Origin of the sequence: Mycobacterium sp. SMC-17, from assembly GCF_045310915.1 — a bacterium.
Taxonomy (GTDB): Bacteria; Actinomycetota; Actinomycetes; order Mycobacteriales; family Mycobacteriaceae; genus Mycobacterium.
This window is the reverse complement of sequence record NZ_JBJIAK010000031.1, coordinates 1-57,030: the sequence shown is the minus strand read 5'-3', so window position 1 is coordinate 57,030 and position 57,030 is coordinate 1. Positions and strand designations below refer to the sequence as shown.

Here is a 57,030-nt window from a genome sequence, read left to right as displayed (position 1 = left end):
TGAAGTTCCCGCGCCCCAGCAGTTCTCCCACGCCGTCGAAGTCGCCGGCGTCGATCAGTTCGGCGTACCGGTACAGCAGCTCCGTGATCTCCAGTTTGTCCGCGGCGTCCTGCAGGCTCACGCGATCTGGCCTTTCACCACCGGCAGCCCCGGGTCGCTCGGCACGTCGAGGCGCGACGGTTTGGCTCCCGCCGCGATCAGGTGCGCGGCGAACGAGGCGATCATGGCCCCGTTGTCGGTACACAGTCGTGGCCGGGGCACCCGCAGCGTCAAACCGGCCTCGGCGCAACGTTCTTCGGCCAGCTCCCGCAGCCGCGAATTGGCGGCCACTCCCCCGGCGATCAGCAGCGTGGACACGCCCAGGTCGGTGGCCGCACGAACGGCCTTGCGGGTCAACACATCCGCGACGGCTTCCTGGAAACCGGCGGCAACGTCGGCGTGCGACGCGTCCGGGTGCTTCTCCATGTGGCGGGCGACGGCGGTCTTGAGGCCGGAGAAGCTGAAGGCGTACGGATCATCTCGCGGGCCGGTCATGCCGCGCGGGAACACGATGGCGTTCCGATCGCCTTGGCGGGCCAGCTCGTCGAGCACGCGGCCACCGGGATAGCCGAGCCCGAGCAGCCGGGCCACCTTGTCGTAGGCCTCGCCCGCCGCGTCGTCAACGGTGCTGCCGAGTTCCTCGATCGGCTCACCCAGGGATCGCACGTGCAGCAGGTGCGTATGACCACCCGACACCAGCAGACCGACGCTCTCGGGCAGCGGGCCGTGGTCGTAGACGTCGGCGGCCAGATGCCCACCCAGGTGGTTGACGCCGTAGAACGGCACACCCCACGCCGCCGAATAGGCCTTGGCCGCAGCCACACCCACCAACAGTGCACCGGCCAGGCCGGGCCCGATGGTCGCGGCGACAACGTCGGGCCGCTCGATGCCGGCGGCCGCCAGGGCGCGATTCATGGTGGGCCCCAGCGATTCCAGGTGCGCACGCGAGGCGATCTCGGGGACCACGCCGCCGTAACGCGTGTGCTCGTCGACGCTGGAGGCGACCTCGTCGGCCAAGAGCGTCACGGTGCCGTCGTCCGCCAATTCGCAGATGCCGACACCTGTTTCGTCACAGGAACTTTCGATTGCCAAGATGATTGTCATGAGCCTGACTCGCTCCTCACGTCCGCGTCGCCTGACACGCTGCTCACCTGCGCGTCCCGTCGCATGGTGTACGCGTCCGCGCCACTGATCCGGTAATACCGCTTGCGCACACCCATTTTCACGAACCCGACGCTCTCGTACAGGCCGATTGCCGGCTCGTTGTCGGTGCGCACCTCGAGGAACACGGTGCCGCCGTCGGCAATGGCCAACAGCCGGTCCAGCAGCTCGCGGCCGATGCCCTGGCCCTGGTACGCAGGATCGACGCCGATGGTGTGCACCTCGTACTCGAACGGCGGTTTACGGCCCAGCCGGCTGATGCCGGCGTACCCCACCAGAAGCCTGCCGTCGCGTGCGGCGACGTAGTGGTTGTGCTCCGAGTCGAGCTCGCGGATGAAGGCGACGGCCGGCCACGGGTCGTCGCCCGGGAACAGGATCGCCTCCAACTCGCCGCACCGGTCGGCGTCGCCGACCGTCAGGGGACCGTACTCGATGGTCACGAGAGTCCCCGCTCGGCAAGGGTTTTCGCGTCGGGTCGGCGCAGGTACAGCGGCACCAGCGCGGCGGGCGGCTGGTCCCAGTCGGCGGCGGTCACGAGGCCGGTCACGGTGGGGTACTCGACGTCGAGCGAAGGCAACGGGAACAGTGCGGCCTGCGCGGCCGGGCCGGCCACCGAACCCGACCCGGGCTCGACGTCGGCCGCGGCGCTCACCGCCGGTCCGTCGACCCGCACGCCGTCGCGGTACCGCGCCCAGTACACCTCGCGGCGACGGGCATCGGTGACCACCAACAGTTCTCCGGGAGTCGCCGGGGCGATCGCATCCAGGCTGCACACGCCGTACACGGGGATGCCGAGCGCCTGTCCGTACGCAGCTGCGGTGGCCATGCCGACCCGCAACCCGGTGAAGGGGCCCGGCCCGCAGCCGACGACCACGGCTTCCAGGTCGGCGAACGTGATACCGGCATCGGCAACGGCGGCAACCACATTGGGCGTCAACTGCTCGGCGTGCGCGCGGGCATCGAGGGTGATCCGCTCGGCCAGCACCTCGACGCCGGCCGCGGTACGCCGTGCCACACCCGCGGTGACGGCCGGGGTGGCGGTATCGATGGCGAGAATCATCCACGGCTCCAATGCCAGACAGCGGTACGGGTGTCGTCGTCGGCGCGCTCCAACCGGATGTCCAGATGGCTGGCCGACAATCGCTCGGCCAGACCCTCGCCCCACTCGACGACCACCACGGCGTCGTCGAGGTCGGTGTCGAGGTCGAGCGAGTCGAGTTCTCCGAGCAGGTCGGTGCTGCCCGAATCGAGCAGCCGGTACATGTCGACGTGCACCATCGCGGGGTGTCCGGCACGGCGGGCGGGATGCACCCGGGCCAGCACGTACGACGGCGACGTCACCGCGCCGTCGACATCCATACCCTGCGCAATTCCCTTGGCCAGCATGGTTTTCCCGGCGCCCAGCGGCCCCGTGAGCACCACGACGTCGCCGACCTTGAGTTCGGCGCCGAACCGGGCGCCGAGGGCCATGGTGTCGGCCTCGGTCGGCAGGTGCACGGTGCCGTGCGAATCATCCATTGCGCTTGGCCTTTCCACGCAGATGCCGGGTGAGCGCCACCAACCGTGACGGCGTGGCGTGCTCGACGAAGCGCTCCAGCGCCTCGTTGATCAGTTCGGGTTGCTCCATGTGCACCATGTGCCCGGCCCCTTCGACAATGACCAGTTCAGACTTCGGCAGCTGCCGGGCCATCGCCTCGGACTTGGCCAGTGGGGTGAGCAGATCGTGGTCGCCGCAGGCGATCAGCGTGGGCACGTGCTGCAAGACCGGCAGCGCGCCTGCCTCGTCGTGGGTTTCGAGTGCGTGCAGGAACTCGACGGTCGTGCGGATCGAGGTGTTGTGCGTCATCTTCTCGACGTACCGAGCCACCGACGGGCTGACTGCGTCGTCACCGAACGACGCGGCCTTGAGCACCGGGCCGATGACGGCCTTCGCCGCGCCACGGCCCGCACTGACCGCGCCGGGCGCGAACCGCACTGCGACTTTCGCCGCCTCCAGCGCCGGATTCTGCAGCACCTCACCCAACGGCGAACGGGTAACCCCTTGTGCCGCAGAGGCGAGGATGGCGACGCCGCACACGCGGGCGGGGTAGTTGTGCGGAAACTGCCGGGCGTGGGACAGCACCGTCATGCCACCCATCGAGTGACCGACCAACACCACGGGCCCCCGCGGCGCCATCACCCGCATCACCGATTCGAGGTCCTGCCCCAGTTGCGGGACGGTGTACGAGTCGGTCGGACCGGCCGAGGACCGGCCGTGCCCGCGCTGGTCGTAGAACACCATGCGGACCTGATCGCCCCACCGCTCGGCCAGCCGGGCCCGCTGAAAGTGGAAGGAGCCCATGCTGTTACAGAATCCGTGTGCGAAGAGCACCGTCAGCCGGGCGTCTTTCGGGCCGACCTCGCGGACTGCCAGCGGCACGCCGTCGGTGGCCGTCACCACGTACCCGCGGTCGGCGTCGAGCGTGGTGAAATCTTCACCCGCGTAAGGGTCTTCACCTCCACGGCGGCGCAACGAGCGGGCGACGCTGATCCCGGCGACTGACCCCACGGCCGTGAGCCCGGCCATGCCCGCCAGCCACCGGGCATTCCTGTTGTCGCTCATGGACGTCAGCCCGTCGACTCGCGATAGGTCCGGGCGACCCGGCCCCGCGGGCTGGTGACGACCTCGTAGTTGATGGTGCCCAGCAGTTCGGCCCAGTCCTGCGCCGTCGGCTCACCGGCGGCGCCCGAGCCGAACAGCACCGCCTCGTCGCCGACCTTGACACCGGCACCGTCGGGTCCGAGGTCAACCACGAACTGGTCCATACAGATTCGGCCGATGTTGCGGTACCGGGCGCCGTTGATGCTGACGTCGATGCGTCCGCTCAGACCGCGGAAGACCCCGTCGGCATAGCCGAGCGGGATCAACCCGACGGTGGTGTCGCGGTCGGCGATCCAGGTGTGCCCGTAGGACACGCCGTCGCCGGCTTTGATCGAACGTACCGCGGTGACAGGGCATTTCAGCGTCATGACGGGCCGCAGGCCGAAATCGCCGAGCGCGGGGATCGGCGTCTGCCCGTAGACCGCGATACCCGGCCGCACCACATCGAAATGCAGATCGGGCCGCGTCAGGGTCGCGGGCGAGTTGGCCAGGTGCGCCACTTCGAAGTGCACGCCGGCCGCCGCGGCCTGTTTCCGAGCGGCGGTGAGGCGCTCAGCTTGGGTGTCGTTCATCGGGTGCTGCGGGTCGTCGCCACATGCGAGGTGGCTCATGATGCCGCGGGGGTGCACCGCGCCGTCGGCGGCGGCCCGGGCGATGGCGTCGAGCAGGGCCGGGTACTCGGCGGGGCTGACGCCGTTGCGGCTCAGACCGGTGTCGACCTTGACGGTGAGCGCCGCCGGCGCACCGCTGCGGCGCACGCCGTCGAGCACGTCGTCGAACTGCCGTACCGACGCCACCGCCACCTGCACATCGGCGGCCAGCGCGGGCGCGAAGTCGGTGCCGGGCAGGTTCAGCCAGGACAGCACGGGCGCCGTGATGCCGGCCTCCCGCAGTGCCAGCGCCTCGGTGATGTTGGTGACGCCCAGCTCGGCAGCCCCGGCGGCCAGGGCGGCACGCGCCACCTGCGGCGCACCGTGCCCGTAACCGTCGGCCTTGACCACCGCCATCACCGCGGCGCTGCCTGCGCGTTCCCGCAGAAGCCGCACGTTATGCGCAATTGCGCCCAGGTCGATGACGGCCTGGGCAGCAGGTTGGGGATCGGGCGAACTCATATCGCCTCCGATTCTCCCAGACGCCCGCTGGTCCGCGTCGAGCCTGAGCTTGTGCACCACATTTTCCGGAGATCTGGAACACAAGCTCAGGGTCGTCCCCTAGTGGGCGAACGGCTGCACGTCGTCGAACTGGCCCTTCGGTTTGAGTTCGTCGAGGCTGTTCAGCACGGTGGTCAGGTCGTCGCGCAGGGCACGGGCCAGGTCCGCCGAGAAGCCCTCGCGCACCACCACACGCAGCACTGCGATGTCCGTCGCACCCTCGGGCATGGTGTACGCCGGCACCTGCCAGCCGTAGGCACGCAGCGCGTGTGACACGTCGAATTCGGTGTAGGGCCGCTTGCCCTTGAGCCGGCAGGCGATCACCGGGATGGCCGAGCCGTCGGTGATGACCTCGAAGTGCTCGCTGCCCCGCAGCTCGTCTCCGATCCAGCGGGCGGTGTCCGACAGGCAGCGCATGATCTGCGTGTAGCCGGCCCGGCCGAGACGCAGGAAGTTGTAGTACTGGCCGACCACCTGATTGCCGGGCCGCGAGAAATTCAGGGTGAAGGTCGGCATGTCGCCGCCCAGGTAGTTGACCCGGAAGACGAGGTCCTCGGGCAGGTGCTCCTTGCTGCGCCAGACCACGAAACCGATGCCCGGGTACGTCAGCCCATACTTGTGGCCGCTGACGTTGATCGAGACCACCCGCGGGAGCCGGAAATCCCAATGCAGATCCGGGTGCAGGAACGGCACCACGAAACCGCCGCTGGCGGCGTCGACGTGGACCGGGATGTCGAGGCCCTTGTCTTGTGCGAGCTGATCGAGCGCCGCACAGATCTCGGCGATGGGTTCCAGCTCACCGGTGAACGTGGTGCCCAGGATGCCCACCACGCCGATGGTGTCCTCGTCGACATTGGCAAGCACCTGCTCCGGGGTGATGACGTAGCGGTCCTCGGCCATCGGCAGGTACCGCGGCTCGACGTCGAAGTAACGGCAGAACTTCTCCCACACCACCTGGACGTTGGAGCCCATCACCAGGTTGGGGGTGCGTCCCTTCCAGTCGCCCACCTTCTCGCGCCACCGCCACTTGAGCGCCAGGCCGGCCAGCATGACGGCCTCGCTGGAACCGATGGTCGAGACGCCGCAGGCCGACGACGGGTCGTCGTCGCGCAGGTCTTCGGCGTGGAAGAGATCGGCCACCATGGACACGCAGCGGGACTCGATGGCCGCGGTCGCCGGGTATTCGTCCTTGTCGATCATGTTCTTGTCGAACGTCTCGGCCATCAGCTTCTCGGCCTCGGGGTCCATCCACGTGGTGACGAACGTCGCGAGGTTCAGCCGGGAGCTGCCGTCGAGCATCAGCTCGTCGTGGATGAAGCGGTAGGCGGCCTGCGGGTCCAGCGGGTCGTCGGGCAGACGCAACGATGGGACCGGCGCGGTGGACAACCGGCCGGTGTACGCAGGACTCATGATCGGTCCATGAACATGCTTGCGCGACATACTGATTCCCCCTTGGTTAGAGCGATGCGACAGCGGCCCGGACATGGGCCAGGATGCGGTGCGCCGATGTGGGCGCGGGGTTGGGACCGGGGTCGGCTGCGGACAGGCCCGCCGCACGGGCATGCACGAAGGCCGCCATCGCGGCGGCCTCACCCGGTGCGATGCCCGACGCCAGCAGGGCGCCAATGATGCCGGACAGCACGTCGCCGGATCCGGCTGTGGCAGCCCAGGATTGGCCGGCGGGATTGAGATAGGTGGGGCCGTCCGATTCGGCGATGATGGTGACGTTGCCCTTCAACAGTACGGTGGCGCCCAGACGTTCGGCCAGTTCGCGGGTAGCGGTCACCCGGTCGGGTCCGGGCGGATGTCCTGCGAGCCGGGCGAATTCACCGGCATGGGGCGTCAGCACCGTCGGTGCCGCGCGGTCCGCGACAAGGTCGAGGTCGGCGGCCAACAAGGTCAGTGCATCGGCGTCGACGATCACGGGCAGGTCGGTGTCCAGCGCGAACCGCAGCGCGTCCTCGCCGGCGGTGTCGGTACCGAGCCCGGGGCCGACCACCCACGCCTGGACCCGGCCCGCAGCCGTCATATCCGCCGCCGCAACGACTTCCGGCCAGTGCGACACCACTTCGGCGTGCGCGGAGCCGGCGTAACGGACCATGCCCGAGGTCGCGGCGACGGCGGCGCCGCTGCTCAGGATCGCTGCGCCCGGATACGTCGCCGACCCGGCAAGCACACCCGTGACGCCTTGGCTGTACTTGTCGTCCGACGGGTGCGGCACCGGCCAGCGGGCGCGGACGTCGTGCGCTTCGAATCCGAGGAACGCGGGCTCCGGCAGGTCGAGTCCGATGTCGATGAGTTCGACCCGTCCGCAGTCGGCCAGTCCGTGTACGGGTTTGAGCCCGCCGAAGGTGACGGTCAGCGCGGCGTGCGCGTGGGGGCCGTCGGTGGCACCGGTCTGGACGTCGATGCCGCTGGGGAGGTCGACGGCAACGACGGGTGCGGTGTTGGCCGCGAAGACCGCCGCGGCATTGGGCCGGAGCGGCCCGGTGGCGCCGATGCCGACAACGCCGTCGATCACCAAATCGGTTGACGGCGGAATGCTTTCAACTACTCTGCCGCCGGCTTTTCGGAATGCGGTGAGCGCCTTCGGGTGGGTGCGGTCCGGGTTCAGGAGCACCGCTGTAGCGGCCGCACCGCGGCGGCGCAGGAACGTGGCCGCCCAGAGCGCGTCGCCGCCGTTGTCGCCGGAGCCCACCACCGCACAGACGCTGCGCCCGCTCACGCCGCCGGTGCGGGCCTTGAGTTCGGTGGCGATCGCCGTCGCCAACCCGTATGCCGCCCGGCGCATGAGCACGCCATCGGGCAGCGAAGCCAACAGCGGCGCCTCGGCCGCGCGGATCTGCTCGGCGGTGTAGTAGTGCCGCATAGCTCGAAGGTTACGCACATCCGCCCCGCGGGGGTTGGCATGTGCGTCAAATTCGGGTGCCGAGCATGAGCGGGTGTGCGAACTTCTGTGGATTTTTCGCACACCCGCTCACGTTCGGCGCGGATAACATCCCGCCATGACCTACGGCTATTCGCCGCTGCCACCGGCCAAGCCTCCGCTGTCGAGCGGCGACCTCGCCGCCTCGATCAGCGCGCTGGTGCTCACCTATGTCGGCGGCGGCGTGGCCGCGTTCTTCGCGGTGTTCGCGTTGGCGTTCACCGACTACTGTCCGCCGGCGACCTGTCACATCGACGCCGGGATCAACGCCATGGCAGCGGGTTTCATCGCCGCCATGGTGGTGGCGCTGGCCGGCACGGTCGTCACGGTCATCCGACTGGTGAAGCGCCTGCGCGCCTGGCCATTTGCCGTCGGCACGCTGGGGTTGTGTGCCGTCCTGTGTGTGCTCGCGATCGGCGGCTACATCGCCGCCGTCGGCGGCTGAGACTCAGACGAGAACCGCGCTGGGCTCCACCGTCACCTTGATGGCCTCGCCGTTCTGGACGATCGAGAACGCATCGAGCACCTCGTCGAGGGCGATGTGCCGGGTGATCAAGTCCTTCACCGGAACCTGGCCGGTTGAGATGTAGTGCAGCGCCCGCTTGTTGTGCTCGGGCGCAGATCCGTTGGCGCCGTGGATGTGCAGCTGGCGGTAGTGCACCACGTTGGAATCGCAGGTGATCGTCGGATTCGTCTTGGGCAGGCCGCCGAAGAACGAGATGCGGCCGTTGCGCGCGGCCATCGCGATGGCCTGCTCCTGCGTGATATTGGCGGCGGTCGCGGTGATCACCACGTCGGCGCCGCGGCCTCCGGTCAGTTCCATGACCTTCTCGACGACGTCGACCTCCGCCGCATTGATCACCGCATCGGGGTGCACGGCATCGGCGGACATCGCCAGGCGGGCGTCGTTGACGTCCACGAGGTACACCGGCCCGCAGTCGTGCACACCACGGGCGATGCGGATGTGCATGCACCCGATGGGACCGGCACCGAACACCACGACGGTGTCACCCGGCTCGATGCCGAGCAGATCCTGGGCGTTAATGGCGCACGCGAAGGGTTCCGCGGCCGACGCCTCGTCGTAGCCGACGTTGTCCGGAATCCGGTTCAGCCCATCGACTTTGAGTACCTGGCGCGGCACGATCATGTACTCGGCGAATCCGCCGTCGTACTGGTAGCCCATCGAGGTCTGGTTCTGGCACACGGCCATCCAGCCTTTGCGGCACTCGTGGCACTCGCCGCACGGGACCGCGGCGATCACCTGAACCCGGTCGCCCTCGGCCCACTCGGTGCCGTAGGCGGCGTTCACGTTGGCCCCCACCTCGACGATGTCGCCGGCGATCTCGTGCCCGATGGTCCGCGGCGGGGTCAGGTTCTGGTGCCCGTTGTGCAGGATTTTGACGTCCGTGCCGCAGGTCGAACAGTTGCGCACCCGGATCTTGATCTCGTCGGGTCCGCATACCGGCTCGGGCACATCTTCGAGCCGGACGTCCTCGGGTGCGTAGTAGCGCAGCGCTTTCATGGCGTTCCTCCCGGTTCTCCGGCCTGGCCGGCAAGTGTGTCGTGGTTCACTCTGCGCCCACTCTATCGGCAATTCGGGCATAAATCCAAACTTTTCTCTGCCCATTTTTGCCCATTTGCTTGCCATCGTGCCCACATGTGGGCTTTACTCATAAACACACGGTGATGTGACGGGCATCACCTTCACGGCCGGTCAAGGTGGAGGTCCAGCACAGTGAACGCAACGACGGAAACACCGCAGCGCGCCAGTCTGCGCGTGCGGGTGCAGCAGCTCGGCACCGCGCTGTCGAACATGGTCATGCCGAACATCGGCGCCTTCATCGCCTGGGGCCTGATCACCGCGCTGTTCATCAAGACCGGCTGGCTGCCCGGCCTCTTTCACGCGCTGCAGAACCCGGACGGCTGGGTGGCCCACATCGGCGGCTGGGGCGCCTACGAAAAGGGCGGCATCGTCGGGCCGATGATCACCTACCTGCTGCCGATCCTCATCGGATCCACCGGCGGACGGATGGTGTACGGAACCCGTGGAGCCGTCGTCGGCGCCATCACCACCATGGGCGTGGTTGCCGGGTCCGATGTTCCGATGTTCATGGGCGCAATGATCATGGGTCCCTTGGGCGGCTGGGTCATCAAGAAGCTGGATGCGTTGTGGGATGGCAAGATCCGCCCCGGCTTCGAGATGCTGGTGAACAACTTCTCGGCCGGCATCGCCGGACTGGTGCTGGCCGTCATCGGGTTCTTCGGTGTCGGCCCGGTGGTATCGGCGTTCACCCGCGGCGCCGGCCACGGTGTCGACTTCCTCGTCGGCCACGACCTGCTGCCCCTGACCTCGATCTTCATCGAGCCCGCCAAGGTGCTCTTCCTCAACAACGCCATCAACCATGGCGTGCTCACTCCCCTGGGTACCACTCAGGCGCTCGCCACCGGCAAATCCGTGCTGTTCCTGCTGGAAGCCAATCCGGGACCCGGTCTGGGAATCCTGTTGGCGTTCATGGTGTTCGGCCGCGGGGCCGCCAAGGCATCCGCACCGGGCGCCGCCATCATCCAGTTCCTCGGTGGCATTCACGAGATCTACTTCCCGTACGTGCTGATGAAGCCGAAGCTGATCGCCGCCACCATCCTGGGCGGGATGACGGGCGTCTTCATCAACGTGCTGTTCGGCTCCGGCCTGCGCGCACCCGCCGCGCCCGGCTCGATCATCGCCGTCTACGCCCAGACCGCGTCCGGCAGCTACCTCGGCGTCACGCTGTCGGTGCTGGGGGCGGCCGCAGTCTCGTTCGCGGTTGCCTGCGTGCTGCTCAAGACCGACCGCGCCACCGACGAGCCCGATCTGGCTGCCGCCACCGCCGAGATGGAGGCACTGAAGGGCAAGCGATCCAGCGTGGCCTCGGCACTGGTGGGCACCTCCGCGACCGCACCCATCACCAACATCGTGTTCGCCTGCGACGCCGGCATGGGTTCGTCCGCGATGGGAGCCTCGGTGCTGCGCAAGAAGATTCGCGACGCCGGCTTCACCGGCGTGACGGTCGTCAACCAGGCCATCTCCAACCTGACCGACACCTACGGGCTGGCCGTCACCCACCGTGATCTCACCGAGCGCGCCCGGCAGAAGACCCCGTCGGCCATCCATGTCTCGGTCGACGACTTCATGAACTCGCCCCGCTACGACGAAATCCTGGAACTACTGGGACGTACCAACGGCACCCCTGGGTCCTCAGGCGAATCCGCCACGGCGCCAACCGAACCCACGGCCGATTCCGACGATGTGCTGTCGCTCGACTCGATCGTGCTGGCCGGCTCGGCCACCACCGCCGAGGCCGCCATCACCGAGGCCGGCAACCTGCTGGTCTCCGCGCAGGCCGTCGACGTCTCGTATGTCGACGCCATGCACGAGCGGGAGAAATCGGTATCGACGTACATGGGCAACGGCCTGGCGATCCCGCACGGCACCAACGATGCCAAGAGTGCGATCCGGCATTCCGGGATCTCGTTCGTCCGCTATCCCGAACCCATCGACTGGAACGGCAAGCCCGCCGAGTTCGTGGTGGGCATCGCCGGCGCCGGCAAGGACCACATGGCGCTTCTCACCCGGATCGCCCAGGTGTTCCTGAACAAGGACGAGGTGGAGCGGCTGCGCCGCGCCAGCACGCCCGAGGAGGTCCGGGCGGTGCTGAGCGAAGCGCGGTAGACGACGGGCGCCAGAATGTCATCCGTGGATTCAGACAGCCGCCAGCGCCAGATCGTCGAGTTCGCCCGTACCCGTGGGCGGGTCGAGGTGCTGGCGCTGGCCGAAGAACTGAACGTGGCGTCGGAGACCATCCGCCGCGACCTGAAGGTGCTGGCCGGGCGGCGCATGCTCAAGCGGGTCCACGGCGGAGCCATCCCGCTGGAGACGGCGGCATTCGAATCGACGGTCGAGTACCGCAGTCAGGTCGACCTGGCCCAGAAGCACCGGATCGCGGCCGCAGCCGCGGATCTGCTGCATGGAGCCGAAACCGTTTATCTGGATGAGGGTTTCACTCCGCGACTGATCGCCGAACAACTGGCGGATCAGCAGCTGACGGTGGTGACGTCGTCGTTGCTGGCCGCCGAAGCGCTGGCCCACAGCGCGACCGTGACGGTGATGCTGCTCGGCGGACGAATGCGCGGACGAACCCTGGCCACGGTGGACAACTGGGCCGTGGAGCGGTTGCGCAGCCTCGTCATCGACGTCGCCTACCTCGGCACCAACGGCATCACGCCCGAGCACGGGCTGACCACCCCCGATCCCGCGGTGGCCGCAGTCAAGCAGACCGCGGTGTCGGTCGCGATGCGCCGCATCCTGGTGGCCGCCGATTCCAAATTCGGCGAGACGAGCTTCTGCCGGTTCGCCGACGTGTCCGACTTCGAAGCGATCGTGACCGGTACGGAACTGCCGGCCGCCGCGGCGGCCCGTTATGAAGCGCTAGGGCCTTCGGTGGTGCGCGCGTGAGCGTTGCGTGAGCGTTGCGATCGAGCCGATCCCACAGAGCCGTTGGGCCGCTGGGTCGGGGTGTCAACGTGTAGCGCTGCATCGGTGCGCGGGCGTGCCCCGCTGAGCACATGCGCTACCCGGCCGAGTTGGCGCCCAACCTTTCCGGGCGGTTCGCGCGATGCGCTAGGCAGTTGCAAGGCTCGAGCTTGAGGACCCACCACCTGCCTTCACCGAGATCAGCGCAACTGTCACCGACGTCCTGATGTAGGCCGAAAAACTCCTTGCTGTTCGAACATATGTTCGATACAATTGGGCATGGGAATCACACCGGATCTCAACGCTCTTCTCGATCACCTTCGCAGTGTGCAGGTCTCCGACGAGATGTCGGTGGACGAGGTCGTTGCGGCGATGACGTGCGTGCTGCGGCTGCGCAATGTGGCCGACCATCTGGCGGCGATGCTGACCGGGGCGCTGGACCGCTGTGGTGCCGCGGCCGCGCAGGGGCGGACGCCGAGGGAGTTGTTGATGGCGTTGGGGTGTGCGCCGTCGGTCGCGCAGCGGCTGGTCCGGGTCGGCGCCGCGTTACCGGCATTGCCCACATTGGCGGCCCATGCCGCCGACGGTGCGATCTCCGGGGAGCATGTCGATGCGATCGTCAAAGGCATCAACCACATCCGCGCCCGCGCACCCGGCGAGCTGGACGAGGAGACCCGGTACCAGCAGGTGACCGATCTGTTGGGACAGTTCTTCTCCGGCGCCACCCCCGCCGACATCGACAAACGCGCCCGCCGGCTGGGCAACCGGGTCGCCGCCGCCGAAGGTGGCCTGCCGGCCGCCGAGGACCGGTCGATCAACACCGTCGAGCACCGCGTCACCTCCGATGGTCGGGTGCAGGTGCGCGCGGACTTGGACGTGGAGGTGGGCGCCAAGCTGGTCGCAGCGATCGAGGAACACTCGGCACCGCGGCCAGAACCCGACGGCACCCCCGACACCCGCACCGCGGGCAGGCGGCGGGCGGATGCGCTGGAAGCGGTGCTGGACATCGCCGCCCGCGGCGGCGACACCGCGTCCGCGCCGCGCACCCAGCTACTGGTGACGGTGCCCGCCGACACCCCCGACCTGGCGGCGTTGGAATTCATCGGATCGATCAGCACCATGACCCTGGAACGAATCTGCTGCGACACCACCGTCACCACGATCATCGTCGACGGCGAACACGTACCCCTCGATATAGGGCGCGAGAAGCGGCTGTTCCCGCCGCACCTGCGCAAAGCGCTCTATCACCGCGATGAATGCTGCATCAAATGCGGCGCACCACCCGGACGCACCCACGCCCACCACATCATCCACTGGACCCACCACGGTGAGACATCACTAGCCAACGGCTGCCTGCTGTGCCCGGCCTGCCACGCCAACGTCCACCACGACGGCTGGGACGTCGTCATGGGCCTGGACAAACACCCCTGGCTCATCCCACCCGCGGCCGTCGACCCACACCGAAAACCCATCCCCGCATACAACCGCCGCACCATGCGCCTCGACACAGCCGCATAACACCTAAAGCGTTACGCACCTTGACAACTCAACAGTGACAACGCAAAGCGGGCCTGCTGCTCCTACGGCGGGATGGGAGTAGCAGGCCCGCACCCGGAGGATCACGAACAGTTCACCGCGATGTCCGCACCGCGTCAGGCATCGGCGGCAGGTAGCTGACGGCGTTGCCGCCGCCGCGCTTGGCCACGAACATCGCCTCGTCGGCACGGGCGACCAGATCGCCGAGCAGTTCCGCGTGGTCACACCCGGATTCAGCGAAGTGCGTGATCGCCGCGGCGGTGATCCCGATACTCGCCGTGATCGGCGCGTGGTCGTCGCGGCCGCACAACGCGACCCGGATCCGGTCGGCCACGGCCACCCAGTCCCCCGGCTGCAGGACGTCGACGACGACGAACTCCTCGCCCCCGACGCGCGCCACCAGCGCGCCGCCATGCACGGAGGACTCCAGTCGCCGGGCGCAGCGGACCAGCACCTCGTCGCCGGCGCTGTGGCCGAACCGGTCGTTGACGATCTTGAACCGGTCGAGGTCGATCACGATGACCACGACGTCGGCCGCGCGCTTGCGGTGGCCGCGCAGCAGGTCGTCGATGTGGAGATTGAGACCGCGGCGGTTCAGCAATCCGGTCAGTGGGTCGTTCGAGGCCTCGTTGGCCTCGTTGCGCAGGGCCCAGATGCCGAAGTGGGCGGCGATCGGCGCCACCGCGAGCGCCCCGCCGGACAGCAGCTTCACGAACGCCAGGACCGGATCGCCGCCGCCGATGATCGCGATCTCGACGGACATCGCCGCGATCGACGACACCGCCCAACAACTATGTACGGCAAGCGCTTTGGGGCCGTCGAAGAAGATGATGTAGAACGACACCAGCAGCAGCGCACTCAGCCCGAACATGCCGGACAGCACCTTCTGGTTGAGCAGGGTGACCACGGTGACGCCGATGTCGACGTTGATGAGGAACGCGTGCGACACCCGGTACGACGGCCATGGCCGCAGCCACCACACCCAGCTCCACACGTACATCGCCGTGATGAACACGATGGACACGGCCCGCACGACCGCGCCCGCGGGTGCGTCACCGGACCACTGGGCGATCATGACGATGAGGCCGACCATGCCGACGCCGAGCCCGACGAGGAACTGGATCAGCCCCGTCAGCGACCGCTTGGCGAAGTACTCGACCTGCGCCTCGTAATCGGTCGGCGTATGCCACCATTCGCGGACCATCCGGACCGTGGCGTGACGCGCAGCAGCATCCAGCAACAATCCACGGCCCTCACAATGGACACCTTCGGCTGACCCTCAACCCGCATCCAACCATTTCCACAGCTAATATTTCAGCAGAATGTGCGGATATGGTTGACCTGCGTTTTCCCATGCTAGAGCACAGGCTTGGTTGATGCCAGCGAACGAGCCGAAGCGAAGCTATTCGACAGTGACCGACTTCGCCAGGTTCCGCGGCTTGTCCACGTCGTATCCGCGCTCACGGGCCACCGACGCGGCGAACACCTGCAGCGGGATGGTCGACAGCAGGGGCTGGAACAACGTCGAGGTCGTCGGCAACTCGAAGATGTAGTCCGCGTACGGCCGCACCGTCTCGTCGCCTTCCTCGGCGATGACGATGGTGACCGCGCCACGGGCCTGAATCTCCCGGATGTTGCTCAGCAGCTTGGCGTGCAGCATCGATGAGCCCTTGGGCGACGGCATCACCACGATCACCGGCAGATCGTCGTCGATCAGCGCGATGGGACCGTGCTTGAGCTCGCCGGCGGCAAAGCCCTCGGCGTGCATGTACGCCAGCTCCTTGAGCTTGAGCGCACCCTCGAGCGCCACCGGGTAGCCAACATGGCGCCCCAGGAACAGCACCGTCGGCGACTTCGCGAACTGCCGGCCCAGATCGGCGATCGGGTCCAGCCGCTCGAGCACCTGCTCGACCAACGCCGGCATGGCCTCCAGCTCGCGGTACTCGCGGGCGACCTCGTCCGGGTACTTGGTGCCGCGCGCCTGTGCCAGCGCCAGGCCCACCAGGTAGTTGGCGGCCACCTGGGCCAGGAACGTCTTGGTCGCGGCGACGCCGATCTCCGGCCCTGCCCGGGTGTAGAGCACGGCGTCGGCCTCGCGCGGAATCTGCGAGCCGTTGGTGTTGCAGATGGCGAGCACCTTGGCCTTCTGGCCCTTGGCGTGCCGGACGGCCTCGAGGGTGTCTGCGGTCTCGCCGGACTGCGAGATGGCGATCACCAGCGTGCTGCGGTCCAGCACCGGGTCGCGGTACCGGAACTCGCTGGCCAACTCGACCTCGACCGGCAGCCGCGTCCAGTGCTCGATGGCGTACTTGGCGAGCAGGCCGGAGTGGTACGCGGTACCGCAGGCGACGATGAAGACCTTGTCGACATCGCGCAGCTCCTGGTCGGACAACCGCTGCTCGTCGAGCACGATCTTGCCGTCGACGAAGTGACCGAGCAGCGTGTCGGAGACGGCCGCGGGCTGCTCGGCGATCTCCTTGTACATGAAGTAGTCGTAGCCGCCCTTTTCGGCAGCCGACAGGTCCCAGTCGATGTGGAACGGGCGCGCGCGGTCGGACGCGTCGTTGCCGTCGAAGTCCAGCACCTGGTAGCCGTCCGCGGTGATCACCACGGCCTGGTCCTGTCCGAGTTCGACGGCGTCGCAGGTGTACTCGATGAAGGCCGCGACATCGGAGCCGACGAACATCTCACCGTCGCCGACGCCGACCACCAGCGGGGTGGACCGGCGGGCCGCGATGATGGTGCCGGGATCGTCGGCGTTGCTGAACACCAGCGTGAAGTGGCCCTCCAGCCGGCGCAGCACCGCCAGCACCGACGCGACGAAGTCACCGGCCGTCGGGCCGTTCCGGTAGGCCTGTGCCACCAGGTGGACGGCGACCTCGGAGTCGGTGTCGCTCTGGAACTCGACGCCGGCGGCCTCCAGCTCGGCGCGCAGCCCGGCGAAGTTCTCGATGATGCCGTTGTGGACCACCGCGAGCTTGCCGCTGGCATCGCTGTGCGGATGCGCATTGCGGTCGGTGGGACGCCCGTGGGTCGCCCAGCGGGTGTGCCCCATGCCGGTGGTGCCCTCGAGCTCGGCGGCATCGGTCTCGGCCAGCGCCTCTTCCAGATTGGCCAGTCGGCCGGCGCGCCGCCGGATGGTCAGACCCCCGTGGCCATCGGCCAGGGCGACACCGGACGAGTCGTAGCCGCGGTATTCCATCCGTCGCAGCGCGTCGACCACGATGTCGCGGGCCGGCCGTTGCCCGACATAGCCGACGATTCCACACATGGTTATCCAGGGTAGTGCAGCCGCCCGGGTGCCGGACCGTGCATGCGTGACGCACAAACCAGGGCCACTGCGCTAACGTCATCGCGTGGCCAAGACGAAGAAGCTCTTCGGCGCTCTGACGCGCCGCGGCCCGCACCGCGTTCTGCGTGGTGACCTGGGTTTTGCCGGTCTGCCGGGCACGGTCTACACCCCCGAGTCGGGGCTGAATCTGCCCGGCGTGGCATTCGGCCACGACTGGTTGCAGGGTGTCGGACGTTACAACGGCACGCTCGAGCATCTGGCGTCCTGGGGCATCGTCGCGGCCGCACCCAACACCGAGACCGGCATCGCGCCGTCGGTGCTGAACCTGGCGTACGACCTGGGCACCACCCTCGACATCATCACCGGAGTCCGGCTGGGCCCCGGCAAGATCAGCGTGCACCCGACCAAGCTGGGCCTGGTCGGGCACGGTTTCGGGGCCTCGGCCGCGGTCTTCACCGCCGCCGGCCTTGGCTCGTCGGCCAACCCGCTCAAGGCAGTAGCCGCGGTGTTCCCGACCGCGAGCAAGCCCGATGCTGACCAGCCCGCGTCGGGTCTGCGGGTTCCTGGCCTGATCCTCAACGCACCGGGCGCCGACCTGACCATCCAGTCCAACGCCACCGAGCTGGCCGCCGCATGGCGGACGGCGACGGTGCGGACCGTCGCCAAGGCCGTCCCGGGCGGTCTGGCCGAGGGCTTCCGGCTGTCCAAACTGGTCGGGATGCCCGGCGCGGATCGCCGCACCCAGAAGACGGTGCGCGCGCTGCTGACTGGCTACCTGCTGTTCCAGCTGACCGGCGACAAGACCTACAAGGATTTCGCCGACGCCGACGTGGTGCTGCCGAAGACCGTCGCCGCCGATCCGGACGCGGAGAACCCGGCACTGGAGGACAAGGTCGCTGCCCTGTTGAAGGGCTAGGAGCGTGTGCACGCGGCTGCACCATCGGCACCAAACCGAGTGCTGACGTTTTGACGCTGACGTCCGGGGTAACTGCGTCAGCGTGTTGGAGACCGTCACCGCCCCGTTTCAGTGGGTCGCCGCTGCCCGACACCGCCGGGTGTTCCACCCGGGTGGCGTACTGGCACGGGGTTCGATCGAGCGGGTGGCGGCGCGCGACGTAGGCCTACCGATCGAGTCCGCCTCCGATGTGCTGGTGCGGCTTTCGAAGGGAATCGGCACACCGGGAGCGCTGCCCGACGTGATCGGGCTGGCGTTTCGGCTGCCGGCGGGTGACTCGGAGACGGCAGCGGCGGCACCGCCCTGGGACGTGCTGTTGGCGTCGGCGGGCCGCGGACGGCTCAGCCGCTTCGGCGTCCGGCCGGTCGTTCGATGGCCGGGCCAGCCGATGTCCAGTGTCATGCCACTGCGGTACCAGGGCACCAACTGGTGGCTGCGCGCGCAGATCCTGAGCCATGTCGACGGCGCCGGAGTGTCGCTGGACAGCATCCGCAGCGCCCTGCACGACGGGCCGATGACCGTCGCCATCGACCAGGCCCCGGGCTTCGCATCGTTTCGCCCGTTGGCCAGGCTGACGATCAAAGACGTTGTGCCGCACGATGAAATAGCCGACACCGACTTCGACCCGGTGCTGCATACCGCACCCGGCATGCAGCTGGCGCCGCACTGGCTGTCGAACCTACGGATGCAGGCGTATCGACGCAGCCGCAAAGGGCGGCACCCCGACAGCGCATGACCCAGATCCGGACCGAAGAGGAGAACCGTATGGACGCCTTGGCATTTCTGCGACGTGAACACGAGAGCGTGCTGGGCATGTTCGAAGTGCTCGACGGAGCTCCCCGCGGGACCGGCGCTCAGCAGAGCGGCCTGGCGACGATGGTCGAGAACTTGGTGATCGCCGAATCACAGCACGAGGCAATCGAAGAGCAGTTGTTCTGGCCGGCGGTCCGGGACGCGCTCGATGACGGTGACGAACTCGCCGATCACGCCATCTCTCAGGAAGAGGCCGGGAAGAAGCTGCTGCAGCAATTGGCGGACGGCGCGCCCGGCGAGGCGGAATATCATGCGGCACTTGACGAATTCATCAAGGCCGGCCGCGAGCACATCGCCTACGAGCAAGACGTCGTGTGGCCGAGGCTGTCCGCCGCGGTGAGCGACGAACGCTTGGAAAAGCTGGGCCACGAACTCGAAGCAGCCAAGAAGATGGCGGCAACCCGGCCGCATCCAGATACCCCGTCGAGTTCCGCGGTACAGAAAACGGTGGGTGTGGCGGCCGCCGTGGTCGACCACGTTCGGGACGCGGTGAGTGGACGAGACCGACAGAATCCGCCCGACCCACCTACCTCGTGATTGTCTTACGTCCGCGGCCACCGGCGTTCGTCGCCGGTGGCCGCGGACCGCTGGATCAGGTTGTGGCGGTGTGCTGTTCGTGGGTGAACGGCTTGTCGCAGTGCACCGCGGGTTCTCCACTGGGATTGTTCTTGGCCCCGGTGTTCTTCTGCAGGGACGTGCCCAGCCAGTCTTTCGTGGGCGACTTCACGTAGTTCCACGACATACCTTCTGGCCACGGACCCTGACCTTCGTTCCATGGTCCGCGGACGTCGCCCTGACCGTTGGACATGTTGAACGCGAGGGTCTGGAAACGCTCGTCGCCGGCCAGGGTGCCCGGCGGGAAGTTGACCGGCAGCTCGTTCAGGGCGGCGGTGAACTGCTGGAAATGGGTGACTTCGCGCGTCATCAGGAACGTGAGCGTGTCCTGCACGCCCGGATCGTCGGTGAACTGCTTGAGGTATTCGTAGACGATCTTGGCCCTCGACTCTGCGGCCAGATTGCTGCGCAGGTCGACCGAGGGATCACCGTTCGCGTTGACATACGACCCCGACCACGGAATCGCGGCCGCATTGCTGACGTCCGGGCCGCCGCCGGTCAGCACGCAGTACAGCGGATTCATCGCGACCTGGTGAATGGCCTGGTCGCGGCCATCCGGACTGGCGACCGTCGCCATCCAGTCGCAGCGCTCGTTGGCCTGCTTGAGATCGTCATTGAAGCCGTCCAGCAGCATCGTGATCATGGCACCGACCATCTCGAGATGGCTCAGTTCCTCGGTGGCGATGTCCATGAACAGGTCGTACATTTTTGGGTTCTTTTCGCGCAGCACGAATGCCTGGGTGAAGTACTGCATCGCCGCTTTGAGTTCCCCGTTCGCGCCGCCGAACTGCTCCTGCAGCAGCGTCGCAAAGCGCGGATCGGGTTGATCGACGCGTACCTCGAATTGCAAATCCTTGTGATGAGTGAACATTCGCGCTCCCTTGGGCTGGTAGTGATCTACCGCAACCGCGTACCCCCTGCCGGCCCGGCGAAACAGCATCCAGCCCGACGGCTTCACTCCCCCACATTCGGTAGTTCGTCGGCCGCGATCTCGCATGGCGTCTTGGTGGTCGGATCGGGTTGCTCCGCAACCGGTTCCACCGGCGGCGTGGTGGGCGCCGGGTCGGCTACAGGTTGGCCGGGTACCGGCTGCTGAGGCGGTAGCACCGGGGCGTCGACGGGGCCGGGCTCGGCGTCATCGGACTCAGCGGTCTCCCCCGAGGTGTCCTCCTCGCCGGCGGCATCGCTCTTGGCAGCGTCCTCCTCGTCGGCCTCCTCTGCGTCGCTGTCGTCCGGCTCGTCATCGGCATCGCCATCCGCCGCGTCGTCCGGCTCGTGGTCGGTATCGGTGCCATCGGCGCCGAGCCCGAGGTCGTCTCCCAGGCCGTCCCTGATGTTGTCGAGCCCGCCCAGTCCCGATGCGCCGGGCGCCAGACCCGCCATGGAACCGAGCGCTCCCCCGATGGCATCGGTCAGCTGCCGGCCCAAACCGCCGATACCCGAACCGAATCCGAGATCTCCGGACGAGCCGGCCGTCGGCGGGGTTGCCGCGGCAGTGCCGAGCGCCGGTTCGGGGCCTCCGGGCGCAGGGGTCGACGGTGCCGGAGCGGATTCGGCAGAAACGGGCGGGGTCGACGGCGCGGCAACAGGTTCGGCCGGCACCGGCGGAGCCGCAGATGCGGACGGCGCCGGCGGCGTCCACCCCGCCGCTGTGCCCAACGTCGCGAAGGGCGCAGCCGCCGCGGCCTGATATGCCGGCGCGGCCGGCCACGCCGGCGCGGGCGAAGCCTGAGGCGTCCAATCGGGCGTCAGCACGACGGGCACCGCGAACGAAACCCCTGCCGGGGTAACCGCGGCGATGGCCGAATCGTACGCCGCCGCAACGGCATCGGAGGCCTCCTGCAGCGCGGGCAGCAGGTCCCCCGACACCGCCCGAAGGACGAAGGGCTTGACCTGCTGATCGACGATCTCGCTGGCGGCCGACAGGTCGCCGGCCCCGGCGAGGACCGCGCGGGCCGCCGCGCTCCACTGGTCCCGGTGCCCGGCAGTCTGCGCGTCGGCCCGCAACACCGCGTCGACCTTGGCGTCGACGGCGCGCCACAACGCATCCCGCAGCGTCGTCAGTGCCTGCGCGCTCCGCTGCAGATGCGCGCCCACATCCTCGGCCGCCACCGTCAGGGTGCGCAGAAACCCGCCGGCGGCGTCGCCACCGGCACCTGACCACTGTGCCGTCAGCTCCCGATATCCGTTGCCCTGCAACCGCACTGCATCCTGCGCGACCACCACCGCAGCGTCAAGCGAGCGGGCGTCCGCGGCCAGCGCGTCGAGGTTCAGCCCACTCTCGGCGTAATACAACTCCGCCAACGGCCCTGGGGACGGCACGCCCAACACCCGGCATGCCGCCACGTACTCGTCGAGGACCGTGACCGCACCGTCGCCTTCGGAGAGCCGCCCGGCCACATCGAACGCAGCCGCCATCATCAGACCAACCGGCCGGCGAGGTCGGTATCCGCGTCCTCGTAGCGCGCCGACGAAACCCGTAGTGCCGCTGCGGCTTCCGCCGACGCCGACGCCCATGCCCGAAGCTGTCCGGCCGACTGGTCCAGCGCGGCGCGTAAGGCGGCCGCGCGCGAGGCATGATCACGCCCGCCGCAGAACCCGTCGAAGTACCACCGCAACAACGGCGCGACCGCGGTGCCGAGCATGTCGGCGACCGATTCGCACCGCTGCGCGGCATCCCGCACTGCCGAGAGGTCTATCCGAGCGACGTCACGTTCTCCCATGCCTTGCTATGACGCGCGGCGCGGCCGTTCGGTTCCATCGAAGCTGAAAATATCCTGTGGCCACCCGCCAAAACGACCTTCGTGGACGGCTGTCGGCACTAGCCTGCAACGATGCAACCGCTGGTCTTCCTCGATACGGAGACCACCGGCCTGCACGCCGAGCGGCAACCCTGGGAAATCGCCATGCTGCGGCGCGACGATGCCGGTGAGTCGCGCATCGTGATGTACATCGACCTGGCCGACCTCGATCTCGACGCGGCCGAGCCCGCGGGCCTGCGGATCAGCCGCTTCGCCAGTCGCCATCCGCAGGTGGTCTACGGACCCATCGACCTCCCGTCGGTGCACCGTGAACAGGAAGCCGCGGAAATCGTTCGCGAGTGGACCATGGACGCCACCATCGTCGGTGTGGTGCCCAGCTTCGATACGCAGTGTCTGTGCGCCATGTTGGCGCGTCATCAGCTGACGCCGGGCTGGAGCCCCAAGCTCGTCGACGTCCTCTCGCTGGCCGCCCGGTACGTCCTCGACTACGGGCGCACCCCGGAACGGGACTCGACACAGCTGTCCCGGCAGTGCGGAGTCCGGCCGCCCGGCGCCGGACTCCGCCACACCGCGCTCGGCGATGCACGGTGGGCGATGCGGTGGTACGACCAGCTGTCCACCCGCCTGATGTCCCGACTGGCCCAGTAGGACAGGCGAACTCAGCGCAAGCCCGGGTGCGTGCCCGACTGCCGGGCCCGCCGCTGGACGGCGGCGATCTCACGCAGCCCGTCACCGAGCAGGCTCCGGTTGAGCGGCGAGAGGTCGCCGACGGTGACCACGTCGTTCGGGGTGCGACCGTCGGCGATCAGCTCGACCTGATGCGCCAACCGCATCCGTTGCAGCATGACGAAAACCTCTGTGAGCGTCCGGGAATCGCGCTCGGTCAGCGCTCCGGTGCCCACCGCTGCCGCGAGCCGCGCCGGCGTCGAAGCCGACGTCATGTCGGCGGTCAGGCCGCCCCACCGGGCCAGGTTGACGATCGGCGTCACCGCATGCGTCTTCAGATCGAACGTGCCGCCGCGCCGCGACAGCACATCGCGCAGCGACCACGTGCGCACCTTGCCCGACAGCGCATCCAGCAGCTGCAGGCGCAGGGCGTTCGGATGTTCGTCACGCATGCGGTGGAACACCGTGGGCACGGTGTGCAGCGCCCGGTTCCCCCACACCACGCGACCGTCGATCAGCAGGGAGGACAGGATCAAACCCTTGCCGCGCAGGGGATCATCGAGCCAGCCCTCGGCGGCCTGTGCCCAGTCGGAGGCCGACCGCGCGAACGCCTTGTGCGACGCGACGGCGCCGTTGCTGTCGGCAGGCAGGCCGCAACCGTCGAGGATGGCGTGCGCGCGGGCCGCGATGGCCCGCAACTGCGCGCATTCGGCATCGCAGCTGTCGGCCCAACTGAGCGCGCTGTCGACGTCGGAGGACGGCATGGCCTCCCGGCGGGCGATGCTGCCGAGGGTGAGCCAGGCGAACTGATCCTGCGTCGGTCCGGGTCCCGCTTCGGCCAGGGCCAGCTCCAATGCCTTGCGCACCAACGCATCCAGCACGATCGAGGCGATGCTGCTGGCGGCCGACGCCTTCGTCCCGGTGCGGAACAGCTCGACCGCGATCCGGGTCACGTCGCGGCCATGGCGCTGGAGCGCGGCGGCATCGGGCGCCTGCGCGATCGCCCGGCGCAACACGAAGCTCTGCCGCGCCGAGGCGGCCAGCAGATCAACGTCCTCCAGCACGCCCAGCACCTCACCGCGTGGCGACAGCACCGGCATGTGGCGCATGCCCCGCTCCAGCATGTCCAACAGGACGGTCTCGGCGGTGCGATCAGCGGTCACCGTCTGGGCGGGCGCGCTCATCACCTCGGAGATCGGGACGTCGACGGGCAACCCGGCCGCGACCACGCGCGACCGAAGATCACGGTCGGTGAAGATGCCGACGCCGCCCTCGCGCAGCCGGATCAGCGCGTAGGACACCCGCTGCTCGCTCATCTGCACGACGGCGTCGCGAACCGAGACGCCCGGCTCCACGATCAGCACGGTGCCGTGCACCAGATCGCCGACCGGCCGGGAGTCGCCGGCGGTGATCAGCTGCGACTGCGACGACGGTGTGGCGGACAGCGCCAGGAAGCGCAGCCCCGCCGGTTTGGCGAACTGCGCCCGCACGAGCTCGCCGGGCAGGCGGATGACGGTGGCGGGTTCCGTTGTGCGGGCCAGGAATTCGATACCACCGCCGGTCAGCATCGGCACGTAGCCGAAGATTTCGCCGGGCTCGATGGTGTCGAACACCTGCCCGTCGCCCACCTCCTGAAGGTTCACCGAGCCGGTGAGGACCATCCAGATGTCGTCGGGGACCTGCCGGGAGAAGTCCGCGATCACGGTGCCGGCGCGATACTGCTCCACCGACGAGGCAGCGACGAGGTCGTTCAGTTCGGTGTCACTCGCCGTCTGAAACGGCGGACGCGAACCGAGGAAGTTCACCAGCTCCGGAGAGGTCACTTCGCCATCGTGCCCTACGTCACCCGTTGCGAATGAGGTCCGCACATTTCTCGGCCATCGTCATCACCGTGATGTTGGGGTTGACCACCGGCAACTTCGGCATCGCCGAGGCATCGACCACCCGCAGGTTGCGCACCCCCTTGACGCGCAGCTGCGGGTCGAGCACCGCCATCGGATCGTCGACCGCACCCATCCGGGCGGTACCGGCCGGGTGGTACACGGTGTTGTGCGTCTTGTAGATGTACGCGAGCAGTTCCTCGTCGGTCTGCGCATCCGGGCCGGGCGCCAGTTCACGGCCGATCCACTCCTGCAGGGGCTCCTGCTCGGCGATCTTGCGAGCCAGCTTGATTCCGGCCAGCATCACCTTCTCGTCGTGCCCTTCCGGGTCCGTGAAATAGCGTGGGTCGACCTTCGCCCGATCCCGGAAGTCGCGTGAGGCCAGTCGCACGGTGCCGCGTGAACGGCCTTGTGTCACATTGGGAGTCAGGCAGAAGCCGTTATCGGTGGTGGGGTACCCGTGCCGCAGCGTGTTCATGTCGAACGGGACGCTGCCGTAGTGCATCATCAGGTCGGAGTGATCGGGGTTGTCGCCGGCGACCTCGGTGGTCGCGAACAGCCCGATCTCCCACCACTGCGTGGATTCGGTGACCATCGGCTTCGCCGCTTCCCAGAACACGAGGCCCTCGACGTGGTCGTCGAGGTTCTCACCGACGCCGGGCGAGTCGACCCGCACCGGCACCCCGACCTCGTTCAGGTGGGCTGCGGGCCCGATTCCGGACAGCATCAGCAGTTTCGGGGTGTCGATCGCACCGGCCGTGACGACCACCTCGCGCCTGGCGGTGACGACGTCGTAGCCGGTGAGGTCCGGGCGCTGGTACCGCACGCCCGTCGCCACCGGCTCGTCGCCCGAGTCGTCGAACAGGATCTCGGCCACCCAGCAGTTGGTCAGCACAGTGAGATTGGGCCGCGACTCGCGGATCGGGTGCAGATACGCGTGCGAGCTGGACATCCGCTCGCCGGCCTCATTCGCGTTGATCTGCAACCAGCCCGCCGCGTTGAGGGTCCAGTCGCCGCGGTTGAACTGCACAGTCTCCAGACCGACTTTGGCGGCGGAGTCGATGACCGCCTGACCGCACGGGTCGTTGGGCGGCACGTCACGAAGCCGAACCGGACCCGAATCACCGTGCGGCACACCCTGATACGTGCCGGTCGCGGTGTTGTTCTCCAACTTGGCGGTGAACGGCAGCACGTTCTCCGGCTCCCAGCCGGTCGCGCCCATCGCCACCCAGTCCCGCAGGCCCTGGGCGAGCGGCCAGAACGCAATACAGGAGTTGTGTGACGAACACCCGCCGAGCACCTTCGCCCGCGCGTGCCGCATGAAGCTGTTGCCCTTCTCCTGCGGCTCCACCGGGTAGTCCCAGTCGTAGCCGGAGTCCAGCAGGTGCATCCACTCCGACAATTCGAGGATGTTCCGGTCACCCACATCCGACGGCCCGGCCTCCACCAGACAGACGGTGACATTCGGGTCCTCGGACAGCCGCGCCGCGAGGACACAGCCGGCGGTGCCGCCGCCGGCGATCACGTAGTCGTAGGTCTGATCGGACATGATGCGAACTCCTCGAAAAGTGGTCAGGCAGAGGGGAACAAGCTCAGCGGGTCAGTCGCGGGTATACGCCGAGTGGGAGGCGAGAGTGCCAATGTGGTTGCGGCCCTTGACGAAATACCAGAGCAGGCCCAGACCGAGGATGACGCCGATGTAGACGAACGCGCCCCAGGTGTTGTACCACGGGTCACCGTAGATCGCGACGCGCGGCCACGCCAGGTTGACGGCCATCCCGACGCCCCACAGCACCGCGAAGATGTTGACCGGCAGGCCCCACTTGCCCATGGTGAAGTAGCCACCCTCGGCAAGGTCTTTCGGCGGCCACTCCCCTCGCAGGCGCTTCTTGAGCAGCGGGCCGGTAACCATCAGGTAGGCCAGGTAGATCATGATGATCGCGATCGAGGTCAGCACGGTGAAAACCTTTGGCTGCCCGAGGTTGATCACGAGGATCAGCGCCGCGATGATGCCGATCACGACGGCCGGCACGACGGGCGCCTGGGTCTTGGGGTGCACCTTGGCGAGCTTCTCGCCGAACGGCAGCGCGTTGTCGCGGGCCATGGCGAACGTCAGGCGGATCGCCGCGGTGTGCACGGCCAGCGAGCACACCGTCACGGCGACCACGATGCAGATCAGGAAGATGGTGCCCAACGGGCCCCACATCACCTTCTCGACGATGGACTGCAGGCTGCCGTCGGGGCTGCCCAGCGCCGGGTCATTCAGATCCGGCGTGGCCATGATGGCGCCCGCCAGGATGGCGCCGCCGATCACGAACGAGGCCAGGATGGCGCGCAGGATGGCCTTGGGCGCGGTGCGCCGCGGTTCGACCGTTTCCTCGCCGAGCGAGCTTGCCGTGTCGAACCCGTACATCACGTACAGCGACGCCACCGAGGCCACCAGGAACGCACCGAAATATCCACCGGGCAGCCCGGCGCCGTGACCTTGGGTGTCGAAGAAGACGCTCGGGCCGCGCTTGATGTTGAAGAGCAGGATGACCGCGATGAGCACGGCCGCAATGAGTTCGATGAAGACGCCGGCACTGTTGATCATCGCCATCAGCCGCACGCCGAAGGCATTGACGACAGTGGTGAACACGATGAGGACCGTGCCGAGCAGGATGGCGTTGGCGGCGAAATCGTACTGACCGGTGCCGTCACCGATCACCTGGAAACCCTTCCAGAGCCGTGGCAGGTTCAGCTGTAGGGCCAACACCACCGCCGACAGTGTGACGATGGAGGCCGTGAGCATGAGCCACCCCGAACTCCAGCCGACGATGCGGCTGCCCAGCTTCTTCGACCAGTTGTAGACGGAACCCGCGACCGGATACTTGGCGGCGAGTTCCATGAAACACAGCGCCACCGCCATCTGCCCGATGAACACCATGGGCCAGGACCAGAGGTACGCCGGTCCGCCGTTGCCGTAGCCGACATAGAACAGCTGGAAGGTACCGGTCAGGATCGAGATATAGCTGACCCCGGCCGCGAAGCTCGCGAATTTTCCGATGCTGCGGTCCAGTGATTCCTTGTAGCCGAAATCCTCGAGTCCGCCGCTGTCCGTATCAGTGAGGTTCTGAGTCATGAAGTTGTGTCCCTAGCCTTCGGTGGCGTCAAACCAGCCGGCCGGCGTTGGCGCGGTGTTGTGCCAGATATGTTTGAGCTCTTGATATTCCGCGAGACCCGAGGGACCGAGCTCGCGGCCGTTGCCCGACTTCCCGAAACCGCCCCACTCCGCTGCCGCGGTGTAGTAGCCGAAGTCGTTCAACCACACCGTGCCGTGCCGTAATGCGCGCACCACACGTTCGCCCCGCGCCGGATCAGAGGTTCGCACCCCTGCCGCGAGACCGTACTGCGTGTCGTTGCCGAGCCTGATCGCCTCGGCCTCGTCGGTGAACCGCTCCACCGTCATGATCGGCCCGAAGGTCTCCTCCGTGACGATCCGCATCGAGCGGTCGCACCGGTCGAAGATCGTCGGCAGGAAGAAGTAGCCGTCCGCCAGTGCCGGATCGCTGGGCCGGGTCCCGCCGGTGATGAGCTTCGCGCCCTCGGAAATACCCAGGGCCACAAAGGATTCGATCTTGTCCAGCTGCTGCTTGGATACCAGCGGGCCGGTCTGGCTACGCGGGTCGGTACCGTCGCCCATCCGGATCTTCTCGGCCCGCTCGGCGAGCTGAGCGACGAAGTCGTCGGCGATCGACTCCTCCAGGATCACCCGGGTACCGGACGAGCACACCTGGCCCGAGTGCAGGAACACGCCGGTGAGGACCTGGTCGACGGCGGCGTCCCAGGCCGCGCCGGTTCCGATGTCGGCGAAGACGATGTGCGGGTTCTTCCCGCCGAGTTCCAGCGCCACCTTGGTCACGTGCGCGGCGGCGGTCCTGGCGATGTGTTGACCGGTGCTCAGCCCACCGGTGAACGAGATGAGGTCGACGTCGGGATTGTCGGTGAGTGCCGCACCGACGGCGGCCCCACTGCCCTGGATCAGGTTGAGCACGCCCGGGGGCACCCCCGCTTCCTGGGCCAGCCGGACGAAGGCGATCGTCGAAAGCGGTGTCACCTCACTGGGTTTGGCCACCATGGTGCAACCGGCCGCCAGGGCCGGCGCGATTTTCCAGGAAATCTGCAGGAGCGGATAGTTCCACGGGGCGATCAACACGCACACCCCGATGGGCTCGTGCACCACCCGGCTGATGACGGCCGGGTTGCCCACGTCGACCAGGCGGTCGGACTGCGTCGCGACCAGGCGCGCGTAGTAGCGGAACACCGAGATCACGTCGTCGATGTCGATCCGGCTCTCCGCCAGGGTTTTTCCGGTGTCAGCGGTCTCCAGTGCTGCCAGCGACTCCTTGTCGCGGGCCAGCAGGTCGGCGATGCGCTCGAGCAGCGCGGCCCGCTCGGCGACCGGCGTGGCCGGCCAGTCTCCGGCATCGAAGGCCGCGCGGGCCGCGGCGACGGCCGCCAGCGCGTCGTCGTGCGTGGCCTCGTCAACCGTGGCGAAGACCTTGCCCGTCGCGGGGTTGATGAGCTCCCGGGTACCGCCGTCGGCGGCATGCCGCCACTGCGATCCGATGAGCAGATCAGGTGCACCGTCCACGTTGCCTCCTCGATTACCGGTGATCACCCAGGCGACAGGCGATCCGGCGGCGACCATACTCGGAACCCGCTGTGCCCATGCGATTTTCGGACGCGACGGTCCTGAGATTCACTCTGGGCATCGCGGCTCGCTTTCCCTATGGGCGTCGGAGGCAGTCGGGCCGCCACGACGAGACCATCGACTACGGCCGCCCCGGCCCTGTCGCCAACTAATATATCACTAGCTGATCAGTAATGATGCGGTTTGAGATGCTGATCTGACTCATTTTTTGCGACCCGCTGCCAGCCATGCGAAAGACCTCATCTGGCCTTCCTCGGCGTCGATCCCGGCTGCCCGCGTCTGACGAGTTCGGCACCGGAATTCATGTGCGCGACGCGTCCCATGCGGCGCTGGACGTCGGCGATCTCCTTGACGGTCTGCTCGATGGTGCTGCGGTCGATGGGTGAGATCTCGTCGAGGTCGATGATGTCGTCGGGACGCTGGCCCGCCTCGATCTGCCGCAACTGGTGTTCCAGCCGGAGCAGCTGGAGCGCGTCGAACGCTTCGATCAGCCGGCTCGCGGAGCGGTCGGTGAGCACCTCCGACCCGGCGGCAACGCGGAGCCGGTCGACGGTGTGCAACTCCGGGGATCCGACGCTGAGCGAGGCCCACCTCGCGACATTGACGATCGGCAGCAAGCCCCGGCCCTTGATGTCGAACTTCTCGTCACGCCCGATGATCCGGTCCCGCACCGAGAGCAGGCGCGCTCGGCGCGAGAGCGAATCCTGCAGCAGCAGTTCGACGGTCGCGGGATGCCGATTGAAATCGCGGAAGACGCGCGCGGGCTCGGGCAACGCCGGGTCGCCGAAGATCGGCCGGGCGTCCACCAGGAGCGAGGCCATGATGGTGCCCTGATTCTGCTGAGGGTTGGTGAGCCAGCCCTGCGCCGCCTCTCGCCACTGCGAATCGGTACGCGAGAACCCCGGGTGCGACGGGAACGCATGATGAGCGTCGACGCCGATGCCACAGAGCTGCAGCACCTCCCCCACGACACTGAATGCTTCGCGGTAGCGCGGGATTTGGTCCTCGTACGAATCCGCGAACGTCACCGCGGCATCGACATCGGACGAGGGCACCGCTTCGCGCCGGCCGATGCTGCCGAGTGAGAGCCAGGTGAAGGCATCGATCGACAGATCGTTGAATTCCTCGTGGTCGAAGACCAGGAAGATCGCGCGACGGGTGATCGAGGCGATCAGCGCCGAATGGACGGCGATCACCCGATCGGCCGTCAGACCGCGCGCCAGGATGTCGGCAAGCATCGCCGGAACCCGGCGCGCATGTGTGATCAGCCCATCGATGCTGCAGGCCTGCCGGATCTGTGCGTTCAGGCTGACACCGGCGGTCGTGGGCGCGAGCATGAAATCACGCTCCCCGACCGCGCCTTTCAGGCGGCCGTCGTCTCCGGTGACGAGCAGGAACGAGACGCCGTGATCGAGCAGCATGATCAGGGCGTCAGCAGACGACATACTCGCCGGTGCCGTGATCGCGGGATAGTCCATCACCGCATTCGCGGGCGACTCCCGCGGCAGGCCTTCCCCGATCACCTTGCGGCGCAAGGCTTCATCTGTCACCAGGCCGAAGTGGCCGGTACCGGTGTCGACGGCGGCGTACGGCAGGCCCAGCTCGGTCATGCGCGCTGCGAGCGCCGTCACCGATTCGTCGGCCCGTACGACGAGCGGTTCGCGGTAGACCAGATCCGACAGCAGTGTGTACCGCGGCTGAGCGGCCGTGAGCCCGCGCACGTGCGCGATCTCGTCGGCCAGGAAACGCGCGCCGCTGCGGGACGCGAACGCGGGAAGGACGATCCCGGACGGCAGGTTCGCGACGATGACCTTGGTCTTCGCCTCGATCCGCGGGCCGACCGGCCGCCCCGCCAGTGCGGAGGTGTATCCGATTGGCGCGCCACGGGTGAACTTGTCGGCGGGCCCCTCACCGATGCGTTCCGGATCGAACCAGAGATCGATCTCTCCCGACATCACCAGTCCGATGCTCGTCGGCATCGTGGCGAAGGCATCCAGAATCAGGTCGCCCGGCTGGTACTCCGCGATCTGCGCAGCAGCCACCGCGCCGGCGCGCTCGGCCGGGCTCAGTGCATCGAACGGTGGGCAGTGCGCCAGCAGTTCGGCGAGTTCGGCCAGTTCCGCCTCGGTCTCGGTCTCGGTCGACATGCCGCAGTCCTCTCCGGAGTCGCTCACCCGGCGGTGGGCCGGGAGCCGGTCGTGACGACGAAGGCGCCCCACTCCGGGGTCGCCTCGACGAGGTGGCCGGGATCGATGCCGATGAGACGACCGCCCGGGAAGCGGGTCACCTCATGGTGCAGTCGCGCATCATAGGTGGTTGCCGGATGGTCGGACGCACCGTGCGAGCCACTGTGACCGTGCACCTGACTGAACGGGAGCGTCGTGCCTTCCCACCCGGGCACGACCTCCTCGGTGCGGCTGGCCCATAACGGACCCGCCATCGGATTCGGTGGGCCGAGCATGGCGCCGCCGCCGTACAGCGTCGGGCACCCCGTGCGGGCCAGGCTGTTGATCCGGCGCGCCGCCTGCCGCGCGGTATCGGGGGCGAGGAGGTGCTCGCGCCAGAACTGCTCGGTGACCCCGGCATGCGTCACCAGGAAATCCTCTTCGCCGGTCTCGACGGCGACCGCAGCGTGCAGCTTGCCGTCGGCCCACCACTTCTTCAGGATGCGCTGTTCCAGGTAACCGATCCGGTCCTCCCACAGGAAGCTGTTCGGCCGTAGATACAGAGCCTCATGATTGCCCACAAGCTGAACCCACTGCCCGGGATACGTGTTCAGGTAGTAGTCGACCAGACGAACGACACCCTCGGAGTCCGGGCCCCGGTGCACCAGATCCCCCACCTGAATCACGACGAGATCATCGGGCAACACCCCGGTTTCGGAGACACCGAGAGACCGCAGCTCGCGCCGCAGCTCCTCGATGTGCCCACCGACATCGCCGATCACGGCCACCCGCATCGTCATGGACCGGATTTTCCTCCCGCCTCGCGCCGCACCTGACCGAGTCCGCAGCGGCGTGACCCAGGCCCGGCCTGTATGGCGTGCGCTCAGTGGCTCATGTCCAATTCGCTCAGCGACTTGCCGCTGGTCTCCGGAGCCAGGATCTGCGACACGATCGCACCGGCGAAGGCGATGATTCCCGCGAAGACCATGGTCCAGGTGAAACCGAGGTGCTTCATCGAGAGCGGGATCAGGAACAGACCCGCAGCAGCACCGAGGCGGCTGATCGCCGCCGCGAATCCGGTACCGATCGCCCGGACCTCGGTCGGGAAGACCTCCGCGGGATAGATTTGAGTGAACGCGGTGTACATCGCGTTGACGAACGAATACGCCAGGAACAGCGCCAACATCACCATCGACATCACACCGACCTGCTCCACCGGAAGCACGAAGCTGCCGAGGACGGCGATGGCGACCAGCAGACCGCCGGCGATCCACTGGGTCGGAACGGTCATCTTGCGCCGCCCCCAACGGTCGATCATGAACATCGTGAAGATCACGCCCAACCAGGCGACGACCGAGAGAACCACTCCGCGCATGAGGCCCTTCATGCCGATATCGCCCAGCAGGCCGTCGGCGAAGGTCGCGATGGCGAAGTACGGCGTCACCGCGCAGGTCCAGAACACGGCCATGAAGACCGTCGAGCGCCACACCGCCGGCGAGAACAGCATCTTGAAACTGCCCGTCGCGCCGCCCGCAGTGGCTTTCATCATGTCGGTCTGGTAGGCGGTGTCCAGATACCCGACGACCAGTCCGTGCGCCTCCTCGGTCCTGCCCTTTGCCCACAACCAGCGCGGCGACTCGGGCAACCCGATCCGGCCGATCAGCAGCGCGCCTGCGATGAGCGTTGTGGTGCCCAGCGTGACCCGCCAGTCCACACCGGCCCGGTCCATGAAGTAGCCGATGACGAACGCGATCATGAAACCGCCGTACCAGGCGACCAGGGTCAGGGCCAACAGTTTGCCGCGGAGATGGGTCGGCGCGAACTCCGCCAGCATCGGCAAGCCGACCGCGTACTCGATGCCGACGGCCAGGCCCATCAACAGACGAACGGCGAAAAGCTGTTCTGGTCCGTCGACGAAGAACTGCAGAGCCGAAAAGGCCGTGAACAGCGCCAGATCCCAGAACAGAATCGGCTTACGGCCGAACTTGTCGGCCAGCCACCCACCCAAAGGTGAGCCGATGAGGATGCCGAGCATCGCCGAGGCGGCCTCCAGCCCGATCCAGACGGTGGTGAACCGGGGGTCCAGCTCGATGGTGTGCGTGACCGGACCGATGCTGCCCAGGATGTAGCCATCGAGGAACATGCCGCCGACCAACACGACGATCATCCGCGCCATGAACCGGCGCTTGCGCGCCAGCACGGCCGGGTCGTCGGAGAATGTCGCTGCCGCACCTTCGCTCACGGACATGGCACATGCTCTTCAGGAATCGGTGTACAGGACATCACTGCTCCTTTGATCGCGGGTTCCGAAATGGCGGACGTCGTTGGCCTGGATGGCACTGCGCTGCACAGCCTTTGGGTGGTGTGGTGTCCCGGTCCACCGAGGCCGCCTCTCCAGCCGGCCCGGCGGACCGGGACACCGCGCCGACTCCGCGAGTATTCGGCGCCGGGCCGGTTGCCGGGAGCCGAATGCCCGCATCTAGTCGGCGAGCTTGTTGCGCAGCCAGTCATGGAAGTCGCCGAGGTGGTGTTCGCTGGGCACCAACACACCGCCGTCGCGATAGACGCGGGAACTCATGGCGGGCTGACAGCGCTCGCAGGCGTCGAAGTCCTGCTGGTTGACGCGGTGGAACAGCTCTACCGACTTGCTCACGTCGCGCCCGGATTCGACCACGCCGGGCAGGTACAGCCAGTCGCATTCGACGATGGTGTGGTCCGCAGCCATCGGGAACATCCGATGGATGATGACGTGATCGGGCACCAGGTTGACGAACACCTGCGGACGTACCGTGATCGCGTAGTAGCGCCGGTCCTGATCCGCGGTGACGCCGGGGATGTGCTCGAAACCCTCTGAGCCATCGATGGTGAAGCCGGCGACGTCTTCGCCGAACTCCGCGCCGTGGCCGACGTAGTACTGGGCGGCGTAGCCGTCCGCGAACTCCGGCAGCACCTCGGTCAGTTCCGGGTGGATGGTGGCGCAGTGGTAGCACTCCATGAAGTTCTCGATGATGAGCTTCCAGTTCGCCTTGACGTCATAGACGATGCGGCGACCGAGGCTCAGACCGCCCACCGTGTAATGGTCGATCGACTCGACATCGCCCAACCGATCCACGATCTCCTGCATGACGGTGTCCTCGAACGACGGTGGCTCGTCGGCCAGGCACACCCAGACATAGCCGAGCCACTCCCGGACCGAGATCTTGCGCAGGCCGTACTCGACGCGGTCGATGTCGGGCATCTTGGTCAGGTTCGGTGCCGCGATGAGCTTGCCGTCGAGATCGTAAGTCCATGCGTGGTAAGGACATTGGAACGCACGCTTGACCTCGCCACTGTCCTCGGTGCACAGCCGCGCGCCGCGATGCCGGCACAGGTTGAAGAACGCGTTGATATCGCCCTTGCGGGACCTGGTCACCAAAACGCTTTCGCGGCCGACCTGGACGGTCTTGAATGCGCCGGGCTTGTCCAGATCCGCGGCGCGCACAACGCAGAACCACATGGTCTCGAAGATCTTCTCCTGCTCGAGGGCGAAGACCTCCGGATCGGTGTAGTAATGCCCTGCCAGAGTGGAAATGAGGCTTCCAGGCAGGTTCGGCACGGTGGCGGTCATCGAGCTCCTTTGCGGTGTCTTGTCGTGATTTTTATTGGGCTGCAACAACTTCGGCCTAGACCGCAGTGGGTGTCGGGACCAGCTGGCGGCGCCACCGGGTGAAGAGCCGGGGCTGGTCGATACCGAGGACCGCGACCAGGCGGCCATCGCGCCGATAGGTGGCGAGCAGGCAGCGCTCCTCGCAGCTGCCCTCCTCGATGGTGATCTCGTCATCGGGACGGGCGAGGCCGGCGAACTGAATGCGGGAGCCGTACTGGTCGGACCAGAAGTACGGCGGCTTCACCGTCGACTCCTGCCGGAGGCCACCGGCCAGCAGGGCGGCGACCGCCATCGCGGGACGCTCCAGCGCACCGGTCCAGTGTTCGACCCGGTGGTGGGTGTCGGTGGCGGCGTCGAGCCAGGCCGCGCAGTCACCGACGGCGACGACGTTCGGCAGGGCCGTCTGTCCATGCGTGCCGCACAGCACGCCGTTGCCGAGCTCCAGTCCACTGCCCTGCAGCCAGTCGATGTTCGGCACACCGCCGATACCGACGACGACGACGTCGGCCGGCAGGTGGCGTCCGTCGGTGAGGTCGACGCCGGCGACCCGCCGCACGCCGTCGGGTGCACGCAGTGCGCGCTCCTCGCCGACGAGCCCGGCGACGCCCACCCCGCAGATCAGCGTGGTGCCGTTGGCGGTGTGGGCGCCGGCGACGACACCACCGAGCCAGCTACCGAGCTGCATCTGCAGCGGTGCCGGGGCGGCTTCGACGACAGTGACGTCGAGGCCCAGCTTGCGGGCCGTCGAGGCGACTTCGGCGCCGATGAACCCGGCGCCGATGACCACCAGCCGAGCGCCCGGCACCAGTTCGGCACGCAACGCGACGGCGTCGTCGATGGTGCGGATGACGTGCACGCCGGCCATGCCCGCGCAGCCGGGCCAGCGGCGGGCGCGGGAACCGGTCGCGATCACCACGCCGTCGGCGTCGATGCGTGTCCCGTCCGCGAGTTCGATTGCGCCACCGCGACTGTCGAGCCGGGCCGCGGCGACGCCCAGTCGCCAGTCCGCCTGCAGATCGTCGTCGTCGGATTCGAGGGCGAGGTCGGCTTCGGAGACGTTGCCGCAGAGGAACTCCTTCGACAGCGGCGGGCGGTCGTAGGGCCGCTGCGCCTCGTCGCCGATCACGGTCAGCCGCCCGTCGAAGCCCTGTGCCCGCAATGCCCTCGCGGCGGACAGTCCCGCGAGTGACGCACCCACGATCGCGACGTGCTTCATCACTGCCCCGCGCCGAGTCGAGCCCGGATGTCGGGCGGCAGGTTGGGTTTCTCGGTGCTGAGTTCGACGTGGATGACGCCGTCGGTGATCACCACGGCGTGCGTGCGGACCGGCAGCTTGGCAGGCGGCGCGTCGACCGCTCCGGTGCGGAGGTTGAACCGCGAGGCGTGCAGCGGGCACTCGACGTCACACCCTTCCAGCCAGCCGTCGGCCAGCGAGGCGTCCTGGTGCGAACAGGTGTCGTCGATGGCGAACACCTCGCCGTCCTCGGTGTGGAACACCGCGATGGGCGGGTCGGTGTCCACCCGCCGGGCCTCGCCGGGCGGGAGTTCGGAGAGCGGACAGATCTCGAGCATCAGGTGGGTTGCCCTCTCGGTGAGTTTGAAGCGCTATACGCAACGCAATTCGTATTATGCAACAGTGTGGCGACAGTCACATACCCGTGTCAAGGGGTGGATGGCACCGTTTACACAGCCGGAACAACTGCCTCGGCGGACCCGAAAGCCCAGGTCAGTCGGACGCGCGGCGAGTCGACGCCATGCTGTGCGGCAGGTTCGCCACGTCGACGCCATTCGCACCACCAGCGCTGCGGGGGCATCGACTTGAGGTTCGCCACCGGGCACGGGAATCACCGATGGCGAACCGTTGATATATTAGATCGCGCTGATCTGATATGCAGCGCGAATCGGCGAATTGCCCGATAGGGCGTGCGCAGTCAGCCCCGGTAGCCCATCCGGCGGCTGACATCGTCGGCCGCCCAGACCACCGCCGGTGCGATCTCCTGCACCCGTTCGACAGTGAGCCGATACGCCGGGCCGGAGACACTGAGAGCGGCGATCACCCCGCCGAGGTGATCGCGAATCGGCGCAGCGACGGCGTTGAGCCCGGGCTCGAGCTCTTCCAGCGACACCACGTAGCCGGTGCGGGGCACGTCCTGCAGCTGCGCTTCCAGGCGCTCGACAGATGTGATGGTGTGCTCGGTGAACCGCCGCAGCCCGGCCTCCGCCAACAGATCCCGGCGGGCATCCGCGGACATGAAGGCCAGCAACACCTTTCCGCTCGACGTCGCGTGCAACGGGGTGAGCTCACCTACCCAGTTGTGCGTGCTGATCGCGGCGGGCCCGCGCGCCTGGTCCACGTTCACCGCGTACTCGGACCGCAGCACGGCGATGTTGACGGTCTCCCCGACCTCGAGCGCCAGGCGCTCGCAGATCTCCCGGCCCTGCCGGGTGACGTCGAGCCGGCCGGACACCGCGTTGGCCAGCCGCAGGATGCCGAATCCGAGGCGATACTTGCCGCGCTCGAAAGCCTGCTCGACGAGTTCACGATCCTCGAGGGCCGCAAGCAGGCGCGACACCGTCGATTTGTGCACCCCGATGTCCGATGCCAGCTCGGTGACGCCGGCTTCGCCGCGGCGTGCGAGGAGCTCCAGGATGTACAGCGCGCGGTCGACGGACTGCACGCCCCCATTGCCGGAATCAACGCCGTTGTTGCTCATTACGCAACGATAACCACATCGTGATGCGTGTGGTCACGTTCGTCGGGCACGTCAGACGATTGCGCGGATCGCCTTCTCGAATCCGGTGACGTGGTCGAGCGCTATCTGTGCCGCGGCGTCGCCGTCGCCACCGGCGATGGTCCGCAACAGCTCGGCGTGCTCGCCCACGTGTCGGGCCACCGTCGGCAGGCGGTCGAGGAACAGGCAGAAGATCCGGGTCGCGAGATTGTCGTAGCGGACCAGCACATCCTCGAGATGTGGATTTCCGGCTGCTCGGTAGATCGCGCGGTGCGCGCGCAGGTCCCACCGCATGAGCTCGTCGCGATCGATGTTCTGCACATCGAGCGCTTCGGTGCGGTCGGCGAGCGCGAGCAGGCCGGCACGCACGTCGGCCGAGGCGTTCTCGGCAGCCGAGCGTGCGGCGACGGGCTCGAGATTGACCCGAATCTGAGAGATGTGCCGGAGGTCGGCGACATCGACACCGGTGGCGAAAGTGCCGCGGCGCGGGAACGAGACCACCAACCGATCCGCTTCCAGGCGCTTGAGAGCCTCGCGGACGGGGGTCCGGCCCAGCTCGAGTTCGGCCGCGAGATCGTTTTCCACGATGGCTTCGTTGGGCCGGATATCCAGCATGATGAGCTTGTCGCGGATCACCAGGTATGCCCGGTCGGCGAACGACATCTCCTCGGAGACAACGTCATCGAGCTGTTCCACACCGGCAACGCTCACGCCCGCCCCACCTTCCCGACGTCGCCGACTTCAGCGTCCGGCAACTGATCTGATCTGGTCAGGTCAATGATATATCAGGACCTGCGCCGTCCGGTCCGCCCGATCGCGGCCGGTCGGTGGCGCGCCGCGGAGGCATCACAGCAACGCGCGAATCGCCGCCTCGAAGCTGCAGACATGGGCCAGCGTCAGGGCGGAAGCCGTGGCCTCGTCGCCCGCGACGATGGCCTCCAGCAGCTCGATGTGCTCACGGACGTGGCCGGCGACGCCCGGCAGCCGGTCCAGGAACAAGCACCAGATCCGGGTGGCATGCGCGTCGAGGCTGACGAGGATCTGTTCGAGGTGCGGATTGCCCGACGCCCGGTAGATCTCGCGGTGCACATGGACGTCGTGCCGCAGCACCTCGCGGGGATCGTCGGTGTCGCCGATCCCGGAGATCGCCCGCGCGAGTGCCGTCAGCCGGGCGCGGGTCTCCGGTGTCGCGACGCGGGCGGCCCGGGCGGCCGCCGTCGGCTCGAGCAGTTTGCGAATCTCCGAGATGTCGGCCAGATCCGTCATGTCGACGGCCGTGGCGAACGTGCCCCGCCGCGGGTAGGCGACGACGAGGCGGTCACGCTCGAGACGTTTGAGGGCCTCCCGCACAGGAGTGCGGCCGAAGCCGAGATCAGCCGCGAGGTGGTCGTCGTTGATGGGCTCCCCCGGCCGGATGTCCAGCATCACCAGGCGCTCGCGCACGATGTCGTAGGCGCGGTCCGCGTTGGTCTCGGTGGCGGCCGCCCTCGCGTCGGGTTGAGTGCTGTCGAGATCGCCGAACGACAACTCTGTCAGGGTCATCGCCAATCCTCCAAAAGTGTCTGCGGCCCAGCTCTTGACGCGGCCACCAGCTGATCTTAATCTAACCGACAGCTGATATATTAGTCCAGCACACACTGCAATGTCAGAAAGGTGTACATGACCCTCGACACCGCCCCGACAGCCACCAACCCCACACTGAGCGCGAGCCTCGCCGAGCTGGATCCGGATGTGCACCAGGCGATCTCGGCCGAGTTGCACCGGCAACAGAGCACGCTGGAGATGATCGCCAGCGAGAACTTCGCGCCCGTCGCCGTGATGCAGGCGCAGGGCTCGGTGCTGACCAACAAGTACGCCGAGGGCTACCCAGGCCGCCGGTACTACGGCGGCTGCGAATTCGTCGACGTCACCGAACAACTCGCCATCGACCGCGTCAAGAGCCTCTTCGGCGCCGAATACGCCAACGTGCAACCACATTCGGGCGCGCAGGCCAACGCCGCCGCCATGTCGGCGCTGCTCTCCCCCGGCGACACCATCCTCGGTCTCGACCTGGCGCACGGCGGGCACCTCACGCACGGCATGAAGCTCAACTTCTCCGGCAAGCTCTACGACGTCGCGGCCTACCACGTCGGGGAAAGCGACCATCGGGTCGACATGGCCGAGGTCGAGCGCATCGCGCGCGAGCGCCGGCCGAAGCTGATCCTGGCGGGCTGGTCGGCCTATCCCCGCCAGCTCGATTTCGCCGAATTCCGGCGCATCGCAGACGAAGTCGGCGCCTACCTGATGGTCGACATGGCCCATTTCGCCGGCCTGGTCGCCGCCGGCCTGCACCCGTCGCCGGTGCCACACGCCCACGTCGTCACCTCGACCACGCACAAGACACTGGGCGGCCCCCGCGGCGGCATCATCCTCACGAACGACCAAGCCCTGGCCAAGAAGTTCAACTCGTCGGTGTTCCCCGGTCAGCAGGGTGGACCGCTCGAGCACGTCATCGCCGCCAAGGCCGTGTCGTTCAAACTCGCGGCCACGCCCGAATTCCGCGAGCGGCAGCAGCGCACGCTGGACGGCGCAGCGATCCTGGCCGAGCGCCTGCTGCAAGACGATTCCCGCGCGGCCGGCATCAACGTCGTCTCCGGCGGCACCGACGTCCACCTGGTGCTGGTCGACCTGCGCGAGTCCGAACTGGACGGCAAACAGGCCGAGGACCGGCTGCACCGCGTGGGAATCACCGTGAACCGCAACGCCGTTCCGTTCGACCCGCGACCGCCGATGGTCAGCTCGGGCGTGCGCATCGGCACCGCGGCGCTGGCGACCCGCGGCTTCGATCTGGACAGCTTCCGCGAAGTCGCCGACGTCATCAGCCACGCGCTGCGACCCGACGCCGATGACGCGGCCCTGGCCGCACTGCGCACCCGAGTGGATGTGCTGGCCGACCGCTTCCCGCTCTACCCTGACCTCACGGAGGCCCCGCTGTGACCGCACCGACGACCCCACCGGGCGCACACCTGCCCGACCATCCGGAATTCCTCTGGCGCACACCGGAACCCAAGAAGTCCTACGACGTCGTCATCGTCGGCGGCGGCGGGCACGGCCTGGCCACCGCGCACTACCTCGCCAAGAACCACGGCATCACGAACGTCGCGGTGCTGGAACGCGGCTGGCTGGCCGGCGGCAACATGGCCCGCAACACCACCCTGATCCGGTCCAACTACCTGTGGGACGAGAGCGCCCGGATCTACGAGCACGCCCTGAAACTGTGGGAGGGCCTGGAAGAGGACCTGGACTACCCGATCCTGTTCAGCCAGCGCGGTGTGCTCAACCTGGCGCACAGCCTGCAGGACGTCCGCGACAGCGTGCGGCGCGTCGAGGCCAACAAGCTCAACGGCATCGACGCCGAGTGGGTGGAACCCAAAGAGGTCAAGGACCTGTGCCCGATCGTCAACATTTCCAGTGACATTCGCTATCCGGTGCTGGGCGCCACCTATCAGCCCCGCGCCGGCATCGCCAAGCACGACTACGTCGCCTGGGGCTTCGCGCGCCGGGCCGACGAGGCCGGCATCGACATCATCCAGAACTGCGAGGTCACCGGATTCGTCACCGACGGCGACCGCGTCACCGGGGTGCGCACCACGCGCGGCGACATCGGCGCCGGACAGGTGGCGCTGTGCGCGGCCGGGCACACGTCGACGTTGACCGACATGCTCGGCATCCGCACGCCGCTGCAGAGCCACCCGCTGCAGGCGCTGGTATCCGAACTTCTCGAGCCGGTCCATCCCACCATCGTGATGTCGAACGCGGTGCACGTGTACGTATCTCAAGCCCACAAGGGCGAACTCGTGATGGGCGCCGGCGTCGACTCCTACAACGGCTACGGCCAGCGCGGCGCGTTCCACATCATCGAACGCCAGATGGCCGCCGCGGTGGAACTGTTCCCGGTCTTCGCCCGCGCCCACCTGCTGCGTACCTGGGCGGGCATCGTCGACGTCTGCCCCGACGCATCACCGATCGTCGGCCGCGTCGGCTACGACAACCTGTACCTCAACGCCGGTTGGGGCACAGGCGGTTTCAAGGTGACGCCCGGCATCGGCTGGTGTCTGGCCGACACCATCGCCACCGGCCGCGAACACGAGTACGTCGCCCCCTTCAGCCTCGACCGGTTCGTCACCGGAGCCCTGGTCGACGAACACGGCGCCGCCGGCGTGGCGCACTAGAAACCAGGAGCCGCAATGCAACTCATCGACTGCCCGTGGTGCGGGCCACGTGAGGAAACCGAATTTCATTACGGCGGTCAGGCGCACGTCGCCTACCCCGAGGACCCGCAGGCACTGACCGACGAACAGTGGGCGCACTACGTGTTCTTCCGCGCCAATCCCAAGGGGCTGTTCGCCGAACGCTGGACCCACAGCGCCGGCTGCCGCCGCTGGTTCAACGCCATCCGCGACACCGCAACCTACCGATTCGACCGTGTCTACCGACTCGACGAGCAGAGGCCGACAATCTGATGAGCACCGCACTGCGCACCGAAACCGGCGGCCGTATCGACCGGGATACGGTGCACACCTTCACTTTCAACGGCCAGGAATACACCGGCCACGCCGGTGACACCCTCGCGTCGGCGCTACTGGCGAACGGCGTGCATCACGTCACCTCGAGCATCAAGATGGGACGGCCCCGCGGCTTCACCTCGGCATGGGCCGAGGACACCGGCGGCCTGGTCCAGATCGAGTACCCCTTCCCCGAACCCATGCTGCTCGCCACCACGGTCGAGCTGTACGACGGGCTCGTCGCACGCGGCCTCCCGGGACAGGGCCGGCTCGCGGACGTCGCCGACCCCGCGCGCTACGACTCGACCCACGTGCACGCCGACGTCCTGGTCGCCGGGGCCGGCCCGGCCGGTCTCGCGGCCGCGCTGACGGCTGCCCGCGCCGGTGCCCGTGTCGTGCTGATCGACGAACAGAACGAGGCCGGTGGCGCCCTGTTGGGCAGCACCGACACCATCGCCGGCCGCCCGGCACTGCAGTGGGTTGCCGACGCGGTCGCCGAACTCGCGACCTACCCCGACGTGCTGCACCTGCAGCGCACCACGGCATTCGGCCACTACGACGACGGCTTCGTCCTTGCGCTGCAACGGCGTACCGATCACCTCGGCGCCGCTGCTCCGGCAGCGGTGAGCCGGCAGCGGGTCTGGCGGATCCGGGCCCGGCACGTCATCGTCGCCGCCGGCGCCCACGAGCGGCCGGTGGTGTTCACCGACAACGACCGGCCCGGCATCATGCTGGCCGCCGGCGCCCGCACCTTCCTGCACCGGTACGGCGTCAAGGTCGGCGAGCGGGCCGTCGTGTTCACCACCAACGACAGCGCCTACCAGGCCGCGCTGGACCTGCACGACGCCGGAGTGGCGATCACCGCGATCGTCGATGCGCGGGACGCGGTCGCCACAGATCTGCGCGCGGCGTGCGATTCCCGTGGCATCGAACTGCGCACCGGATCGGTCGTCAGTGGCAGCCGCGGTGAGAACCGGGTCAGCGCCGCCATCGTCACCGGTACGGACGGCACATCCGACGAACTGGCGTGTGACGTGCTGCTGGTCAGCGGCGGCTGGAATCCCGCAGTCCACCTGTTCAGTCAGGTGCGCGGGCCGCTGCGCTACGACGCCGCCCTCGGCGCGTTCGTTCCGGGTGCCGAACTCGATGAGGTGAGCGTCGCCGGCTCGGCCGCAGGCACGTTCAGCCTGCCCGGTTGCCTGCGCGACGGTCGCGCCGCCGCCACCCGCGCCCTCGCCGGCCTCGGGTTCACAGCAGCCTCCGAACCACTTGCCGGAGAATCGGATTCGATCCGGGCCGCGGGAGCACCCGCTGTACTGTGGCGCGTTCCCGACGCCGACGGCACAACGCAGTTCGTCGACGTCCAGCGCGACGCGACGGTGGCGGACCTGGTCCGCGCGGTCGGCGCGGGCATGCGCTCGATGGAACACATCAAGCGCTACACCACCATCGGCACCGCGCACGACCAGGGCAAGACCTCTGGCGTCGTCGCCTCGGGCATCACCGCCGAACTGCTCGGTGTCCCCGTCGCCGATCTCGGCGTCACCACCTTCCGGCCGCCGTACACGCCGGTCGCGTTCGCGGCGCTGGCCGGTCGCAACCGTGGCCGGATGTTCGATCCGGAACGTGTTACCGCGGTGCATGATTGGCACGTGGCCCGCGGCGCGGTGTTCGAGGACGTCGGCCAGTGGAAGCGTCCGCGTTACTACCCGCTGCCCGGCGAAGACATGGAGACCGCGGTGCTGCGCGAATGCGCCGCTGCCCGAACGGGAGTCGGCATCCTCGACGGCTCGACGCTGGGCAAGATCGACGTCCAGGGTCCCGATGCCGGCGCCTTCCTCGACCTGCTCTACACGAACCTGATGAGCACGCTCAAGGTCGGCATGCTGCGGTACGGCGTGATGTGCGGCGTCGACGGCATGGTGATCGACGACGGCACCGTGATGCGCCTGGCCGACGACCGCTTCCAGGTCTTCACGACCACGGGCGGCGCCGCCCGCATCCTGGACTGGATGGAGGAATGGCTGCAGACCGAGTGGCCGCACCTGCGGGTGCGCCTCACCTCCGTCACCGAGCAGTGGCACACCTTCCCGGTGGTCGGCCCGCGCTCGCGGGACGTCATCGGCGCGGTGTTCCCGGGCGTCGACGTCAGCAACGAGGCGTTCCCGTTCATGGCCTGGCGCGACACCCAGCTCGACGGCGTGCACGTCCGGATCGGCCGGGTCAGCTTCTCCGGCGAGCTGGCGTACGAGGTCAACGTCATGGGCTGGTACGCAACGGCGGTGTGGGAGAGGCTGATCGAGGCCGGCGCACCCTTCGGCATCACGCCGTACGGCACCGAGACCATGCACGTGCTGCGCGCCGAGAAGGGCTACCCGATCATCGGGCAGGACACCGACGGCACCGTCACGCCGCAGGACCTCGGGATGAACTGGGTGGTCTCGAAGAAGAAGCCCGACTTCGTCGGCAAGCGCTCGTTCACGCGCGCCGAGAACCTCAATCCGCTGCGCAAGCAGTTCGTCGGACTGCTGCCGGTCGATGCGCGGACGGTGCTGCCCGAAGGCGCCCAGATCATCGAGACCCCGGCCGACGGCACGTTGCCGCCGCCACCGGTTCCCATGCTCGGCCATGTCACGTCGAGCTACCGCAGTGCCGAGCTCGGGCGCCCGTTCGCCCTGGCGCTGGTCAAGGGCGGCCACGCCCGCATCGGAGACACCCTCACCGTCCCCGTGGACGGTGCCCTGGTGACCGTCGAGGTCACCGGTTCCGTCCTCGTCGATCCCGAAGGAGCACGCCGCGATGGCTGAAACCCTCACTCGCCGTAGCCCGTTGCAGAGCTGGGCCGCCCAGTTCGCGGCGACCGCACCGGCAGCACTCCTCACCGAGGAGCCGTTCACCACGATGGTCGATCTGTGGGTCGACCCGGAAGGAGCCGGCGGCGCCGAAGCTGCCCGGCTCCTCGGCCTGACCGCGTTGCCGACCACACCGGGCACGTGCGTCACCGGTCCCGATTCGTCGGTGATCTGGTTCGGCCCGCAGGAGTGGCTGGTGACGTCGACGCAGCGTGGCGGCGAGGCACTCGAGGCCGAGCTGCACGACGCGGTCGCCGCGGCCGGCGGTGCTGCCGTCGATGTGTCCGCGCAGCGCACCATCGTGCGGCTGCGTGGGGCGCACGCCCGCGATGTGCTGGCCAAGGGCTGCGCACTGGACCTGCACCCGCGGGTGTTCGGTCCCGGTGCCGCGGCGCAGACGATGCTCGCATTGGCCGCCGTCGTGCTGATCCCGTTGGACGACAAGGGAACCGACTACCGGATCATCGTCCGCTCGTCGTTCGCCGGCTATCTGGCCGACTGGTTGCTCGATGCGGTGGAGGAATTCACTGCCTGACCAAGCGCCCGACTCGCTTAGCCCGCGGGTTGCAGTCACCTGCTGACTGCAACCCGCGGGCTAAGCAGTTATCCACAGGCTGCCGACCCACGGTCTAGCGGATGGCGGTGCGCACCGCCAAGATCGACGGGTGGACAACGGGGGCCGGCTGGCTGATGCCGAGATCGCTGATGTGCTCGCCTGCCAGGACGGTGTCATTTCACGACGACAAGTACGCGAAGCCGGCCGACCCGACTCCTACATTCGGCGCAAGCTCAGACGCAACGAATGGGCGCGCATCCATGACGGCGTCTACGTCAACCACACGGGCTTGCCCACTTGGCAGCAACGCGCCTGGGCTGCAGTCCTTTACACGGCACCTGCGGCGCTGTGCCTGGAGTCGGCGATACGGCGCGAAGGCCCGGTGATCCACATCGCAGTGGACCAGGATCGCAGCACCCTTGCTGAGCCAGACGGCGTGCGCATCCACCGTCTGGCCCATATGGACCAGCGGGTGCTGTGGCATACCGGCCCACCGCGTGTCCGCTACGAGGAAGCCGCGCTCGATGTCGCATGTCGGACATCGGAATTCGACGCGATAGCGGTGCTCGCCGATGCCTGCCAGTCGCGACGCACCACTGCACAGCGTCTCCTGGCAGCACTCGATGGCCGGCAACGAATTCCGCGCCGAAGATGGTTGCGTGCGGTCCTGGTCGACATCGCTGACGGGACGTGTTCCGTGCTCGAACACCGTTATCTGAATCGCGTCGAGCGCGCACACGGGCTGCCTCGCCCCAGTCGGCAAACCAAGTCGTCCTCGTCGTCGGGAGTCCGCTACCGCGACATCGAGTACGGGCAGCGCTTGATCGTCGAGCTCGACGGCCGGCTGTTTCACGACTCAGTAGCCGCCCGGAACAACGATTTCGAGCGCGATCTCGACGCCGCAGTCGATGGCCGGTCGACGGTGCGACTCAGCTACCAGCAGGTGTTCGACCGGCCGTGTCAGACCGCAGCGAAGATCGCCCAGATTCTGCGCCGGCGCGGGATCGCAGTGGTCGGCCATCCCTGTGGGCCTGCATGTCCGTACGCCGCTGCCGGTCTCGCCGCGTGAACGGGTTCGACCACCTAGCCCGCTGATCCCAGTCACCTGGTGACTGAGACCCGCGGGTTAGTGACCTTTGGCCATTCAGTGCCCGCGGGCGATCCACTCCGCCAGATGCGGCGCCTCGGCACCGACAGTGGTGTGGTCGCCGTGGCCGGTGTGCACCCGGGTCTCCTCCGGCAGCGTCAGGATCGAATCCCGGATGGAGTCGATGATCGTCGGGAAATCGCTGTAGGACCGCCCCGTTGCGCCGGGCCCGCCGTTGAACAGGGTGTCGCCGGAGAACAGCGCACCGGCCTCGGGCAGGTACAGGCACACCGACCCCGGCGAGTGCCCGGGCGTGTGGATGACCTCGATCTCGGTACCCGCGACACCGATCCGCTGACCGGCGTCGAGGTTCCAGTACTTCTCGTCGGGATGGCTTGTCTGCCAGAGCATGTCGTCGCCGGGATGCAGCAGGATCGGGGCGTGCAACTCGTACGCCAACTCCGGGGCGACGGTCACGTGGTCGTTGTGCCCGTGGGTGACGACGACCGCCACCACGTTACGGCCGGCGACGGCGTCGACGATCTGGGGCGCCGTGTGGGCGGCGTCGACGATGACCACCTCGGAGTCATCGCCGATCACCCAGACGTTGTTGTCGACGTCCCACGTCCCGCCGTCGAGGCTGAAGGTCCCCGAGGTGACGACGCGGTCGATGCGGAGCTCGCCGCTCACAGCACGACCACCGAACGCAGCACATTGCCGGCGTGCATGGTGTGGAACGCGTCCTCGACCTCGTCGAGCTTGATCCGCTCGGAGACGAAGCGCTCCAACGGGATTCGGCCCTGCTGGTAGAGATCGACCAGCATCGGGAAGTCGCGCTCGGGCAGGCAGTCGCCGTACCAGGAGGACTTCAGCGCTCCACCGCGGGAGAAGAAGTCGACCAGTGGCATCTCCAGCGTCATCTCCGGCGTGGGGACGCCGACGAGGACGACGGTGCCCGCGAGGTCACGCGCGTAGAACGCCTGCTTCCAGGTTTCCGGGCGACCGACAGCGTCGATCACGACGTCGGCACCGAACCCGCCGGTGAGCTCCTGCACCGCCTCGACGGTGTCGGCTTCGGCGGCGTTGACGGTGTGGGTAGCGCCGAGTTCCTTGGCCCACTCCAGCTTTCGCGGGTCCCGGTCGACGGCGATGATCCTGCCCGCGCCTGCCAGCCGGGAACCCATGATGGCGGCGTCGCCGACGCCACCACAGCCGATCACGGCCACCGAGTCGCCGCGGGAGACGTTGCCGGTGTTGACGGCCGCGCCGAGCCCGGCCATCACGCCGCAACCCAGCAGGCCGACCACCGCCGGGTCCGCGGTGGCGTCGACCTTGGTGCACTGTCCCGCGTGGACCAGCGTCTTGTCGGCGAACGCCCCGATGCCCAGCGCCGGGGTGAGCTCGGTGCCGTCCTCCAGCGTCATCTTCTGGGAGGCGTTGAACGTATCGAAGCAGTACTGCGGACGGCCGCGCTTGCACGCGCGGCACTGGCCGCACACCGCACGCCAGTTCAGGATCACGAAGTCGCCGACCGCCACCGATTCGACGCCGGGGCCGACCTCTTCGACGATGCCGGCGGCCTCATGGCCGAGCAGGAACGGGTACTCGTCGTTGATGCCGCCCTCGCGGTAGGCGAGGTCGGTGTGGCAGACGCCGCACGCCTGAATGTTCACCACCACCTCGCCGGGGCCCGGATCGGGAATCACGATGGTGGCGACCTCGACCGGGGCGCCCTTGGCGCGGGCGATGACACCTCGAACTTGTTGCGGCATGGAGATACTCCTTGTTGGTCAGGGGGTGGTGGTTATCAGAGGACGAGGCAGAGCCGGAACGCGTCGTAGATCGCGGCGTGGATGTTGCGACTCGCCACGGCGTCACCGATGCGGAAGAGTTGGTAGCCGCCTTCTGCGTTGCGCATGACGGTCTGCGGTTGCAGGTTGAGCAGCGCCTGCTGGTCGACCTCGCCGAGGTTGGTCGAGCCGGGGACCAGGCCGAAGTACAGCTCGTCGGACGGCAGGGTGCCGTGTTCGACGACGACGTGGTCGACCATGCGCTGCCGGGTGGCGTGCGCATACTCGTTGTACAGGTCCACTTCGAGGCGGCCGTCCTTGCGGCGCACCCCGGTCAGTCGTTCGTTGAGCGTGACGCGCACGTCGTGCTCGGCGAACACCTTGAAGTAGCCGGGGTAGTTCACGCCGCCGACGTCGGGCGCCAATGTCCGCTCCGGGGTGACGAATTCGAGGTCGACGCCGCTGCGGGCCAACACCTCGGCGGCATCGAGTCCGGGGTGACTGCCGTTGTCGTCGTAGAGCATGACCTCGCCGCGCGGATGTACCGCACCGCACAACACATCCCAGCCATCGGTGACCAGATTGGTTCCCTCGGTGAGGAATTCGGTGTTGGGAACCCCGCCGGTGGCAACCACGACGATGTCGGGATTCTCCGCGAGCACCTCGTCGGTGTCGACGTAGCGGTTGGTGCGGATGTCGACGCCGAGCAGCTTGCACTCATCCAGCCGCCACTCGATGATGCTGATCAGATCGCGCCGGCGCGGTGACGACGAGGCGATCCGCACCTGCCCACCGGGCAGGTCGGAGGCCTCGAAGACCACGACGCGGTGACCGCGCTCGCCGAGCACCCGCGCGGCTTCCAGTCCGGCCGGCCCGGCTCCGATGACCACCGCGGTCCGCGCGGGCCCGGTCGCCTTGTCGATACGGTGCGGCAGCCGGTCTTCGCGGCCGGTGGACGGGTTGTGCACGCACTTGGCGTCGCGGTTCTGGTAGATCTCGTCGAGGCAGTAGGTCGCGCCGACGCAGGGACGAATCCGATCCTCTTCGCCCGCTTGGATTTTCGCGACGATGTGCGGGTCGGCGATGTGCGCACGTGTCATACCGACGAGGTCGAGCAGGCCGTCACGGATCGCGTGCCGGGCGGTGGCCACATCATTGATCCGGCTGGCATGCATGACGGGGATGCCGAGTTCTTTCTTGACCTGGCCGGCGAACGACAGGTGCGGGGCGACCGGCGTCCCCATCGGCGGGATGACGCGCGAGAGCGCCTCGTCGCTGGCCATGTAGCCCTTGATCACGCTGATGAAGTCGATGCCCTCGGGCACCAGGCGTTTGGCGATCTCGATGCCGTCCTCGTACTGCAGGCCGCCCGGCAGGTCCTCGTCGAGTGACATCCGGATGCCGACCGCGAAGTCAGGCCCGGCGGCCTCGCGCACCGCGCGAATCACCCTCAGTGGGAAGCGAAGTCGATCCTCCATGCTTCCCATGCCGTATTCGTCGTCGCGGTGGTTGGTCAACGGCGACCAGAACGCGTCGAGCAGATGGGTGTAGGCCTCGAGTTCGACGCCGTCCAGGCCGGCCGCGCGGCACCGCGCGGTGGCGTCGGCGTAGGCCTTGACGATGCGGTCCATGTCCCATTCCTCGGCAACCTTGGGGAAGGACCGGTGGGCGGGTTCGCGGATGGCGGACGGGTACACCACGGGCAGCCAGTCGCCGTCGTAATTGCTGGTGCGCCGGCCCAGGTGGGTGATCTGGCACATGACGGCGGCGCCGTTCTCGTGGACGCCGTAGGCCAGCTCGCTCAGCCAGGGCACGATCTCGTCCTTGTAGACGTGCAGATTGCCGAACGCAGAGGGGCTGTCGGGCGCGACCACCGCCGAGCCACCCATCATGGTCAGCGAGATGCCGCCCTTGGCCTTCTCCTCGTGATAGAGGCGGTAGCGGCGCTTGGGCATGCCGTCTTCGGTGTAGGACGGCTCGTGCGATGTGCTCACCACGCGATTGCGCAGGGTCAGGTTCTTCAGCCGGAAGGGTTGAAGGAGCGGATCGATGAGCTGATGCGCCATGGGCGAGTCCATTTCTTTCCGATGGTTCGGACGTGGTTCACACGGTGTCCGCGACCCCACAAGTACCGCTTGACCAGGTACAAATGCTGATCTACCGTATGTGACGTAACTAATATATCACTCGTCTATCAGCCCGTCTATGGACATCGAAAGGGGAAGTTCCGATGACCATCAGCGTGTTCGACCTGTTCTCCGTCGGCATCGGTCCGTCGAGTTCGCACACCGTCGGACCGATGCGGGCCGCGGCCCGATTCGTCGATGATCTGCACACAATCGGCGCCTTCGGCGGCACCGCCGGCGTGGCAGGCGTCCGCGTCGATCTCTACGGCTCGCTGGCGGCGACCGGAGCCGGCCACGGCACCATGACGGCCATCCTGCTCGGCCTCGAGGGCAACCACCCCGAGGAGATCCGCACCGATGTGATGGAACGGCGCGTCGAAGAGATGCGGGCCAGCGGCCACATCATGCTCGGCGGGCTGCGGGCGATCGCGCTCACCGAGGCCGACATGGTCCTGCGCCCGTTGACCGTGCTGCCCTTCCACCCCAACGGCATGACGCTGACCGCAGTCGACGCACACGGCGCCGAGTTGCACCTGCAGACCTACTTCTCCATCGGTGGCGGGTTCGTCGTCACCGAGGCCGAGAGCCTCGAACCCGACGCCCGGACCACCACGGCCCAGGCGCTGTCATTCGACTCCGCCAAGGAACTGCTCGAGCTCTGCCACCAACGTGATTGCCGCATCAGCGATCTGATGCTCGCCGTCGAATGCCAGACCCGCACCGCCGACGAGGTCCGGGCCCGGCTGCTGCACATCCGCGACGTGATGGTCGAGTGCGAAGTGCGCGGCATCGCGCGCGACGGTTACCTGCCCGGGCCCATGCGGGTGCGCCGCCGCGCCAGGGACTGGTTCGAGCGGCTCAATGCCGAGGACTGGAACAAACAGCCCGAATTCGCCGAGGACTGGGTCAATCTCGTCGCGCTGGCGGTCAACGAGGAGAACGCATCCGGCGGCCGGGTCGTCACCGCCCCCACCAACGGCGCCGCCGGTATCGTGCCCGCGGTGATGCACTACGCCGTGCACTACACCCGGGCCGGCCGCCGGGATCCAGATGGCACCGCGGTGCGTTTCCTGCTGACCGCGGGAGCCATCGGTTCGCTCTACAAAGAGCGCGCGTCCATCTCCGGCGCCGAGGTCGGCTGCCAGGGCGAGGTCGGTTCGGCGGCGTCGATGGCGGCAGGCGCCCTCGCCGAAATCCTCGGCGGCACACCGAAACAGGTCGAGAACGCCGCCGAGATCGCGATGGAACACAGCCTCGGCCTCACCTGCGACCCCATCCAGGGGCTCGTCCAGGTGCCGTGCATCGAGCGCAACGCGATCTCGGCCGGCAAGGCCATCAACGCGGCCCGCATGGCACTGCGCGGCGACGGCGCCCACTACGTCTCGCTGGACCAGGTCATCGAGACCATGCGGACAACGGGCGCCGACATGCTGTCGAAGTACAAGGAAACCTCTACCGGCGGCCTCGCGGTCAACGTGCCGGTGAACTATGTCGAATGCTGAATCATGTTGCTGGAGAGGGAGACAACGATGCACCTTGATTGGTACGACCGCGGCATCCTCACCTTCGTGTTGGGCTGCGCGCCGGGTGCGGAACCACCCAACGACGCGTCCCTGGCCCGGTTCGGCATCACCACACCGCGCGTGATGCGCCGGTTCGACGCCGTCCTCGACGCCGTCCGGTCACACCAGTTCCCGCTCGATGACGCCGATCTGACGCTCGTCCACCAGGCCGTCGACTATCGCGACCACATGCCGCGCACCGGATAGGCGCTAGGGCTGTTCGCTGACCGACTCGGCGACGCGGAACGCCACCATCCGCGCCGTGTCCTCGTCGGCGGCTTCCACCATGACCCGGACCACCTGTTCGGTTCCGGAGGGACGCAACAGGATTCGGCCGGTGTCACCGAGTTCGGCCTCGGCTTCCGCGACCGCGGTCTGCACCGCCGGCGCCTGGGCCACCGTGGCCTTGTCGGCCACCTCGACGTTGATCAGCACCTGCGGCAACGTCTTCATGGGCGCACACAGCTGCGCCAGGTTCGACCCGGTCTGCGCCATGCGCGACATGAGCCGCAGTCCGGTGACGATGCCGTCGCCCGTGGTGCCCAGCTCGGGCATCACGATGTGGCCGGACTGCTCGCCGCCGAGCGAGAACCGTCCCGCGCGCAGCTCTTCGAGCACGTACCGGTCCCCCACGCCCGTCGTGCGCACCTCGATGCCGGCCTCGCGCATCGCCAGGTGCAGGCCGAGGTTGCTCATCACGGTCGCCACCAAGGTGTTCGAGACCAGCTCGCCGGCGTCGCGCATGGCCAGCGCCAGCACCACCATGATCGCGTCACCGTCGACGAGGGCGCCCGACGCGTCGACGGCCAGACAGCGGTCGGCGTCGCCGTCGTGGGCCAGGCCCAGGTCGGCGCCGTGGTCGATGACGGCCTGCTGCAGCTGCGCCATGTGGGTGGAGCCGCAGCCGTCGTTGATGTTGAGGCCCGTCGGCTCGGCGTTGATCGCTATAACTGTGGCTCCGGCCGCTCGATATGCCTGCGGGGCGGCCGCCGAGGCGGCGCCGTTCGCGCAGTCGACGACGACCGTCAGTCCGGCCAGCGGCGCGACCGCGGCCTTGGCGGCGTGGGTGAGGTAGCGGTCCAGTGCGTCGGAGGCGTCGAGCACGCGGCCGATGCCGGCGCCCGTCGGCCGGGTACCCGGACCGGCGGCCACCAGTTCGGCGATGCGGTCCTCGGTGTCGTCATCGAGCTTGTGCCCGCCGGTACCGAAAATCTTGATGCCGTTGTCCGGCATGGGGTTGTGCGAGGCGGAGATCATCACGCCGAGCTGCGCGTCATACGAGGCGGTCAGATAGGCCACCGCGGGGGTCGGCAGCACGCCGACCCGCAGCACGTCGACGCCCTCGCTCGTGATGCCGGCGATGACCGCGGCCTCCAGCATCTCGCCACTGGCCCGGGGATCTCGTCCGACGACTGCGACGCAACGGCCGGCGCCGGAGGTCGAGCAGAGCCGGCGGGCGGCAGCTGAACCCAGCGCCAACGCCAACTCCGCGGTCAGATCACGGTTTGCGACGCCACGGACGCCATCGGTGCCGAACAGCCGACTCATGAACCTTCTTTCGTCCTTCAGATGACCCCATGAAACGCCGAAGGCGGGCGTGTCCAGACTGCGACACGCCCGCCCACGAGCAGAAACGATCAGCGCTTGCTGTACTGAGGCGCCTTGCGGGCCTTCTTGAGGCCGTACTTCTTGCGCTCGATGGCACGCGGGTCACGGGTCAGGAACCCGGCCTTCTTGAGTGCCGGACGATCCTCGGGCTGAACCAGGATCAGCGCACGGGCGATGGCCAGACGCAGCGCGCCGGCCTGGCCCGAGGGGCCGCCACCGTCGAGGTGGGCGTAGATGTCCACCGTGTCGACGCGGTCGACGGTCACCAGCGGGGCCTTGATCAGCTGCTGGTGCACCTTGTTCGGGAAGTAGTCCTCCAGGCTGCGGCCGTCCAGGTTGAACTTGCCGGTGCCGGGCACCAGGCGAACGCGGACGACGGCCTCCTTGCGGCGGCCAACGGTCTGGATCGGACGGTCGATGTAGACGGGCTCGCGGGGGGCCGACTCTTCGGCCGCGTCGAACTCGGTCACCTCGGCCACTTCAGTCACATCAACTTCAGTCACTGGGCCACCTGCTTGATCTCGAACGGAATCGGCTGCTGCGCGGCGTGCGGATGATCAGGACCCGCGTACACCTTCAGCTTCTTCTGCACCTGGCGCGACAGCTTGTTGTGCGGGAGCATGCCGACGATCGCGTTCTCAACGGTGCGGGTCGGGTGCTTCACCAGCTGTTCGCCGATGGAGCGCTTGCTCAGACCGCCCGGGAAACCCGAGTGACGGTAAGCAAACTTGTCGGTGAGCTTCTTGCCCGACAGGGCAATCTTCTCGGCGTTGATGATGATGACGAAGTCACCCTCATCGGAGTTGGGCGTGAACGTCGGCTTGTGCTTGCCGCGGAGCAGCTTGGCTGCTTCCACGGCGAGCCGGCCGAGCACCACGTCTTGGGCGTCGATGACGTACCACTTACGCGTGGTGTCACCCGCCTTCGGCGTGAATGTAGGCACAGCTATACCTCTTCTTCTCGGGTTGAGTCCCGGTGCTATCCGGGTGCCGGTCAAGTACGCGACCTGCGATTTCCCGGCGACCGACGGTGACCCGGGAAGCATTGGCCTGACGGCCTGCAGCGCACCAACGTGGGAGCTTACCCGGGTGCGTCACCGCAGGTCAAAACGCGCAGCGGGTCAGGATCGCCACCACTCGACGTCGACGGTTTCCCCAAAGCCTCGCCCGTGTGATCTGAAACCGCGCACCACGAGCGGCGACTACGCTAATGCGAGCCAAGAGCCGTCCGCGGTCCGTTCCAGGCCTAAGACCTTCTCGGTGTATTCCACATTCGGCCAGCTAGTGGCGAGCGTGGCAGGTCGGTCGAGTGCAGAGAGGGTCGGGCATACGCCCGGGATCATTGACTCATGTTCGGGTCTAACGCAATTGGACGCCGAGGCGTAGTTGCGGATGCCCCGCCACCGCCACATTGGCGGTCTCGGCCTTTTTACTCAGTCGCAGCCGCTGGAGGATGACGCTCCGTGTGCAGCACAGTGAAGGGCCAAATGATCTCGCCGGCGCCACTCACCACGACTCCGATTGGGTCATTCATACCTCTGAGGATCCTGTCGAGCAGCTCGGCATTGATCTCAACGGGCTCGTCATAAGCGTCATAGGAGAACTGGAGAGGAGTATCCGGCGGGCACCACAGCGAACTCGTTGGCAGCGGCTCCCCCGCGTTACCTGTTCCACCGAAAAATGTAATGAAGAAGCCCTGCCCTTGACGAAACTTCTGGAACGCTGCGGTTTGCAGATGGGCCATGAGGTAGTTGCCGTTGACGAGGTTCAGCACTTCGTGCCCACCCTGCCTGAGCTTCGCCATTCAGCAACTCCCGTCCCAATGAGTGTCCATCACGCATCGTCTACCTGGTCCAGCCTGGTGAGGAGTTAGGTTTGTTCTCTCCAGGGCCCAGCAGCTACTAGAACCCGGACGCAAAGAGCATTTCGGATCGATAGCTAACCGTCACGGTGCGTGACTCGTCGAGCACAGGCGATCGATTCGGCTCCACGTCGTGGAAGCCCTTCCAATCAACACAAAGTGTGATCAGGTGCCGTGCACGGTCAACATCGGCGACGACGGCAGTACTGACGAAATCAGCTGAGGGATCGTCATCAGGTTGGATCACAGTGACGACGTCGCCAACGGAAGGGATAGCAGAAGCGTCGCGGAAACGGGCGACGTACATCTCTGGGTTCCAATTATCCCCGTGGTAGGCGTTCGGGTTCACCTCAACCCGGATGTTGAGCGTGCTTTCGCCTGCCTTGATCGTTACTGGCGAGCTCATGACCGCATCCTAATCTTCTCGTCACCGAACAGCACCGCCAAATCCGTCACTCTCTCAAGATCGATCGCGTCCTTCCCAAGAGGAATGTCGTAGTGATCGTCAGGCGGCTCATTCAGTATCAACTGGAAACCGGCATCAGTAAGTTCCGACTCCGTTACAAGGCAGTACCACTTGAATCGCCGATATTCAGCGGCGTGCGCGGTTAGTCGATCTACAAGGTCGGCGATGGTTTCACCTTGGGTGTACGTCAGGGCAAAGACTGAGATGCTGTAGTACTCGGGCTGTATTCCGTCGTGCAGGGATGTCTCGATCACGAACCCATCAGAAGCGTCTTTGAGCAGGCGCTCTTCATCCCAACTCCACAGCCTGATAACGAGCTGAGGAATTGTCAATACCTGTGGATCGGCTTGTTTCAGGCGACCTCCGTTCCAGTTGATTCGGTCGGTGCCGAGTCCG

The 57,030-nt window shown here is 67.5% G+C and carries 53 protein-coding genes (1 of these 53 only partly in view); 16 read left to right on the top strand and 37 right to left on the bottom strand.

The genetic code is table 11. The features are described 5' to 3' along the window. The 9 genes from ACJH7A_RS19535 to ACJH7A_RS19495 all read right to left on the bottom strand — a co-directional run. Positions 1–121 carry the start of a nuclear transport factor 2 family protein gene (locus ACJH7A_RS19535; protein ID WP_406802575.1) on the bottom strand. The gene continues 314 nt to the left of window position 1, outside the view, so only the first 121 of its 435 coding nucleotides appear in the window; its start codon is at positions 119–121; its stop codon lies beyond the left edge, outside the window. Then, positions 118–1,143, bottom strand: coding sequence for a tRNA (adenosine(37)-N6)-threonylcarbamoyltransferase complex transferase subunit TsaD (tsaD, locus tag ACJH7A_RS19530; protein WP_406802574.1), 1,026 nt, complete (start codon positions 1,141–1,143; stop codon positions 118–120). The genes ACJH7A_RS19535 and tsaD overlap by 4 nt, the downstream gene beginning before the upstream one ends. Then, positions 1,140–1,640 (bottom strand): ribosomal protein S18-alanine N-acetyltransferase, encoded by a 501-nt coding sequence (gene rimI, locus ACJH7A_RS19525; protein ID WP_212806845.1) that lies wholly within the window; start codon positions 1,638–1,640, stop codon positions 1,140–1,142. The genes tsaD and rimI overlap by 4 nt, the downstream gene beginning before the upstream one ends. Further along, positions 1,637–2,260, bottom strand: a complete 624-nt coding sequence (tsaB, locus tag ACJH7A_RS19520; protein ID WP_318986479.1) for a tRNA (adenosine(37)-N6)-threonylcarbamoyltransferase complex dimerization subunit type 1 TsaB — start codon at positions 2,258–2,260, stop codon at positions 1,637–1,639. Before tsaB ends, rimI begins: the two co-directional genes overlap by 4 nt. Continuing rightward, entirely contained in the window at positions 2,257–2,718 is a 462-nt protein-coding gene (gene tsaE / locus ACJH7A_RS19515) for a tRNA (adenosine(37)-N6)-threonylcarbamoyltransferase complex ATPase subunit type 1 TsaE (protein ID WP_020102514.1), read from the bottom strand. Before tsaE ends, tsaB begins: the two co-directional genes overlap by 4 nt. Then, on the bottom strand, positions 2,711–3,802 hold the full coding sequence (locus ACJH7A_RS19510; RefSeq protein WP_064859886.1) for an alpha/beta fold hydrolase: 1,092 nt from the start codon (positions 3,800–3,802) through the stop codon (positions 2,711–2,713). Before ACJH7A_RS19510 ends, tsaE begins: the two co-directional genes overlap by 8 nt. Before the next feature lie 5 nt (positions 3,803–3,807). Next, positions 3,808–4,953: an alanine racemase gene (gene alr / locus ACJH7A_RS19505; protein ID WP_406783874.1), complete on the bottom strand. Its 1,146-nt coding sequence runs from the start codon at positions 4,951–4,953 to the stop codon at positions 3,808–3,810. 99 nt (positions 4,954–5,052) lie between these two features. Further along, the gene (locus tag ACJH7A_RS19500; RefSeq protein ID WP_318986477.1) at positions 5,053–6,432 is read right to left on the bottom strand and encodes a glutamate decarboxylase; all 1,380 of its coding nucleotides are present in this window, start codon (positions 6,430–6,432) and stop codon (positions 5,053–5,055) included. A 16-nt stretch (positions 6,433–6,448) separates the two neighbouring features. Continuing rightward, positions 6,449–7,861, bottom strand: a complete 1,413-nt coding sequence (locus ACJH7A_RS19495; protein ID WP_212806850.1) for an NAD(P)H-hydrate dehydratase — start codon at positions 7,859–7,861, stop codon at positions 6,449–6,451. Positions 7,862–7,997: 136 nt separating this feature from the next. On the opposite strand from ACJH7A_RS19495, the gene ACJH7A_RS19490 reads away from it, so the two are divergent. Next, positions 7,998–8,363 (top strand): hypothetical protein, encoded by a 366-nt coding sequence (locus tag ACJH7A_RS19490; RefSeq protein ID WP_212806851.1) that lies wholly within the window; start codon positions 7,998–8,000, stop codon positions 8,361–8,363. A gap of 3 nt (positions 8,364–8,366) precedes the next feature. Here the strand turns inward: ACJH7A_RS19490 and ACJH7A_RS19485 are convergent, their stop codons facing one another. Next, positions 8,367–9,440, bottom strand: coding sequence for a zinc-dependent dehydrogenase (locus ACJH7A_RS19485; protein ID WP_212806852.1), 1,074 nt, complete (start codon positions 9,438–9,440; stop codon positions 8,367–8,369). A gap of 213 nt (positions 9,441–9,653) precedes the next feature. Between ACJH7A_RS19485 and ACJH7A_RS19480 the strand changes: the two genes are divergently transcribed. The 3 genes from ACJH7A_RS19480 to ACJH7A_RS19470 all read left to right on the top strand — a co-directional run bounded on the left by ACJH7A_RS19480 (position 9,654) and on the right by ACJH7A_RS19470 (position 13,946). After that, a complete protein-coding gene (locus ACJH7A_RS19480) occupies positions 9,654–11,627 on the top strand; it encodes a PTS mannitol transporter subunit IICBA (RefSeq protein WP_318986476.1) in 1,974 nt (657 codons plus the stop codon). Positions 11,628–11,651: 24 nt separating this feature from the next. Beyond that, positions 11,652–12,410, top strand: coding sequence for a DeoR/GlpR family DNA-binding transcription regulator (locus ACJH7A_RS19475; RefSeq protein ID WP_318986475.1), 759 nt, complete (start codon positions 11,652–11,654; stop codon positions 12,408–12,410). Between the two features lie 297 nt (positions 12,411–12,707). Continuing rightward, positions 12,708–13,946 (top strand): DUF222 domain-containing protein, encoded by a 1,239-nt coding sequence (locus tag ACJH7A_RS19470; protein ID WP_318986474.1) that lies wholly within the window; start codon positions 12,708–12,710, stop codon positions 13,944–13,946. Between the two features lie 112 nt (positions 13,947–14,058). On the opposite strand, the gene ACJH7A_RS19465 is transcribed toward ACJH7A_RS19470, so the two are convergent. Together ACJH7A_RS19465 and glmS are read right to left on the bottom strand one after the other, a co-directional pair. Beyond that, positions 14,059–15,168, bottom strand: a complete 1,110-nt coding sequence (locus tag ACJH7A_RS19465; protein WP_212806856.1) for a GGDEF domain-containing protein — start codon at positions 15,166–15,168, stop codon at positions 14,059–14,061. Positions 15,169–15,366: 198 nt separating this feature from the next. Continuing rightward, complete coding sequence (gene glmS, locus ACJH7A_RS19460; RefSeq protein WP_406802573.1) at positions 15,367–17,235, bottom strand: glutamine--fructose-6-phosphate transaminase (isomerizing); 1,869 nt, start codon at positions 17,233–17,235, stop codon at positions 15,367–15,369. A gap of 85 nt (positions 17,236–17,320) precedes the next feature. Here glmS and ACJH7A_RS19455 point away from each other — a divergent pair, with 85 nt between their 5' ends. The 3 genes from ACJH7A_RS19455 to ACJH7A_RS19445 all read left to right on the top strand — a co-directional run bounded on the left by ACJH7A_RS19455 (position 17,321) and on the right by ACJH7A_RS19445 (position 19,561). Beyond that, positions 17,321–18,172: a dienelactone hydrolase family protein gene (locus ACJH7A_RS19455; RefSeq protein WP_212806858.1), complete on the top strand. Its 852-nt coding sequence runs from the start codon at positions 17,321–17,323 to the stop codon at positions 18,170–18,172. A gap of 82 nt (positions 18,173–18,254) precedes the next feature. Then, positions 18,255–18,947, top strand: a complete 693-nt coding sequence (locus ACJH7A_RS19450) for a phosphodiesterase (RefSeq protein WP_212806859.1) — start codon at positions 18,255–18,257, stop codon at positions 18,945–18,947. Between the two features lie 29 nt (positions 18,948–18,976). Then, complete coding sequence (locus ACJH7A_RS19445; RefSeq protein WP_064859825.1) at positions 18,977–19,561, top strand: hemerythrin domain-containing protein; 585 nt, start codon at positions 18,977–18,979, stop codon at positions 19,559–19,561. Positions 19,562–19,616: 55 nt separating this feature from the next. Here ACJH7A_RS19445 and ACJH7A_RS19440 read toward each other — a convergent pair whose 3' ends face one another. The 3 genes from ACJH7A_RS19440 to ACJH7A_RS19430 all read right to left on the bottom strand — a co-directional run bounded on the left by ACJH7A_RS19440 (position 19,617) and on the right by ACJH7A_RS19430 (position 22,362). Beyond that, entirely contained in the window at positions 19,617–20,510 is an 894-nt protein-coding gene (locus ACJH7A_RS19440) for a manganese catalase family protein (protein ID WP_212806860.1), read from the bottom strand. Between the two features lie 83 nt (positions 20,511–20,593). Then, positions 20,594–22,057, bottom strand: a complete 1,464-nt coding sequence (locus ACJH7A_RS19435) for a hypothetical protein (RefSeq protein WP_318986470.1) — start codon at positions 22,055–22,057, stop codon at positions 20,594–20,596. Positions 22,058–22,059: 2 nt separating this feature from the next. Further along, the gene (locus tag ACJH7A_RS19430) at positions 22,060–22,362 is read right to left on the bottom strand and encodes a type VII secretion target (RefSeq protein ID WP_318986469.1); all 303 of its coding nucleotides are present in this window, start codon (positions 22,360–22,362) and stop codon (positions 22,060–22,062) included. Between the two features lie 111 nt (positions 22,363–22,473). On the opposite strand from ACJH7A_RS19430, the gene ACJH7A_RS19425 reads away from it, so the two are divergent. Further along, a complete protein-coding gene (locus ACJH7A_RS19425; RefSeq protein WP_318986468.1) occupies positions 22,474–23,049 on the top strand; it encodes an exonuclease domain-containing protein in 576 nt (191 codons plus the stop codon). Between the two features lie 11 nt (positions 23,050–23,060). On the opposite strand, the gene ACJH7A_RS19420 is transcribed toward ACJH7A_RS19425, so the two are convergent. From ACJH7A_RS19420 to ACJH7A_RS19360, 13 genes are all read right to left on the bottom strand, one after another. Continuing rightward, a complete protein-coding gene (locus ACJH7A_RS19420) occupies positions 23,061–24,890 on the bottom strand; it encodes a DUF294 nucleotidyltransferase-like domain-containing protein (protein ID WP_406802572.1) in 1,830 nt (609 codons plus the stop codon). Between the two features lie 19 nt (positions 24,891–24,909). Next, positions 24,910–26,496, bottom strand: a complete 1,587-nt coding sequence (locus tag ACJH7A_RS19415) for a GMC family oxidoreductase (RefSeq protein ID WP_406802571.1) — start codon at positions 26,494–26,496, stop codon at positions 24,910–24,912. A gap of 51 nt (positions 26,497–26,547) precedes the next feature. Next, positions 26,548–28,068 (bottom strand): amino acid permease, encoded by a 1,521-nt coding sequence (locus ACJH7A_RS19410; RefSeq protein ID WP_318986465.1) that lies wholly within the window; start codon positions 28,066–28,068, stop codon positions 26,548–26,550. 12 nt (positions 28,069–28,080) lie between these two features. Continuing rightward, complete coding sequence (locus ACJH7A_RS19405; protein WP_212806867.1) at positions 28,081–29,580, bottom strand: aldehyde dehydrogenase family protein; 1,500 nt, start codon at positions 29,578–29,580, stop codon at positions 28,081–28,083. 299 nt (positions 29,581–29,879) lie between these two features. Next, on the bottom strand, positions 29,880–31,787 hold the full coding sequence (locus ACJH7A_RS19400; RefSeq protein WP_406802569.1) for a putative nucleotidyltransferase substrate binding domain-containing protein: 1,908 nt from the start codon (positions 31,785–31,787) through the stop codon (positions 29,880–29,882). Between the two features lie 23 nt (positions 31,788–31,810). Then, positions 31,811–32,605: a metallophosphoesterase gene (locus ACJH7A_RS19395; protein WP_406802568.1), complete on the bottom strand. Its 795-nt coding sequence runs from the start codon at positions 32,603–32,605 to the stop codon at positions 31,811–31,813. Positions 32,606–32,688: 83 nt separating this feature from the next. Beyond that, positions 32,689–34,053 carry an MFS transporter gene (locus tag ACJH7A_RS19390; protein ID WP_406802567.1) on the bottom strand — a complete coding sequence of 455 codons (1,365 nt, stop codon included), beginning with the start codon at positions 34,051–34,053 and terminating at the stop codon, positions 32,689–32,691. A 231-nt stretch (positions 34,054–34,284) separates the two neighbouring features. Next, a complete protein-coding gene (locus ACJH7A_RS19385; protein WP_406802566.1) occupies positions 34,285–35,412 on the bottom strand; it encodes an aromatic ring-hydroxylating dioxygenase subunit alpha in 1,128 nt (375 codons plus the stop codon). 55 nt (positions 35,413–35,467) lie between these two features. Next, entirely contained in the window at positions 35,468–36,667 is a 1,200-nt protein-coding gene (locus ACJH7A_RS19380) for an NAD(P)/FAD-dependent oxidoreductase (protein ID WP_406802564.1), read from the bottom strand. After that, positions 36,667–37,023, bottom strand: a complete 357-nt coding sequence (locus ACJH7A_RS19375) for a bifunctional 3-phenylpropionate/cinnamic acid dioxygenase ferredoxin subunit (protein ID WP_061007193.1) — start codon at positions 37,021–37,023, stop codon at positions 36,667–36,669. The genes ACJH7A_RS19380 and ACJH7A_RS19375 overlap by 1 nt, the downstream gene beginning before the upstream one ends. Positions 37,024–37,382: 359 nt before the next feature. Further along, complete coding sequence (locus ACJH7A_RS19370; protein ID WP_406802563.1) at positions 37,383–38,165, bottom strand: IclR family transcriptional regulator; 783 nt, start codon at positions 38,163–38,165, stop codon at positions 37,383–37,385. A 51-nt stretch (positions 38,166–38,216) separates the two neighbouring features. Next, complete coding sequence (locus ACJH7A_RS19365; protein ID WP_212814643.1) at positions 38,217–38,846, bottom strand: GntR family transcriptional regulator; 630 nt, start codon at positions 38,844–38,846, stop codon at positions 38,217–38,219. Between the two features lie 183 nt (positions 38,847–39,029). Then, positions 39,030–39,725: a GntR family transcriptional regulator gene (locus ACJH7A_RS19360; RefSeq protein WP_406802562.1), complete on the bottom strand. Its 696-nt coding sequence runs from the start codon at positions 39,723–39,725 to the stop codon at positions 39,030–39,032. 117 nt (positions 39,726–39,842) lie between these two features. Here ACJH7A_RS19360 and glyA point away from each other — a divergent pair, with 117 nt between their 5' ends. From glyA to ACJH7A_RS19330, 6 genes are all read left to right on the top strand, one after another. Continuing rightward, on the top strand, positions 39,843–41,159 hold the full coding sequence (glyA, locus tag ACJH7A_RS19355; protein WP_406802561.1) for a serine hydroxymethyltransferase: 1,317 nt from the start codon (positions 39,843–39,845) through the stop codon (positions 41,157–41,159). Continuing rightward, positions 41,156–42,394: a sarcosine oxidase subunit beta family protein gene (locus tag ACJH7A_RS19350; protein WP_020101505.1), complete on the top strand. Its 1,239-nt coding sequence runs from the start codon at positions 41,156–41,158 to the stop codon at positions 42,392–42,394. The genes glyA and ACJH7A_RS19350 overlap by 4 nt, the downstream gene beginning before the upstream one ends. Before the next feature lie 15 nt (positions 42,395–42,409). Then, positions 42,410–42,685, top strand: coding sequence for a sarcosine oxidase subunit delta (locus tag ACJH7A_RS19345; protein WP_212806877.1), 276 nt, complete (start codon positions 42,410–42,412; stop codon positions 42,683–42,685). Next, positions 42,685–45,534 (top strand): 2Fe-2S iron-sulfur cluster-binding protein, encoded by a 2,850-nt coding sequence (locus ACJH7A_RS19340; RefSeq protein WP_406802560.1) that lies wholly within the window; start codon positions 42,685–42,687, stop codon positions 45,532–45,534. The genes ACJH7A_RS19345 and ACJH7A_RS19340 overlap by 1 nt, the downstream gene beginning before the upstream one ends. Beyond that, a complete protein-coding gene (locus ACJH7A_RS19335) occupies positions 45,527–46,114 on the top strand; it encodes a sarcosine oxidase subunit gamma (protein WP_406802559.1) in 588 nt (195 codons plus the stop codon). The genes ACJH7A_RS19340 and ACJH7A_RS19335 overlap by 8 nt, the downstream gene beginning before the upstream one ends. A 130-nt stretch (positions 46,115–46,244) precedes the next feature. Then, a complete protein-coding gene (locus tag ACJH7A_RS19330; RefSeq protein WP_406802558.1) occupies positions 46,245–47,204 on the top strand; it encodes a type IV toxin-antitoxin system AbiEi family antitoxin domain-containing protein in 960 nt (319 codons plus the stop codon). 75 nt (positions 47,205–47,279) lie between these two features. Here the strand turns inward: ACJH7A_RS19330 and ACJH7A_RS19325 are convergent, their stop codons facing one another. The 3 genes from ACJH7A_RS19325 to ACJH7A_RS19315 are packed head-to-tail and all read right to left on the bottom strand — an operon-like array spanning position 47,280 to position 51,078. Further along, complete coding sequence (locus ACJH7A_RS19325) at positions 47,280–47,912, bottom strand: MBL fold metallo-hydrolase (RefSeq protein ID WP_073697537.1); 633 nt, start codon at positions 47,910–47,912, stop codon at positions 47,280–47,282. Then, entirely contained in the window at positions 47,909–48,994 is a 1,086-nt protein-coding gene (locus ACJH7A_RS19320; protein ID WP_406802557.1) for an S-(hydroxymethyl)mycothiol dehydrogenase, read from the bottom strand. The genes ACJH7A_RS19325 and ACJH7A_RS19320 overlap by 4 nt, the downstream gene beginning before the upstream one ends. A 35-nt stretch (positions 48,995–49,029) precedes the next feature. Continuing rightward, positions 49,030–51,078: an FAD-dependent oxidoreductase gene (locus ACJH7A_RS19315; protein WP_406802556.1), complete on the bottom strand. Its 2,049-nt coding sequence runs from the start codon at positions 51,076–51,078 to the stop codon at positions 49,030–49,032. Positions 51,079–51,242: 164 nt separating this feature from the next. On the opposite strand from ACJH7A_RS19315, the gene ACJH7A_RS19310 reads away from it, so the two are divergent. Continuing rightward, positions 51,243–52,640 (top strand): L-serine ammonia-lyase, encoded by a 1,398-nt coding sequence (locus tag ACJH7A_RS19310; protein ID WP_406775538.1) that lies wholly within the window; start codon positions 51,243–51,245, stop codon positions 52,638–52,640. A 27-nt stretch (positions 52,641–52,667) separates the two neighbouring features. Further along, complete coding sequence (locus ACJH7A_RS19305) at positions 52,668–52,907, top strand: hypothetical protein (protein WP_406775539.1); 240 nt, start codon at positions 52,668–52,670, stop codon at positions 52,905–52,907. A gap of 3 nt (positions 52,908–52,910) precedes the next feature. Here ACJH7A_RS19305 and glmM read toward each other — a convergent pair whose 3' ends face one another. The 6 genes from glmM to ACJH7A_RS19275 all read right to left on the bottom strand — a co-directional run. Then, positions 52,911–54,248, bottom strand: coding sequence for a phosphoglucosamine mutase (gene glmM / locus ACJH7A_RS19300; protein ID WP_406775540.1), 1,338 nt, complete (start codon positions 54,246–54,248; stop codon positions 52,911–52,913). Between the two features lie 89 nt (positions 54,249–54,337). Further along, positions 54,338–54,778 carry a 30S ribosomal protein S9 gene (rpsI, locus tag ACJH7A_RS19295; RefSeq protein ID WP_406775556.1) on the bottom strand — a complete coding sequence of 147 codons (441 nt, stop codon included), beginning with the start codon at positions 54,776–54,778 and terminating at the stop codon, positions 54,338–54,340. A gap of 29 nt (positions 54,779–54,807) precedes the next feature. Then, positions 54,808–55,251, bottom strand: coding sequence for a 50S ribosomal protein L13 (gene rplM, locus ACJH7A_RS19290; protein WP_064859820.1), 444 nt, complete (start codon positions 55,249–55,251; stop codon positions 54,808–54,810). Positions 55,252–55,736: 485 nt separating this feature from the next. Further along, positions 55,737–56,111, bottom strand: a complete 375-nt coding sequence (locus ACJH7A_RS19285; RefSeq protein WP_406775541.1) for a hypothetical protein — start codon at positions 56,109–56,111, stop codon at positions 55,737–55,739. Positions 56,112–56,208: 97 nt separating this feature from the next. Beyond that, complete coding sequence (locus ACJH7A_RS19280) at positions 56,209–56,574, bottom strand: hypothetical protein (RefSeq protein WP_406775542.1); 366 nt, start codon at positions 56,572–56,574, stop codon at positions 56,209–56,211. Continuing rightward, positions 56,571–57,030: hypothetical protein (locus ACJH7A_RS19275; RefSeq protein WP_406802554.1), on the bottom strand; the 460-nt coding region annotated here is incomplete at its 5' end. The genes ACJH7A_RS19280 and ACJH7A_RS19275, both read right to left, overlap by 4 nt.

Bases quoted from the DNA above. Each gene is read 5' to 3' on its own strand.
- ACJH7A_RS19310 (WP_406775538.1), top strand. From the start codon at position 51,243: ATGACCATCAGCGTGTTCGACCTGTTCTCCGTCGGCATCGGTCCGTCG.
- ACJH7A_RS19465 (WP_212806856.1), bottom strand. From the start codon at position 15,168: ATGGTCCGCGAATGGTGGCATACGCCGACCGATTACGAGGCGCAGGTC.
- ACJH7A_RS19500 (WP_318986477.1), bottom strand. From the start codon at position 6,432: ATGTCGCGCAAGCATGTTCATGGACCGATCATGAGTCCTGCGTACACC.
- ACJH7A_RS19365 (WP_212814643.1), bottom strand. From the start codon at position 38,846: ATGTCGTTCGCCGACCGGGCATACCTGGTGATCCGCGACAAGCTCATC.
- ACJH7A_RS19400 (WP_406802569.1), bottom strand. From the start codon at position 31,787: ATGTCGACCGAGACCGAGACCGAGGCGGAACTGGCCGAACTCGCCGAA.
- glmS (WP_406802573.1), bottom strand. From the start codon at position 17,235: ATGTGTGGAATCGTCGGCTATGTCGGGCAACGGCCGGCCCGCGACATC.
- glyA (WP_406802561.1), top strand. From the start codon at position 39,843: ATGACCCTCGACACCGCCCCGACAGCCACCAACCCCACACTGAGCGCG.
- ACJH7A_RS19490 (WP_212806851.1), top strand. From the start codon at position 7,998: ATGACCTACGGCTATTCGCCGCTGCCACCGGCCAAGCCTCCGCTGTCG.
- ACJH7A_RS19430 (WP_318986469.1), bottom strand. From the start codon at position 22,362: ATGGGAGAACGTGACGTCGCTCGGATAGACCTCTCGGCAGTGCGGGAT.
- ACJH7A_RS19380 (WP_406802564.1), bottom strand. From the start codon at position 36,667: ATGAAGCACGTCGCGATCGTGGGTGCGTCACTCGCGGGACTGTCCGCC.
- ACJH7A_RS19340 (WP_406802560.1), top strand. From the start codon at position 42,685: ATGAGCACCGCACTGCGCACCGAAACCGGCGGCCGTATCGACCGGGAT.
- ACJH7A_RS19280 (WP_406775542.1), bottom strand. From the start codon at position 56,574: ATGAGCTCGCCAGTAACGATCAAGGCAGGCGAAAGCACGCTCAACATC.
- ACJH7A_RS19375 (WP_061007193.1), bottom strand. From the start codon at position 37,023: ATGCTCGAGATCTGTCCGCTCTCCGAACTCCCGCCCGGCGAGGCCCGG.
- ACJH7A_RS19435 (WP_318986470.1), bottom strand. From the start codon at position 22,057: ATGGCGGCTGCGTTCGATGTGGCCGGGCGGCTCTCCGAAGGCGACGGT.
- ACJH7A_RS19510 (WP_064859886.1), bottom strand. From the start codon at position 3,802: ATGAGCGACAACAGGAATGCCCGGTGGCTGGCGGGCATGGCCGGGCTC.
- ACJH7A_RS19305 (WP_406775539.1), top strand. From the start codon at position 52,668: ATGCACCTTGATTGGTACGACCGCGGCATCCTCACCTTCGTGTTGGGC.
- ACJH7A_RS19415 (WP_406802571.1), bottom strand. From the start codon at position 26,496: ATGTCCGATCAGACCTACGACTACGTGATCGCCGGCGGCGGCACCGCC.
- ACJH7A_RS19335 (WP_406802559.1), top strand. From the start codon at position 45,527: ATGGCTGAAACCCTCACTCGCCGTAGCCCGTTGCAGAGCTGGGCCGCC.
- ACJH7A_RS19410 (WP_318986465.1), bottom strand. From the start codon at position 28,068: ATGACTCAGAACCTCACTGATACGGACAGCGGCGGACTCGAGGATTTC.
- ACJH7A_RS19425 (WP_318986468.1), top strand. From the start codon at position 22,474: ATGCAACCGCTGGTCTTCCTCGATACGGAGACCACCGGCCTGCACGCC.
- ACJH7A_RS19390 (WP_406802567.1), bottom strand. From the start codon at position 34,053: ATGTCCGTGAGCGAAGGTGCGGCAGCGACATTCTCCGACGACCCGGCC.
- alr (WP_406783874.1), bottom strand. From the start codon at position 4,953: ATGAGTTCGCCCGATCCCCAACCTGCTGCCCAGGCCGTCATCGACCTG.
- tsaD (WP_406802574.1), bottom strand. From the start codon at position 1,143: ATGACAATCATCTTGGCAATCGAAAGTTCCTGTGACGAAACAGGTGTC.
- glmM (WP_406775540.1), bottom strand. From the start codon at position 54,248: ATGAGTCGGCTGTTCGGCACCGATGGCGTCCGTGGCGTCGCAAACCGT.
- ACJH7A_RS19320 (WP_406802557.1), bottom strand. From the start codon at position 48,994: ATGCCGCAACAAGTTCGAGGTGTCATCGCCCGCGCCAAGGGCGCCCCG.
- ACJH7A_RS19345 (WP_212806877.1), top strand. From the start codon at position 42,410: ATGCAACTCATCGACTGCCCGTGGTGCGGGCCACGTGAGGAAACCGAA.
- ACJH7A_RS19495 (WP_212806850.1), bottom strand. From the start codon at position 7,861: ATGCGGCACTACTACACCGCCGAGCAGATCCGCGCGGCCGAGGCGCCG.
- ACJH7A_RS19385 (WP_406802566.1), bottom strand. From the start codon at position 35,412: ATGACCGCCACCGTGCCGAACCTGCCTGGAAGCCTCATTTCCACTCTG.
- tsaE (WP_020102514.1), bottom strand. From the start codon at position 2,718: ATGGATGATTCGCACGGCACCGTGCACCTGCCGACCGAGGCCGACACC.
- ACJH7A_RS19285 (WP_406775541.1), bottom strand. From the start codon at position 56,111: ATGGCGAAGCTCAGGCAGGGTGGGCACGAAGTGCTGAACCTCGTCAAC.
- tsaB (WP_318986479.1), bottom strand. From the start codon at position 2,260: ATGATTCTCGCCATCGATACCGCCACCCCGGCCGTCACCGCGGGTGTG.
- ACJH7A_RS19360 (WP_406802562.1), bottom strand. From the start codon at position 39,725: ATGACCCTGACAGAGTTGTCGTTCGGCGATCTCGACAGCACTCAACCC.
- ACJH7A_RS19395 (WP_406802568.1), bottom strand. From the start codon at position 32,605: ATGACGATGCGGGTGGCCGTGATCGGCGATGTCGGTGGGCACATCGAG.
- ACJH7A_RS19485 (WP_212806852.1), bottom strand. From the start codon at position 9,440: ATGAAAGCGCTGCGCTACTACGCACCCGAGGACGTCCGGCTCGAAGAT.
- ACJH7A_RS19445 (WP_064859825.1), top strand. From the start codon at position 18,977: ATGGACGCCTTGGCATTTCTGCGACGTGAACACGAGAGCGTGCTGGGC.
- ACJH7A_RS19370 (WP_406802563.1), bottom strand. From the start codon at position 38,165: ATGAGCAACAACGGCGTTGATTCCGGCAATGGGGGCGTGCAGTCCGTC.
- ACJH7A_RS19315 (WP_406802556.1), bottom strand. From the start codon at position 51,078: ATGGCGCATCAGCTCATCGATCCGCTCCTTCAACCCTTCCGGCTGAAG.
- ACJH7A_RS19470 (WP_318986474.1), top strand. From the start codon at position 12,708: ATGGGAATCACACCGGATCTCAACGCTCTTCTCGATCACCTTCGCAGT.
- ACJH7A_RS19440 (WP_212806860.1), bottom strand. From the start codon at position 20,510: ATGTTCACTCATCACAAGGATTTGCAATTCGAGGTACGCGTCGATCAA.